The organism is uncultured Arcticibacterium sp., assembly GCF_964021845.1.
Classification (GTDB): Bacteria; Bacteroidota; Bacteroidia; order Cytophagales; family Spirosomataceae; genus Arcticibacterium.
The window spans coordinates 519,045-576,715 of record NZ_CAXHZC010000001.1; the positions used below are offsets into that span (position 1 = coordinate 519,045).

Here is a 57,671-nt window from a genome sequence, read left to right on the forward strand (position 1 = left end):
CTCAAAGGACGGTTATAGCCCACAGGCATCATGGCTGGGTACATAGCATCACCTTCTTTATACTCTTTCATAAGCTGAGGATGATTTACTGCATCGTTTGGCATTCCGGGCCTAATGTGAACAGTGTTTTGAAAGATATCATCGGCAGCAACATCAACATGCCATTTACCAGTCATATAAGTGTCATATCCTGCACTCTCCATTAATTTTGGCCACGTATTGGCTATTGAAAGGGAGTCTTTAACATGCCATTTTTTTCTATTTTTATTGGCATTCCAAACCGACATGCCTGATATCAGCATTGACCTAGAAGCGGTACAAACAGCACCACTCCAAGAACCCATATTATAGGCATGAGTAAATGACGTTCCTTCAGAGTAAAGTTGGTCAATGTTCGGTGTCTTAACTTGATTATAGCCTAAAGCACCAACCGCCTTATAAGTCTGGTCGTCCGTGAATATTAAAACAACATTTGGCCTCTTTTCTTTTTGACAAGAACCAAATAGGAGAGCTAAGCATAATAGTTTTAGTATAGGGTATTTCATGTAATAGGTTTTATGTGTTTAAAAATAGTGATAAGTTTTCCTTGAACAATTGGAAGAGCGTGTAGAACCTATTTTATGGCATAAAGTTGCCAGAATAATACCAGAGCATAAAGGGTGTCAAAGCTTTGCCATAACTATGAGGTGAGTTCGAGTAATAAGGAGGTATGAGAAATATAGTTTTCTTCTAAACCTATTTTTAATAAGGAACCAACCTATTAGTCTTGGAAGTCATTTAAATAATATAAGTTTTAATGAAAAAGAAATTTGAGATAATATGAAAAAGTACCTTTTGCTATTGCCTTTAATGGCGTTTGGCTGTGAAAAACTGACCGTTGAAGATGAAGCCATCACAGACCCACTTATGAGTAACTGCTTATCAGAGAAGATAGAAAGTTTCTCAAAAGGGCAAAACTGTGAGAGCAACGTAAGTATTAAATCTTACGAGTTTCAAGGGGAGTTTGTAATAGTTTTTGACCCAGGAAACTGCGGAGCTGATATGGCAGCTGAGGTTTTTGATTTTGACTGTGAACGTCTTGGGCTTTTGGGCGGAATAAGTGGTAATATGGAAATTAATGGTGAAGATTTTTCCAATGCTGTTTTTAAGGAAACAGTTTGGGAAAAATAGTGTAATGAGGTACCAAGTTTTTTTGGTACCTCATTTTAAGAATCTTTCTCAAAAAAATCTCTAATTCTTCGGGTTTTGTCTTTTCCTACTAAGCTAATCAACTCTTCTTCTGTGGCTTTTCTTAGATTTGAAATGCTTTTGAAGTGATTTAGAACTTTGGTGGCTGTAGGTTTTCCTATGCCATCAATAGATTCTAAGCTACTGTTAATAAAAGCTTTACTTCTTCTGTTTCTGTGATGTGTGATACTAAAACGGTGAGCCTCATCTCTACAGCGTTGAATTAACTTCAGGGACTCAGATTTTTTATCAATATAGAGCGGTAAGCTATCTTCTGGGAAGTAAATTTCCTCCAATCTTTTTGCAATACCAACTATTGGAATTTTTCCATAAATGCCTAAATCTTTAAGTGCTGAAACGGAAGCTGAAAGTTGACCTTTTCCTCCATCTATCACAATGAGGTTTGGTAAATCTTCTTTCTCTTCTAACAGTCTTTTGTACCTTCTGTAAACCACCTCACGCATGGTGCCAAAATCATCAGGCCCTACTATAGTTTTGGGAATATAATGACGGTATTCTTTTGTGCTAGGTTGGCCATTTCTAAAAAGCACCATGGCGGATACGGGGTTGGTTCCCTGAATGTTAGAGTTGTCAAAACACTCAATATGCCTTGGGAGCTCTTTAAGTTGCAAGTCCTGCTTTAGTTTAATTAAAACTCGGTCACGCCTATTAGTAGCACCACTTTTGGCAATAGCCTCTCTTTCTGCTTTTTCATGACGGTAATACATGACGTTTCTTAAGCCCATCTGAATAAGCTTCTTTTTATCGCCAATTTTAGGAACTACTACCTCAGCTTTTAGGTCGGTGTCAACTTCTATATTACTGAAAATCTCTTTGGCCTGACTGTCATATTTTAATCGAATTTCAAACATGACCTTCTCCAAAACCTCATCATCTGGCTCTTCTAGTTTTTTCTTTACCTCAAGTGTTTGGGTTTGAATGATGGTACCATTGCTAATTTTTAAATAGCAGACATATGAAGCATCAGAATCAGACTGGATGACAAAAACATCGGCGTCTTTTATAGACGGGTTTACCACGGTAGCCTTCGCCTGATAGTTGCTAAGGAAATCTTGTTTTTGTTTATATTCATGAGCTTTCTCAAATTCTTGATTAAGAGCGGCTTCTTGCATTTTTCTTAGAAAATACTCTTTAGCTGGGGCAAGGTTACCCTTAAGTATATTATGAATCTGGTCTATCTCATGCATGTAATCAGCCTCTGTTTGTAAGTCTTCGCATGGGCCAAGACAGTTGCCAATATGGTATTCTAAACAGAGCTTATATTTCCTGGCGGCTACATTTTCTTTTGACAGATTATACTTACAGGTTCGTATGGTATAAAGCTGAGTAAACATGTCTAGTAGAGCATGCATAGCTTTTACATTAACGTAAGGCCCATACATTTTTCCGCGTTGCTTATCTTCTATTCGTCTCGTTTTAATGAGCCTTGGAAAGCGTTCGCGAGTGACACATAGATAAGGATACGTTTTATCGTCTTTTAGTAAGATATTGAATTTTGGCTGAAGTTCCTTAATCATGTTATTCTCTAATAAAAGAGCTTCCCATTCTGAAAGAACTACAGTATATTCTAACTTTCTGATGGTTAAAACAAGCCTCTTAGTTTTTCTATCGGCACGGTCAAAATTATAAAAGTAGCTGCTTATTCTATTTTTTAGGTTTTTAGCTTTACCAACATATATTATGGTATCGTTTTCATCAAAGTACTTATAAATCCCTGGCTCACTAGGGAGCAAAGGGATTTTAGACTTATAATCAAATTTGATGTTTGCCATACTTACTTAATACCAAAAGTTTTCTTAATTAAATAAGAGAAAACCTTGCTTAAAAAGTTCAAAAAGTGGTTTTAAGAATATAGAACAGGTGGCAGTTACTTAGCTTCATACTCGCCTGTCATGTTTTTAACAAAAGTATCTAATGCATCAAAGCCATTAGGCCTATTAAATTTAATTATTTTACTCATTAAAGATAGCTTAACGGCAGACTTGAAATGGTTGGCATGAATAAGGCCTCTTAATATTTGATGCGGTAAGGGAAAATGCTTGAGTAGCTCAATCGGAACATTTAGCATATTTAGCGGCTCTGAGTTTTTCTCTAGCGTAAGTATATTTATACTTTTTAGTTCACAAGGAGTGGTAGGAAAACTGTCAAAGTCTTGAGAGACAAGGTATTTTTTGTTTCCCTCAAAAGATGGTCGGAGCAGAGATGGTTCCACATTTAGACCTTCTACCGTGTTGTCCCATATTTTGAATTGTGGAAAGGCAGGAGTAAGCATAGGCTTTTCACCTTCTAAATCGATAGCTACCAAATCATCTGTTAGAATAGTTTGGTTATTTTTCCAAAAAGCAGTTGCTGTTGTAGATTTACCTGCTCCTGGTTCTCCTACAAAAACATGTGCATACTTGCCAATTAAAACGGCACTGCCATGAAGCAAGAATATGTTTCTTTGAAGTAGTAAAATTCCAATGGCCTCACTAAGGATAAACAGCTTTAAAGTTTGTTGGTCATCACCTAGTTGCTGGTATAGAAGCTCTTTTCCTGCACTAATTTGACATCTTATTATACCATCCCAATTAAGTATTACGGTTTTATCTTTGAAAGCTATAGAAGCCTGAACCCCTTTTCTAAAAACATTCGTGAACTCAAAATCTTCTTCGGGAATAACAGCTTTCTTTATTGTAACATTAGGTTTTTCGCTGCTCGGCTGAAGCATGTCAGAAAAATCAATATCGGCGTTTATATGTAGTCCGAAGGCTAAGTAATTCAATTTTGTTGCTGTTTTATTCCCAAATCCAAAGTGGCAGGTAGTCAAAGTTAGGAATTTCTCCAATAAGAAACTCACCTTTTCGCTCTACCCATGCATGAGCATCTAAATTTGTGGTTGTGCTTGGTTGAATACCTATAATTAATTTGCTGTCTTGGAATTGTTTCTTAAAACACAAGGCTTGTGGTAAGCAACTGAATGTTTGAGGTCGTATAGATGCGAAACGTTTTATTGCTAATTTATAGATATCTTCTGGGAATTTAGCTTTTGACCTACTACTTATAGCTTTGTAGTATTTTTTGAAGCTTTGGAATTTTAAAACCCGTAAGGCTACCGTAATACGTAGCATATTCCAAGCTGCGTGATAAAATGCCTTTTTCTCATCTGATGGAAGTGTGCCCAGTTTATTTAACTTCCTCCACAAGTCCTTCATTAATTAGATCATCTAAAAGGGTGTTTAAATCTGAGCTACATTCTTCTTTAGCTACATCAAAGTTCTCTAAAACTTCACTGATTAAAAGTTCTTTACTGGCTTCTTTTTCTTCTAATATTTTCCAAACAAAAGTACCTACTTCATTTAAGGAGTAATAGCTTCCTTTTTCATGATTAAGTATAACAGACTCTCCTGATAAGGAAGTGGAGACTTGTTTTTCTGTTAGCTTATATGTTTTATTCATTTAGTGTTTTACTTAAGATTCGCAGTTTATTACTCCCTTGGTTATCAAATATGGCAAAAGAACGTATAAGGTCAAACCCTTTATTAAAAAAAAGAAAAAACCAGCCCAACCCAGCTTTTTGAGATACTTAAACCATTTCTTATTTTGGATATTTTTAAACATACTGTATTTTCAGAATTTACTGAAAGTTTCTTATGAGTTGAATATAATGAAATATCTAAATCCTGCTATTTGAGAAAAGTCTGCTGAAAGCCTAATGTTAGGTTTTAGTAAAGCTTTTTTTGCGTGATTTATTTGGTTTGTTAATTGATTAAACTCTGTAGCATATTCAGTTATCTCACCAATTAAAAGTAAATTCCCTATAAGTTTACTTTTATCTATTTTTTTCCAATCTAAGGTATAATAGCAATTTAATTGTGGTTTGCTATATGTAATATGGCAGCCTTTCCCATCAAAAAGTAAATAAGTTTCTTGTTCGCTATTTATAGGGAGAAGACTTTCTGCTAGTTTAATGCTAATCTTTTTTTCATTATAAAACTTAAAAAGGAAATCAAGTTGTTCATTATTGGCTTGAAAAATAATTGAGTTTTGGTCAATTTTGGAAAAAAGAATAGTGGAATCTTCATCAGTAGTTCCATAAAGTGTTTCCCAAACTTTACTTGCCAGCTCAGCATCTATTTCACCAGGTACCACAGTCTTTTTGGTAGCATGCAGAATAACTTTTATGGTCTTCCAAAATCTAGCTGATAGATAAGGATGCTCATTAAAAATGGACTTAATAAATTCATTTTGAGTTTGATTTACTGGGTACTGAAAATCTTCTAAACTAATGAATGTGCCCTTATCCTTAACAGCAAACCTAAAATAGGTAGCTCCAATCTCAATACAGAGGTCATACTGCTCTATGTTTTCTATAGAAAACCTTTCTGGTTTGATGAGTAAAACTGGTTCAATATATCCGATATCTTCAATCAATATTCAAGTACTTTAAGAGGAATTTGGGTTTACAATCCTTGTCTAAATTTTCAAAGTCGTTTCGGCTAAACCAACCTAATTGGCTCAAAACCAAAACCTCTTCTGGATCATGACCTAACTTTGCATTTCCTGCGATTTTTTCTACTTCAAAGTAGTATTCAATGGCGTGTAATGGCGACATTATGTATTGATTCAAATATAAAAGTTTCCCAACCTTTATTTCTAAACCAGTTTCTTCCTGAAATTCACGTTTGAGAGCCATTTTAAGGCTTTCCCCTAGCTCTATGCCTCCGCCAGGTACATTCCAAAAATAGTCTTTTTTGCCTATTCCGTCATGCTTTAGCATTAAAATTTTACCATCCTGAATTAAGACACCGCAGGTTCGTACTCTTATCTTGTTTCCGTAGTGTTGATGGACTTGCTCTTTGATATTTGAGGGCATTTAGTCTTAACTTTTGCTCAAAATTAGCGTATTTCGTGCCTACATCAATGAGCAAATGTCAATAAAGAGGCACTAGGCTTTAATTAAGAAACGCTTATGGCTGAAGAAATACCAAAACCGTCAGAATTACTACAAAAGAAATTTAAGTTTGAACCTACCAAAGGACAGTTAAGGCTGTTTGAATTAATGGATACTTTCTTGGTAGATGAAGATAAAGACCGGTCAATTTTTGTATTAAGAGGATATGCTGGTACAGGGAAAACCACCTTTCTAAGTTCTTTAATGAAGGTTTTACCTAAATTTGGATGGAAGTCAATATTAATGGCTCCTACGGGTAGAGCGGCTAAAGTAATGGCGAGCTACTCTAAACGCCAAGCTCAAACTATTCATAAGAAAATATACAAACAAAAGGAGGACTCTTATACCGGAAATTTTGCTTTTGAGTTGCAGAAAAACAATGCAGAGGGAGTTCTTTATATTGTGGATGAGGCATCTATGATAGGGGATAAGCGAGAGTTTGGAAAAGACAGCTTGTTGAGTGATTTAATAAAATATGTTTTTGATGGAACTGGCAATAAATTGCTCCTGATTGGTGATGAGGCTCAGCTGCCACCTATTGGTATGGAATACAGCCCAGCCTTAAATATTGAGCACCTTGAAAATCAATACTTTGCTGATGTCATGGGTGTCTCTTTGACCGAGGTTACAAGGCAGCAAGAAGGTTCAGGGATTTTGGTGAATGCCACTAAAATTAGAGAAAATATTGGAGAGCAAAATCCATCAATGAAGTTTCAAACTAAAACTTTTAAAGATATTTTCAGAATGACTAGTGAGCGTATCGAAGATGGTTTGCGATACGCTTATGAAAAGTATGGGCAGCAGAATACTATTGTGATTACGAGGTCAAACAAAAATGCTGTTCAGTATAATCAGTACATCAGAAATAGAATTCATGGCTACGAAAACGAGTTAGAAAATGGTGATATGCTGATGGTGGTTAGAAATAATTACACCGTTCTTGGAGAAGAATCTGAAGCTGGTTTTATAGCCAACGGAGAGTTTACCGAAGTGAAACGCTTAGGTAGGGAAGAAGAGATGCATGGTTTTAGATTTCAGCATGTCACGCTTCAGTTGGTAGATTATCCAAACGACCCTGAGTTTGACACCATGATACTTTTAGATACATTAAACTCTAATTCGCCAACGCTCACAAGGGAAGAAAATAAAGAGCTTTATGAGTCTGTTCTTAAAGATTATTATTGGGTGAAAACCAAAAAAGAAAGGTCTGAGCTATTAGCTGCAGACCCTTATTTAAATGCTCTTCAAGTGAAATATGCCTATGCTTTAACCTGTCATAAGTCGCAGGGTGGGCAGTGGGATGCAGTCTTTGTAGACCAAGGTTATATTCCCAATAACCAGATTGACTCAGATTATCTGAGGTGGCTTTATACTGGGCTTACCCGTGGTGTGAAGGAGGTTTTTTTAGTGAACTTTAATGGAATGTTTTACTAGGATATTTTTAACTGAAACTGAGATAAAAAGCTCAAAACCTCAGGATAGGAAAATTTGGCACCTTTTACTTTGTTTTGAGTTAATTCAAAATAATAATTGCTTGCAGTTTTAAAGTCGGCTTGACGTAAGTCACAATTGGTGAAAGTAGAACCCGAGAGCTCCGTGTCTTTGAAGACTACTTTTTGCAAATCACAAGTTTCAAAATCACATTCTCTAAGAGAACTTGATTTAAAACTGATGTCTTGTAGCTTTTGGTTTCGGAAGCTACAAACTTGTAAAATACTGTTGTCAAAATGCATTTCAGTTAGGAATATACTCAAAGAAGAAAAGTCGACACCGGTGAATTTACAATCTACAAATAAGACATTTTGAAGCTTGGTCCCGTAAAAGTTTACATTGGTGAATTTGCACGAGTGAAAAACACAGTCCTCAAAATTATAATCCAAAATTTGGGTTCTGTCAAACTCTAAATTTTCAAATTCTTCTTCTTCAAAAGTTCTTTGCGAACTATTCCTGAAACGTTCCATTGCTTAAGTTAAATATAAATTCTTGCTTATTTTCTTCAATTGTTTTCTCGCCATGTTCTTCCATTTCTATAAGTTCTTGTTTCAAAGAAATGAGTAATTGATTTTCTTTCTGATATGACTCCAAAATGGACTCAAAAGCCATTGGAGGGTCTATAACATTATAAATTGAACCAATTTGAATAGAACTTTTTAAGGTTTCTTTTTCATATAAGGAAAGAAAAATGTCTATACCGTGGTAATAGGGACATGCCTCATAAGAACTATATTTGATAAACCATAGTTCGACTTTTTCTTTTGAATTTTGTTGCAATTTCTTAAGCAGGTACGCCTCAGCGTTTTGCAAAAATCCAATGTCCATTTTTGTTAAGTAATCTTCGTAAAGACCATTCTTCTTTAGCGAATCTATTCTTAAAAATTCGGGAATGGCTTTATAGAAATGCCCATCAACTGTAAGAGGATTTAGTTTGGAAGAAAGAAATGCTACAGTTTCTCCCGATAGTTCTGCTTGAATTTCAACCTGCTGAGAGAGTTCATGAAGGAAAGCAGAATCTATCTTCGGGATGGCATTTGATAAAGACTCTTCTTTTTCAACCCCATTCTTTTCTAGAACCTTGTTTTCTGAACAACAAGATGTTAGATACAAGCCAATTAACAGTGTGAGTAGGCCTTTCAATGCTTACTTTTTTACTAGTTTCTTTTGCAATTCCTCTAAAGAAATACCTTTGGTTTCTGGCATCATTTTCCAAACAAATAGGAGCTGTAATATCATCATGAAAGTGAAGATAAAGAACACAGCTGATGCTCCAATACTCCCGAATAAAAATGGAATCATAGAAGGTATGGCCGCCGCTAAAATCCAGTGAACACTACTTCCGAAAGCTTGTCCATCTGCTCTCAAATGATTAGGGAAAATTTCTGCAATAAATACCCATATTACGGTTCCTTGACCAATGCCATGGGCGGCAATGAAAAGGAAAAAGAAAATAGGAATAGAAAGCCCCTGCCAACCTTGCATAAAGGCTATGGCCACTAAAGAAAGGGAAATAATATAACCAAAAGAACCCCAATACATGAGTTGTCTTCTGCCTGCCTTGTCAATTAGAGACAGACCAAGATAGGTGAAAATAATATTGACAACACCTATGCCTACACTACTCAAAAGAGCCGACTCTTCGCCTAAACCAGCCAATTCGAAAATGCGTGGAGCAAAATATAAAAAGGCGTTAATTCCTGAGAATTGATTGAAAAAAGCCATTAGAAAGGCCAAAATTAAAGGGAAACGGTATTTGGAAGCATAAATGCTTTCTGATTTTGAAGAAGAAACCATGTCTTCTTTTATTGCTTTTATTTGAGCAGTAGTTTCTTCTTCTGTTAAAGTAACTCTAAGAATTTCTGCTGCCGCGACCTCATCATTTTTATGGCTTATAAGCCATCTTGGGCTTTTAGGAACACCAAAAACTAGGAGGGAATAAATAAGGGCTGGTACTGCTTCTATACCTATCATCCATCGCCAGGCTTCATGTTCAACACCGCTAAGAAGGAAGTTTGATAAATAGGCTACCATGATGCCAAAAACTATATTGAACTGATAAAGAGCAACCAGTTTTCCTCTTTTTTTGGCAGGTGCTATTTCTGCTATATACGTAGGTGCAGCTACAGTAGAGGCTCCTACGCCTAAACCACCAAGAAGTCTGAAAGCAGCAAATACCCAAGGGTCTGTGGCCAAAGCTGAGCCTAAGGCAGAAACTAAAAAGAATATTCCAATAAGAATCAAGGTTTGTTTTCTACCTAATTTTTCTGTTGGAATTCCTCCAAAAATAGCTCCTATAACTGTTCCCCAAAGTGCCGATGAGATTATAACAAAGCCATGAAAAATGTCTCCTTTGTTCCACAGTTCTTGTAAAGATTGGTCAGCTCCAGAAATCACTACGGTGTCAAAGCCAAATAGGAAGCCTGCCATGGCCACGGTAATGGACCAATAAAAGAGTTTGTTAGCATTCATTAATGATAGATGTAGGGTTAAAAAAATAGACCCTCCGAAATAGGGCAGAGGTTCTTTATAGCACTAATATAGTATTTAATGCTTAATCTGCTTCCTGAAAACTTACCTTATGCAAACGAAGGAAATCTTTAATGACATTGACATGGACACATTCTCCTAGGTGAAGAAAAGAATAATTGTTTACCATTTTGTCTTCACCATCTACTTGGATGGGCTTGTTTTCTAGGTCAAAACCAAGATGCAAATGTTTGGTACGTGACTGCATGCCGTATATTATCCCGTTTTGGTCAAAAAGAGGGCCACCGCTTTGACCTCTAAGGCCAGGTGTACTGAGTTCAATGCCGGCTATTTCGCCCTTATTATCTCCTATAAAGCGTGTTATCATGCCGTCAATTGGGAACTGAGGTGACTTATTAACTCCTTTTTTTGTCCATTCTATTTCATCTTTTGTTTTGTTAAATCTGAAATTTGAAAATTCGGGAAAGGGGTAGCCTAAACGGCAAAGACTTTTACCTTGTTTTATTTCTCCAGACGTTTTTTTGAAAACTGGGAATGTGTTTACGTTGAGCTTTGAAAAACCGTTGAACTTCAAAATGGCTAAGTCGTGCTCTGAATGGGTATGAATGGTCAAGTTTTGAATGCCATCTGCACAATTGATAAACTTAGTTTTGAAATCAATCAGGCTTTTTGTGTGATAGCCAAATTTCTTTTGAAGTTCATTTTGAAGGCCTCTTGAGGTAGGGCTTTGAGATAGTTCGCCCTTGTACTTTTTATAGGTTTGATTTACATTATTAGCATTTATCAAAACATCTGCCACATGTTTGCAGGTAAGTGCATAACCCTCATCATTAACAAAAAACAAAGTAGCTGCACCAGGGATAATTTTATCAGAACTATACTTTCTTACAATAGTATGTAGGGCTCTAGTAAATCCAGAAGCTGTTTCTATGGCATTTATGAACATGGGAAATGTGTTTATATTTTTGGAAATATAAGCAGTTCAAAGTCATTTTTAAGTTAAACTATGATTTTCCTAAAGACCAATGAAGGTGTAAAGAACATCGGTAGAATAGGTTTTGGTAGGAATGAGTACACTTAAGCCACTTATTTTGTATTGAATAGGAATATCTTGATAACGAGCTCTGCCTGTAAAAAATGTGGTAGGTACTACCGTTAGGCTTTGGTAGTTTTCTCCACCATTAATCCTAGGAGAAATAATGGTAAGGCCTAAGCCCAAACCCGTTGATAAAGATGAACCGGTGCCGTCTCCTGATCGTCTAAGGGCCAATTCTAAATTCGGGTGCCAGTTAACTACAGAGGTCATACTAGCTTGTACCGTCCAGTTAAATAAAGGTGGTAAAAGTGCAGAAAGTATAGGGGTAACGTCCATTTCACTTTGATTTACTAGACTTTCAATGCTAAAATCGGAAGCATAGTCTATACCAGCCTCTGTTACTGAACTAGCGTCAATGCTTGGTACCCAATCAGTTCCTGTTACGGTTAACTGAGCTTTTGATGTATTGCAAGCAAAACTTATGAATATGACCACTATACATTTAAGTAATTTCATATGTTTTCTATGATGGTAAAGGTGATGCCAATATTTCCGGAGTCTGTTGATTTTAATTGAGACATATTTGTCACATCTAATTTATAATCAATAGCATGACCCGACTCTGAGCCAGTACCTGTAAAGGATGAACCAATGTTAGAAATGATATCAACCTGGCCGGTTTGTGGAATTTCTACTTCACCTAAACCTACCCCTAATTCGCCACTTCCAGTGCTACTGTTATACACTACCAAATAGAATTTTGTACCTGCTGGTATGGTGCCGTAGGTTTTTTCAGCTGTAATTTTTCTGGTAGCCAGTAAAGGTAAGGCAGATGTATAAATGATTCTTTTTGCGGTTGGTAGCACTGTTGATAAATTCATACTACCGGCTTCTCCGGGAAGGTCTAAACTTAATGAAATATCAGAATTGTCTGGCTCTATCCTTATCAGGGCAATTTCGGGCAAGGTAAACTCACCAGTAAACTGACCCAACTGAGCAAAAATACTCTGTTGAATGGTTAGCAAAAATGATATGATTATTAGTTTTTTCATATTTCTGAAAGCACAATTATGCCTTCTTGGAAGCGTATTCTTTTCTTTTTTTCGGCTAATTGGAACGTATATGAGGTATCTTCTCCTATTCTTACCGCCACGGTAGATTCGTGATTTTTAATACTAAAGTTCCTACTTATCTGTTTTGAGATAATTCTTATGGCATATTCTTCTTCTTTTAGGCGAGCAAAACTAAAATTTCCCTTATCATCTGTAGTAGTAAGTTTTGAGAAATGGTCATTATAGAGCTCAATTAGAACGTTCTCAAGATTTATTTTCTTGGTAGTATTTTCATCTTTAAGAACTATGGAACCTGAAAGTTGGCCAGTTTTTATAGATTGCATTACCAGTCTTTTAGTAGTATCGGGTATTACTTCTACTATCAAAGGCCATTTAGTGTCAATGGTATTGTTTAAACCCATTGATGATTTATCAAGAGCAAGGTTATATTGCCCAGCCATGACATCGTTCAATCTAAACTCCCCATTACGGTCTGTAATTACTTTTTGACCATTAAAGTTAAATACCACACCCTCTTTTTTTTCTCCTTTGATTTGGCCAACCAGAGAGCCAAGGCCTTTCTTTTTTGAAATAGGTGTGTTTAGTCTAATAGTATATTTGGCTGAGAGTAGAAGATTTTTATTGAAATGTAAAGCTGAATTCAGGCTATATATACCAGTTAAAGCTAGAGAGTGGTTTTTAAAATCAAACTTTAGTCTTGCGTTTAATAGGTCTCTACTAGTGTAAAGCTCTTCCAAGTTATAGTTGTTTCTATAATTCAGTCTGAAATTAATATAGTTCCTAAAAGAGTATGCAATGTTGCCACCATAAAAAATATATTGGTTCTCTTTGTTGGTGCTGGTTTGATACTTAGTGGTTTGTAAATATTCACTAAAAGCTCCTAGGCTAAAACTCTTTTTAAATGCGTAGTTAAAACTTATATTTCCTCTGTATAGCTGGTCATATACTTTGCTTTTGTCAGTAGTGAGAAGTAAGTTTTGAGTTTCTCCCAAATCTCCATCTAGTCTTAGATTTAAGTTCTTGATAGTGCTTTTGTATCTTAACCTTAGAATTTTTTCTTTAAAATGAAAAGACTTAGAGTTTTGCCTATCTTCTCGTTCGGTCATTATACCGAAAAAGTTAATTCTATTATTATTATTTATGCTATAGGATATTAAGGCGGTATTATTATCAGAGTATGGCGAAGTGGTAAATATTAAACTATCTAAACTTGGGTTAGTTTGATTAATGGCTTTAGTAAAGGAAATGCCTAATTTTCTAGAGAATTGATAATTTATAGCATTAGAATTTAAGTATCCGTCGTTATAAAAGCCATAGTAATTTTTAGCGGCCTTTATAAAGTTGGAGCTGAGAACTAGTTTATTCAGTCTAAGATATCCAGCGTTTTGAAATGCGTATGAGATATTTCCATTTGTTACTGAAATACTTCCTTCTGTCTCTAGGGTAAAGTTTGATTTAATTAATTGACTTTTTACGTTATAAAAATCAGTATTTAAGTTTTCTCCAAAATAAGTATGCTCTTTTCTCAAAAAAAGCGAGCTAAGGTTGTAATACGGATTAAACTCTTTCTTTAGACCTATCCCATATTCTTTTTTTATGCTGGCATAAAACCGAGGCTCTAAGTAAAATGACTTTATTTCAAGTTTACCAAACTTTTGGGCCACAGTAATTCCTCTTCCAAATCTGGAGTTTTCTGTTAACAAAGATAGGTTAAAAGACTGGTCGCCAAGTTCTATTCTAAATTTGTCATTGTTATAGCCAATAAAGTATTGGTCTGTAAAGCCGTAGCTGGTTAGCTTATAGTTATTTGGACCACGAGCTATAAATTCAAGCCTATGTTTTTGTTTATCATCTAAAAAACCTTTGCCATTTATGTCAAAAGACATTTGTCCAAATTTTCTTGAGGTAGTTGAAAACTGATTGTATAAGACACTCGCATTTATAGGAAACCTTAAATAGGGGTCATTTCTCTTGTTAGAATTTATTAGGTATGGAATACTGAAGGAAGAGGTCTTAGGAACAGGATTTTGACCAAGATAAGCACTTAAATCGAAAGAGATGTTTTTTATGCCATTAGTATAAATAGGTAAAGTATTAGAAACCTTAACTGCTCTACTTTCTCCTACTCCTAACTGAAAATTCCTGTCGCCTTGGATGTCACCACTACGGCTTTTAAGCCATACTGTTTCCTTAGAGTTTCCATTATTTTTGATGACGTATGATATGTCTTTTTTTATTGAGCCATCAATATATTCTGGTTTGTTTACATTGAAGATCTCAATGCTGGAGAATTTTAAAAGTTTGATAGATGCCTTTGTACTTGCGATTATTTTGTTTTTTTCTATTAAATGAATGCCAAATTCATAGATGCTACTTTCGGCAGTATCGTCGTTTTGAAGTGCAAAGAAGAATTGGTTGGCAATACCTTCCGTTAAAAATGTCGGATTCGATTTAGTAATAAGTTTGAAACCAGGAGGAACATCAATCTTGACAGAAACATTTTCATAATCTCTTGGCACATCTGTAATTTTTACAAAAAAGACTTTTTTGCTAAAGTTTTCTACCTCAAAAATCTTGTTTTCGGAATTTAATACATGGAGATTTTGTCCCCATAAAGGGAAATTTATCAGGAAAAGAATTAATATTTTAGCTGCTGTTTTCACCTTTGTTAAAGTTCCAAGTCAAGATTGACTCCAATAGCCTCATTTTCAAATTCAGCAAAAAGAACAGCCTTGTAATTTCCTTTTGCTAAGCTGCTTAGGTCAATGTTAACTGTTTGGCAGTTTTGAGGATAAACATTTCTTGGAAGGATACTTACTTTTTTTGCTTCGTTTCCTTCTTCGTTAAAAATCTGTAATTCCATTTTAGGAAATACCAAGAAATCTCCTTCATTACTAAGCGTAACCTTAATCACCCTGTTTTGATTTTGGTCTTTTCCCAGTTTAATGTCAGTAAACTTTAAGCCGTTAGTTTTCTCTATTCCTACATTACCAATTACTTGAATGGCATATCTAATTTTAGAACCAATCTCTAAACCGGGTGTTTTTCTGTCAATGGCGATAGGTTCTTCTACTTCTACCATAATCAAAGACCAGAGCGAGCCATCTTCTAGTTTGTTTTTAGAAATATCTATTTCATAGATGATTTCATATTCTTGATGAGCGTCTAGTGTAATGTCTTTATTATCTACATTAATGTATGGAAACAAAGAACCAAAGTTTTCTCCTGGTTCAGTATAATTCACAGTACCATTACACTCTATAGATAGGTCGTTAAAGTAGACTTTGACTCTTTGGACCTTGTCTCCAGTATTGGCTATTATTATAGAACCTTTTTGCTTTCCAGTATTATTTATGTAATGTAAGTGTGTAAGACCATTTTTTATTATGACAGCTGCCTTACTGCAAGTAAGTGATAGAAGAAAAAATGCTGATATTAGGAAGAGTAGCTTTTTCATAAGTGTATTAAAAACGAAACCTTCTTTCTTAAATAAATAAGAAAGAAGGTTTTTTTTGAAAATTAAAGGATGGTATCGTCTGATAGGGTGTAGGTAACCACTACGGTTTCCGTACCATATCTTAAAGCAGCGTATGTGCTTCCGGTTTTTTGAGTGGCGGTATAAGTAAGTTGATGTCCTTTATCAACACCATCTTCAGTGTAAGCTGAACCAATTCCCGTAATCAAGTCTTGATCTAACAATGAAAGCGTAACTCCACCTACCACTGGAATACCAACTTGGCCATCACCAGTAGTGCATAGACCTGCTGATACTTTAAGGTCTGCTGGGAAAGTAGCAAGAGCAGCAGAAGCCTTAACGGTCACTTTTCTAGAAGAAGTTAATAGACCTCCTAATCCTAGACCGTCATCTAGCTCGCCCACTATAGAAGAGTAGTTTAACCATACTTCGTCATTAGTTATGCTACTAAAGTCTAATGCATCTCCGGCCTCTGTAGGGGCATCAGGAGATAGGGAAATATCCACGCCCCCGGTTCTCTCTAAATCAAGAAGGGCAACTTCGGGAATAACAAAGCCAACATTGTGACCTGCTTCATCGGTGTCTTGTGCTAGTGCTGTTTGGCTAATAGTGCCAACTAGCATGATTGATAGTACTGATAGTAATGTCTTTTTCATTTTAAGTTTTATTAGATTCTAGTTAATTTACTACTAAATCAGGTACAATTTGTATGCCAAAACAGTGAAATATTGGAGGAATCTTATTATTTGCCAATTGTTCTAACTATCTGTAAATGAATATCTTATAGACGTATATTCTTGATAGTTAGTCTACGGAATGGGGAGACTGATAGCCATAATTCAGGTACGAACGTCCTTATTGACTATATAAATTTTTGTTGTTTCTAGTGTGTGTTTTTGTGTAAATACCTCTATTTAAGTACTTTGTGAGTAAATCTTCTTGATTCTTCCTACTTCACCAGTTTCTAGTAAGACCTTTATTCCGTGTGTATGCTTAGCTGCTTTAGTTAAAATTCTTTTAACAAAGCCCGTTGTAAGCTCTCCAGATCGTTGGTGATGTTTTTGTACTATATCAACTTCAATTCCTACTGCTACGTTACTCCTTAATTGTCCATCCATCTTTTTACAGGAATTTTTTATTAGACCAGATTCATTTGTTCAAAAATAATAATCTTATAAATTCTATTACTGCTTTTTAAAAATTTGCTTACAAAAAATGGTGTTCATCTAGCTGAATGTTTTTTTTCATAAACGCATTAAATGTTATTTAAACACTTGATTTTCAAAGGAATTTTAGTGGGTGTTTTCATTAAGTAAGGGATGTGAGAAGACTTTCTTTCTTCTTTTACATTTAGAGAGCTTTTTGATTTTATAAATCAAAATGACTTTGCAAACCTGTTGCAAAGTTTTTTCATTTACTTTTACGGTATAAATGAGGCTAACCACTTTCATATTATCTATTTCGGTACTCTTGATGGCTATTATGCCATGCGGAGACGATTTCCTATTGTCTGTTAAAGGAAATGTGGAAGGAGCTAGGTTAGTAGACAGGACACATCAACATCAAGATGGTGAAGAAGATGATTGTAGTCCTTTTTGTCTTTGTCAATGCTGCGGCTCTTCATTTGCTTTTGATTTAAGTCTGGTACCCCTTAAACTTTGGGAGTTTACCACGTATTCTTATAGCTTTAATTATTCTTTTAATTACACCGGCGATTTCTCTGTTGGTGTATGGCATCCGCCTACCCAGTCCTAAAGTATCATGGGCTCACTACGCCCAAACATTTCTTTTTAGGACTTCTATAATTAATCACATTTATGTTCGATAAGATAATTGCTTATTCGGTACAGAATAAGTTTGTAATAGGGCTTTTTATGCTTGCCCTGAGCGTTTGGGGTGTTTACTCTATTCGCCAAATCCCCATTGATGCCGTACCAGACATCACTAATAATCAGGTGATGATTATTACCACTTCGCCTACCTTGGCTACACAAGAAGTGGAACAGTTTATCACCACGCCTATAGAGCTATCGCTCCAAAACCTTCAAAACACAGAAGAAATTCGGTCAATTTCAAGATTCGGTTTATCTGTTATTACGGTGGTTTTTGAAGAAGATTATGATATCTATTTGGCCAGACAGCTAGTAGGAGAGAGCATAAAAGAAGCTCAACAAAACATTCCCGAGAGTTTGGGTACACCTGAATTGGCACCTATTTCCACCGGCTTAGGAGAAATTTACCAATATGTGGTATTACCTGAACCTGGTTTTGAAGAGAAGTATTCGCTGTCTGAATTGCGTAGTATTCAAGATTGGATAGTGAAAAGGCAACTTTCAGGCATTCCTGGTGTGGCGGAGATAAATTCGGCAGGAGGTTTCTTGAAGCAGTATGAAGTAGCTGTAAATCCTAGTCTTTTAAAGGCTATGGGGATTAATATAACAGATGTTTTTGACGCTTTAGAAAATAGCAATGAAAATACAGGCGGTGGCTACATAGAAAAAAATGAGAGTACCTATTATATAAGAACAGACGGTATTGCTGGTTCACTTGATGATGTGGGAAATATAGTAGTGACAGAAAAGAACCATATTCCAGTACTGATAAAGGATGTAGCCAAAGTCCAGTTTGGCAAAGCACTTAGATATGGTGCCATGGTAAGAGACTCTGAAGAGGTAGTAGGAGGAAAAGTGATGATGTTTAAAGGGGCAAATGCTGCCGAGGTAACAGAGCTAATCAAAGAGCGTGTGCTTCAAATTCAAAAGTCGCTGCCAGAAGGAGTAAAAATAGAACCTTATTTAGTTAGGGATAAATTAGTCAGCACCGCCATCGGAACTGTAGAGAAAAACCTTATAGAAGGTGGGCTAATTGTTATTTTCATTTTGGTCATTCTATTAGGGAACTGGCGTGCAGGACTTATTGTGGCATCGGTTATCCCGTTTGCCATGCTTTTCGCTATTTCCATGATGAATTTGCTGGGCATCTCTGCCAATTTGATGAGTCTAGGAGCCATTGATTTTGGTTTGATAGTAGACGGGGCAGTTATTATTGTGGAGTCCATTGTCCATCGTTTACACGTTGGTTTTGGGAATAGACGGCTCACCCAAGCTCAAATGGATAGTGAAGTAATATCTTCTTCTCAGAAAATAAGAAGCTCGGCAGCCTTTGGTGAGATAATTATACTGATGGTTTACATACCTATTTTGGCTTTAGTGGGTATAGAGGGTAAAATGTTTAAACCTATGGCACAGGCCGTCATGCTGGCCATTACAGGAGCATTAATACTCTCACTCACCTATGTACCTATGATGTCGGCTCTTTTTCTGAGTAAACAAGTAAGTACTAAAAGAACACTGGCAGATAGAATTATAGATTTCTTTCAAAAGTTATACGCTCCAATTTTAGATTTAGCCCTGCGTTTCAAAACACTCTTCGTTGGCTTCACTGTAGTCTTGTTTTTAGGAAGTTTGTTTATGTTCTCCAGAATGGGTGGAGAGTTTATTCCAACCTTAGAAGAAGGAGATTTAGCTCTTCAACAAATTTTACCCCCAGGTAGCTCATTAACACAGAGCGTGGAAACCGCTAAAATTATTCAATCAAAATTATTAGCAGAGTTTCCCGAAATAGAAGACGTGGTACTCACTATTGGCTCGTCTGAAATACCCACCGACCCAATGCCCGTAGAAGTGGGTGACTACACACTGGTAATGAAACCAAAATCAGAATGGACGTCGGCTAGTAATAGGAAAGAAATGTTTGAGAAAATTGACGCTTCATTATTGGATATTCCGGGCGTAGCCTATGAGTATTCGCAGCCTATTCAGCTTCGTTTTAATGAACTCATGACTGGTACAAAGGCTGATATTGCTATAAAACTCTTTGGAGATGACCTTGATGTGCTTTATGGAAATGCCAAAGAAGCAGAAAAACTGATAAGCAAGATAGAGGGCGTAGGAACTATTAATGTAGAACAAACGGTAGGCATGCCACAGATAATTATTGATTATGATTACGCAAAAATGGCTCAATATGGGTTAACGGTCAAAAATGTAAACCAAGTGATAAGAACTGCTTTTGCTGGTGAAAAAGCAGGTGTAATATATGAGGGTGAAAAAAGGTTTGACTTGGTGCTAAGACTAGACCAAGAAAACAGAACGGGGATAGAAGATGTATTGAACCTCTTTCTCACGCTAGCTAACGGTAATCAAATACCACTAAATGCTGTAGCGGGTATATCGTTGAAAGACTCGCCGATGCAAATTTCTAGAGAGAATACGAACAGGAGAATTGTGATTGGTGTGAATGTGGGAGACACCGATGTAGAAACATTAGTAGGGAGGATTCAAAGCAGTTTAGATGCGAATATGAAATTGCCGTCAGGCTATTATTTTACTTATGGCGGGCAGTTTGAAAACCTAAAAGAAGCTAATGCCAGACTTGCGGTGGCTTTGCCTTTGGCACTTGCCATGATTTTTGTTCTCTTGTATTTTACGTTTGGTTCTATGGCTCAGGCGGGTCTGATTTTTACGGCTATTCCGCTTTCCGCTATTGGTGGCGTATGGGCACTACAGTTAAGAGGTTTGCCTTTTAGTATATCTGCAGGCATTGGCTTTATCGCTCTTTTTGGTGTGGCAGTGCTAAATGGAATAGTGCTCCTTGGTTATTTTAATCAGCTAAAAAAAGAAGGTATGACCAACGTTTTAGATAGAATCATAGAAGGTACTAAAGTAAGGTTAAGACCAGTTTTGATGACAGCTGCGGTGGCGTCTTTTGGTTTTTTGCCTATGGCAATTTCAACTTCTGGGGGTGCGGAAGTGCAGCGTCCTTTAGCTACGGTGGTTATTGGTGGCTTAATTACGGCTACTTTCTTGACCCTAATTATTTTGCCAATTCTTTACTACTGGTTAGAAAAATGGAATGAGAAAAAACTAAAGGTTTCACCTTCAAAATTGACAATGGTTCTTGTACTGTTTTTGAGTACTTCTTTTGCTAGTATGGCTCAAAACAAAGAAGTAGACTTAGAAACGGCTATCAATATGGCCATCCAAAATCACCCAGAAATACGAGCGGCAGATTTGGGAATAGAGCAGAGTAAGTCTTTGCAACATTTGAAATACAATCCTGGTAATACAGATTTTAACTTTCAGGCAGACGCCATCAATGAAAAGGCTTTTGGGCAACAGGTTAATCAACTGGTGGTGAAACAAAATTTTCAAAACCCGAGTGTATTTAAAGCAAATAATAGGCTTTACGATGAATTGGCTGCTCAAGAGATTTTGAGTAAAGAGCTCTCTGTGGCTTCCTTAAAAAGAAATGTACGTGTACTTTTTTATCAAATTCAGTTTAAAAAGAATCTACTTGGCCTTTATGAAAACCAGATAAGAATTTATCAAACCTATCAAAAAGTGGCTAAAAATAGGTTAGATGCTGGTGCGTCAAACTCTATGGAGTTGTTAAATCTAAAGGCGAAAAGTGCTGAATACACCCTGCTACAAAGTCAAACGGTGCTGGAGGTTGAAAACTTGGAAAAGGCCTTACAGCTTCAGCTAAACAGTGAAGAGTCATTAAGCACCGCTCTAGAGAATGAGGTTTTGACATACAGCACTTTTGACTTAGAAAGCATTCCGAGGGTTCAAATTAGAAAACAACAAGCTTTAATAGTAGGAACACAGGCCGACTTGTTAAAATCAAGTTTGAAACCTGATTTTCATGTAGGCTATGCGGCACAAAACTATTTTCAAGGTGGATGGCTGAGTGGGGCACAGGCAGGAATTAGCTTGCCAATTTTTAACTCGGCTATCAGGAAGAAAATTGAAGCTAATAAAATAGCTGTTAAACGTGCCGAACAGCATGTTTCAAGCGAAACTCTCAAGTTACAAATAGAAATAAACGCTGCTCAGCGAGCCATACAGGTTTATGAAAAGGGGCGGGCTTTTTATAAAGAGCAGCTAGAAACGCTCAATCCAGAAATGATTAGGGTGACACAATTAAACTATGAAGCTGGCGAGCTTCCATATTTAGAACTTTTAAATACGCTGCAAGTTTCTGCCAATACCCAAAAGGCTTACTTAGAGCAAGTTTGGGCTTTGAATCAGGCGGTTGCCAATTATCAATACCTTACAAATCAATAAGAAGATGACGAATTATATAAAATATTTATTGCTAGCTAGTGGTTCTATTTTGACTGCTTGCAGCACCGAAAAAAAAGAGAAAGAAACCCTAAACACCGAACTTGAAAATGTTTCGGAGATTGCACCGCATGGCGTTGCGTTAACCGCCAGTCAGATGAAAACCATTGGTTTGGAAACGGGAGGACTTGTTAGCATGAAAGTAAATGGTTTTGTGAAAGCTTCTGGTATGCTTGGTTTGCCGCCAAATGCTTATTCGTCCGTTACGGCCAAAGCCGCAGGAATTATCAAAGGAAATAATAAATACGTGGAAGGAAATTACTTGAAGAAAGGAGTGGTAATAGCTTACATAGAAAATCCAGACTTTATCATAAAACAGCAGGAATACCTAGAAGCCAAGGCACAGCTAAGACTTAAAGAGCAAGAAAAAGAAAGACAGCAATCTCTCTTTGATGCAGCAGCGGGTGTGACTAAAACCTTAGAAAATGCCGAAGCTGAAAGAGCTGTTTTAGAAGCAAAGTTTATGAGTTTAGGAAAACAGCTTTCCTACTTAGGTATTCCTGTAGAAAAACTTACACCAAGTACTATCAGTCAAAGAATACCGCTGATAGCTCCAATGAGTGGTTATATCACTAAGATTAGTATGCATAATGGCATGTATGCCGACCCCACTGCCTCCCTAATGGAAATAGTGGCTGATGACCATCTTCATCTTGAATTAGATGTTTTTGAAAAAGATATAGCTTCTATAAAAGTGGGGCAGGAGATAAGCTATTCTGTACCTGCTATGGGAAATAAGAAGTATGAAGGTGAGGTGAGCGTGATAGGAAAAGAGTTTGACCAAGAAACTAAAACGGTGCGAGTTCACGGTCATTTGCACGGAAGTAAGCCACCATTTTTAAAAGACCTTTTTATCAATGCTAAAATCTGGTTAAATGACATGACCGTAGAAGGGCTGCCAGAACAAGCGGTTTTAAAAGAAGGTAATGAGTCTTTTGTTTATCTGGTAACATCCAGAAATGAAGAAGGCAAAGCCGAATTTAAAAGGTTCTTGGTGGTTCCTGGAGCTGTAAATGAAGGAAGTATGGCGGTCAGTTTTATAGAGCCATTGCCAGAAAACGCCGAGATAGTAACTAAAGGAGCTTACTATGTACTAGCTCAGTCTAAAGCAGGTGAGATAGGGGATGAGCATTAAGAGGAGCGACAAGGACAGAAATTAGGCAAAAGAAAGAGACCGTCGATGTGGCGGTCTTTTTCTTTTAAATGCTATTTCAGAACTAAGTTCTAGTTGACTTTAGGAACCAAGACACCATCAGCAACAAAGGTTAAGGCTATTTCTGGTTCCGTAATAGACATAATTTCGGCTTTGGTTTTGCCAGCATCAGCAGCGTAATGTCTGAGTTCCGAAACACTAGTTTCTGTAACTTCGGGCTTCCCTTTAAATACTACTTTAGTTCCTGCTAGGTTTTTAGGTACAAAGAACCCGTAATCTTTAAAAGTCACACGCATGGTTTCGCCATTATCTAGGTTTACAGTCATCCAGCAGCCCTTGGCTTGGCAAACAGCATTTACCTCACCTTCTACTTCTAAGTTGGCTGTGTTTGATAAGTCAAGCTTTTTTAAGGCCACGGCTTCCGTTGGTGAAGTTTTGATAAATGCTTCTCCGTACGTTTTAAAGTCCTGGGCGAAAACGCTCAATGAACTACAAAAGGCAATAACTAGTACTAATTTTTTCATATCTATTTAATTTTTACGCCCTTTTAGAACGCATTGCTTTTTTCTTTATTACTGAATCATCGTTTACAAAATCTTGGTATTCTTTTGAACCCTTTTCATAAAGGGCAATTTTCCCTTCTTTATTACTATGAAGTCCCCACCCATATCTTTTGGTTAATGGGGAAGCCCTAAAACAGGGCTGACCTTTTGAAAAGAAAGCCTTTTTTTGTTCTTCTCGTTCTCCTTCGGGGATTTCTTTTCTTAGAACATGAATGGCATAAAAGACTTCGTCAGAAGTATATTTATATGGGTTTTCAAACACCATTTCAAACTGCAAATTGGCCAGAGATTTCTTTTTTCCCTTTAGAGGAGGGATTTCAGAATTAGCGGTAGGGCAATCTTCGGCTATTTCTATAAATGTGTTATAATAGTTTGTTGAATGTATCATTTGAAAACCTCTATCCAGCCTTTACATAATCTACCATTTGATAGTTTCAATTCGTAAAAATAGGTTCCGGTTGCTACATCTGTTCCCCAAGAATTATCATAGTTGGTATTTTCATAATCTAATTTACCCCATCTATTATAAACATTCAAACTTGCATCAGGAATTGCAATAACAAAAGTATCATTTTTGCCATCGCCATTTGGTGAGATAGCATTAGGAATCAAGTCTGCTTGTTCTGGAATAAGGAGTTCTTTTTCAATTTCTAATGCACAGCCAATCTGATTGGTAGCTTTTAGCTTTACAGTATAATTGCCTGCTTTAGCAAAAGTATAAGCTACTGGAGTTAATACGTTTAAGCTTTTTTCGCTATCCATATCCCAAGTGAAATTACTGGATTGAGGTGATTTATTATCAAAAATCAAATCAAAGCTTTGGTCGCAATGGTAGTCTAAAAAGTAATCAAAATCAGGAGCAAAACTTTGGTCAACATTTAGTGTGACGGCATTAGTCAGCTCACAGCCATCTGGATAAAAAGCTTTTACCGTGTACGTACTGCTTTCATTTGGTTTAACTAGAATAACACTATCTGTTATTTCTCCGATGTCTGGGTGACTCCAAGTGAAATAGTCCGCAAACCCCGTTGCCCATATTTTTGTTTCTTCACCAGTACAGACCTCTAAATCAGGAGCTACCTTAAAATCGCTTTTGTCTTCTACTATTAAATCGACTGTTTTACGTACGGTACATTGCTCATTTGAAATTGCTACTTCAAAAGTTGTAGTTTCAGAAACTGTGGCAATGGGTGAGGAGGAATTACTGTTTTCTAAAAATTCGCTAGGCGACCATGCATAGCTTTCGCCACCCCTGGCAAATATCTGGTTGCTGGAGAGAGGACACACGGTGGAATCTGCACTAATTTCTGTTTCATAATAAATCACTTTTATTTCGCGAATGATAGAATCAGAAGTAGCACAGCTGACTCTGTTAAAAGCTTCTAGTTTAACCTCATACGTACCACCGTCTTCAAAAATGTGCTTCTCGTTTTCAATTCTAGATAACACCTCACCATTAATAGACCATTGATAAGTCAAAGCTCCTTTGCTATTATTTCGGAGGTCAATTTCTGTTCCTGCACAAACTACCTCAGGATTAATATTTGCACCATCCACTATGTCAAAAACAGCAGCTAAGTCGTCTATATCAAACTTAAAAGCCGCCATGTTGCAGTTAGAGTTATTATGATTTTTTTCAAATCCATTGTCTGTAGGAAAACCGACAAAGCCCTCATTTCTGGTTCTACAAACGCAAGCAGAATGATAGATTACGCCATTTTTGTCAAACCTACAGGTGCCGCCATCTAGGTGATCCCCTCTTTCATCAAAAGGGTTTTGAGGGCCATCAGACCCAAAGTATGTAGCATATAGTAGAGAATTGGCATTCGCTTCAAAAATAGCAAAGTAGTAATTACTTCCTGTGGTTTCTTTTCTATAAGCTCTTGAGCTTATAGGTAAGTCAAAAGTGGTGCTTTCTAGGTTATAGCCGTTATTAGAGTTGACTACGCCTCCCCAACCTGCTAAATACATGTTTCCACAGTCGTTTACCAAAAAGGCGGTTGGTACTAAATCAACTTTCCCTATGCCACGCCCTGAACCAAAAACAGTAGAAAAACGGGTTTTGGATAAAGAAGGATTTAAGCTGTGAATAAATTGACCACTTTCTGGGTTTCTGTAGACCGTACCTTCAATAGGATATGCTCCCTGTGTTAAGCCAAAAACATACACATTACCTTCGTTATCTAAGTCTAGTAGGCTGCCTACCTCTTCTTCTTCTGTCCCTAAATAGGTAAGTTCTGAAAGCTCTTTGTTTCTATAGAGTGCAATAAAAGCATCTGCCTTACCACTTAAAGTTGGGTTAAGAGCAGTGGGAGAGGCTCCCAAATTATCACTTAGTGTGGTACCTAAAATATATACGTCTTTTGCTTTATTTACCCTTATGGCATAGGCTGCATCATAGTCACTTCCACCGATATAGGTACTCCATTTTAAATTAGAAAGCTCTCTGTTTAATTGGAAAATGACTCCATCATGTGATGAAGACAAACTTGTTTGTGAAAAAGCCAAAGGGAAATCTGCTGAGGTAGTTATGGAAGCTACATAGATATCATCAGCCTCATCTACATAAACTTCTCCTCGAAATTCGTCCCCATAATTTCTTATTGATAATGCTCTGTTGTCATGCAAACCATCATTTGAACTCCCTCCCATGAAAGTGCTACCTACTAGTTTTGAGCCATCAGGACTCAGAACTGACACAAAAAGGTCTGTACCATAAATGAAGCCGATACTTGTAGTAATGGGGCCGCTATTGAGACCCGTTCCTCCTTTGAATTCTTTTTGAACGGCATCTGCAGAAATAGGAAAGTCAGGGGAGGAGGTAGTTCCAAAAATCACAAGTTCCCCTTTTGAATTACATATCAAACTGTGCGGTACTTCAGACTGCTCACCACCAAAAAAAGTGGAATAGAGTAATTCGGAGCCGTCAGAGCTGTATTTCATAATGACCATATCTGTAGAGCGTTCCACTCCTGTGACACTGGTGGCACCACCTAAAACTGGCTGAATAGCATTGGCTGTTACAGTAAAGTCAGCACCAAAAACGGTTCCGCCCGCGTATAGGTTTCCTTCATCATCAAAAGTGGCCGTATGGCTCCAGTTGTCAGCAAACGAACCGCTGTACGTGGAAAAGACTAATTCTGGGTCAATAATTAAATCCCTAGTCTTGTCGTAGGCACCAAGGTCAAAAGAAATTTCACTTTGGTTTAGAACAAACTTTGCGTCTACCGCTGCTCTAGTGTTCGCTTTTTCTTGAAATGTAAAAGGTTGAAATTCTTTAAAGGCGTTAACTCTAGTTTTTAACTTTAATTCTCCGTTTTCAATACTTATGTGGTTTTGCCCTAAGTATTCCATGCTAATGTCCTTAGGATTGCCATTGGGATGAACTACGTATTCGTATTTCAAAGCTGCACCTATTCCATAAAGCCTAAAGTCAATGTTTGGATAAATATTTCTTAGCCATACTTCATTAAAACCTTCGGCATTTGAAACCCATTTGGAAGAGTCATTTCCGTAATAGTAATTAAACTTTTGCGAAACTGGATTTGCAACCTCGGCTCGAGCCAATTTATTAGAATTATTTAAAACCAGAGAAACTCTTTGAAGTTCCACACTATCTATTTCTCTTTTTATTTTTTCGGACTTAGCACCACTAAAGTGCATTTCGCCTAAATGCTTAGTGTCGTAGAATATGTATTCTAAACCGCTATTTTTGACAAAGAGAAAACCGCCTGGGATATTAGCTTTGAATAGAATATCGGAGTGCCACTGACCTTTGTTTTCAATGAAAATATATTGACCGGAAGGCTTGGAGGCATACACGGCAAAAGTAATAGTAAAGAGAATAGAGAATAAAAGGATAGTTTTAAAACTAACTAACCTTGTAATCATTGACCGCCAAAACTTCATCACAAAACCCGTACTCTCTGTCATCATTTGAAGAAATAATAACCAATTTAGTTGGTTCTAGTTTAGAAACCATAGCTAAATACCATTGAATTCCTTGCTCGTCAAGATTGGTAGTGGGTTCATCCAAAAAGATGGCATCAGATTCAGAACAAAAAGCTAAGCCAAGCTTTAGTCGCTGTTTCATGCCTGAGGAAAATTGCTTGATAAGCTTGTTAGCTTCTTTCTCCATGTAAATTAAAGCAAGAAAGTCTTCCTTATTCATTCTTTTTTTAAAAGGTTTGAATTTTACATGAAAATCTATGGCTTCCGAAAGTGTGTATTCTTCTATTAATTCAATGTAAGGAGCAGTAATATAAACGTGTTTATAAACGGTGTCTTCCGGAATGTTTTCTCCATTTTTGCGGTACTGAATCTTACCCAAATTTGCAGGGACAAGCCCAGAAGTAACCTGTAGTAGTGTAGATTTTCCGGAACCGTTAAAACCAGTTACGGCATACTTTTTACCACCTTTGAAAGTAAAGCTGAGATTTTTGAAAATCCATTCATTACTAAATTTCTTTCCAATATTTTCAAGCTTGATATCCACTAGTCTTTACTTATCCTCAGATTTAAGGTTACCATTTTTGATAATACCTCTTTCAGAGCTTTTAAGGAAGAATAGTATTTCATCACGCTCTGGTGTGGCATCCATTTCTAATTCTATGGCTCTTCTGGCATCTGCCATATTTAGTCCTTTTAAGAATAAAAAGCGATATACTTCTTGAATTTCAGCAATTTTCTCATTGCTGTAGTTTCTTCTTCTAAGACCTATGGAGTTTACTCCACCAAAACCCAGTGGTTCTCTAGCGGCTTTTATAAAAGGAGGAACATCTTTTCTTACCAAAGAGCCTCCGGCTATCATGGCATGAGCTCCTATTTTAACAAATTGATGAACGGCAGTGGTACCTCCAATAAAAACAAAATCTTCTATAGTGATATGACCAGCAAGCTGAACACTGTTAGCCAAAATTACATTGTCTCCAATGATACAATCATGTGCAATGTGAACATAAGCCATTACCAAGCAGTTTTTACCTACTACGGTTTTGTACTTATCTACAGTGCCTCTATTGATAGTAACACATTCTCTGATGGTAGAGTTGTCTCCAATCTCAACAGTAGTGTATTCTCCTTGGAATTTTAAGTCTTGTGGGACGGCTGATATAACGGCTCCTGGAAAAATTTTGCAATTTTTACCAATTCTAGCACCTTCCATTATGGTTACATTTGGTCCAATCCATGTACCCTCTTCAATTACAACGTCCTTAGAAATTGATGTGAATGGTTCTATAACTACGTTTTGAGCTATTTTTGCTTCAGGATGAACATAAGCCAGTGGCTGATTCATATATATTCTCTAATCGTTTTTTTTCTTTACTAACCTTGCCGTCATCTGAACACTACACACCAGATTACTGCCTACCCAAGCCTCTCCTTGCATCTTTGCCACCCCCATTCTAATAGGCATAAGCAGCGAGCATCGAATTACTAACGCATCTCCCGGTAAAACATTTCTAAAAAACCTACATTTATCAATCCCTACTAAATAAGGCCAATATGCTTCCGGCTCTCCAGTTGATGTTAAAACCAATACGCCACCAGTTTGAGCTATAGCTTCCACTTGTAATACACCGGGCATTACAGGATTGTCAGGAAAATGTCCCATAAACTGCGGCTCGTTCATGGTGATATTTTTAATTCCTACTACTGTGCTACCATCTAGACTCATTATTTTGTCAACTAGTTGGAAAGGGTACCTATGCGGTAGCAATTTCGCTATACCGTTAACATCAAAAACAGGCTCAGCATCAACATCAAAAGTTGGAGGTGCTTTTGACGCTTCTGCTATGACTTTGGTGATTTTCTTCGCCAAAGCAACGTTGGAAGCGTGTCCAGGTCTTGCTGCTAAAATATGAGCTTTTAGTGGTCTTCCTACTAACACTAAATCGCCTATTAAGTCCAGCAGTTTATGTCTTGCGGGTTCATTTTTGAATTTAAGAGGCTCATCGTTTACTATACCAGACTTTCCTATAGTAAGCTTGTTTTTACCAAGCATTTTTGCCAATTCAGCCACTCGCTCTTCACTAACCTCGTCTTCAGCTATTAAAATGGCATTATTAATATCACCACCTTTTATTAAACCTGCATTGTACAAAGCTTCTAACTCATGTACGAACACAAAAGTTCTACATGAGGCAATATGTTCTTTAAAGTTTCCTATTTCATGCAGTTGGGCATGCTGAGAACTTAAGACTTTAGAATTATAGTCTACCATTACTGTTAGCCTATAATCATTTAAAGGAAGAGCTGCTAATTCTACCGAATGGTCTGGGTTGTTTAATTGAACAGCCTCAGTTATGGTGAAATAGTTTCTAAGAGCATTTTGCTCTACTAAACCAGCTTTTTCTAATAATTCTACGAAAGGCATAGCACTGCCATCCATTATTGGAATTTCTGGACCGTCTAGCTTGATAAGAACATTGTCAACTTGTAGTCCGCCAATAGCTGCTAAAACATGCTCGGTGGTTTGAACTTTGGCCCCATCTTTTTCTAGGACGGTACCTCTTGCAGTGTCAACCACAAATTCTACTAGAGCTGGTACTTTGGGCTTGTTTTCAATATCAATTCTTTGAAATACAATGCCTTCATTTATTCCAGCTGGACAAAGGGTTAGCGTAACCACTTCTCCTGAATGAAGACCTACTCCTTTAACAGAAACTTCGCTACCAATGGTAGATTGTTTAGTATTCATTTAATTATTATTTTGCTTTTCTAAGTCGCTAATACGTTTATCAAATTCTGGTAACTTTCTGAAAAACACCAATGAACGTTGATGTTGTCTTAAGTCCATAAATGGTGTTCCGTTTAAAGATAAATTCTCTTTCACCACATTTCTGTTTATTCCAGATTGAGCTCCAATTTTAGTGCCATTAGCTACTTGCACGTGGCCCGCAAATCCTACTTGCCCACCTATCACACAATTGTCTCCTATTTTTGTAGAACCAGCTATGCCAGTTTGTGAAGCTATTACTGTATTTTTTCCTATGGTAACATTATGACCCACTTGTACCAAATTGTCGATTTTGGAACCATTACCTATTAAGGTACTTCCTATGGTAGCTCTGTCAATAGACGTATTTGCCCCAATGGAAACGTTGTCACCCAAAACTACATTACCAGTTTGTGGAACATTTTTATAAGTTCCGTCTTTTTGCGGAGCAAAACCAAAACCATCGCAGCCTATTATAGCACCACCATGTATGGTTGTGTTATCTCCAATAACAGTATCGGCAAAGATTTTTACTCCTGCATATAAAATGCAATTTTTACCAATAGTTACATTATCGTCAATGAATACTTGTGGGTATATAATGGTTCCTTCTCCTATCTTGACGTGCTCAGAAACTTGTGAGAAGTTTCCTAAATAAATATTTTTTGAAAGCTCAGCGGTTGGGTCTACAAAGGCAAGCTCTGAAATTCCCACTTTACTTTTTTTAGTTAGCTTCTCATACTCGCTTAACAAAGTAGCAAATGAACTATATGGGTCTTTAACTTTAATTAAGGATGAATTTATGGAGTCTTTAGCTACGAATGAATTTGCAACAATAACTGCTGAAGAATCTGTTTTGTAAATGAATGGTTCATATTTGGGGTTTCCTAGAAAAGATATCCCACCCTTTTGGCCTTCTTCAATTTTGTAAAATTGGTCAATTTCCAAACTATCGTCTCCTTCTACTTCTCCACCTATTAGTTGGGCTATTTGACGCACCGTGAATTTCATATTAGCTTCTTTTTAATGGCCACCTTTTATGATAAGGGTTAAAAATGCAAATATACATCTTTGGACCAACATAGGTAGTGTTTTTTGACGATCTTGCCTAAAGCCTTGATAGTCGGTAAATCAGAAGCTTCAACGATATCCTGAACTTCCCCTGATTTCTTTAAAATGTTAATTCTGCTATTTTCTAAAACATAACCAGCATTACTAATGCTGCCTACATGAAAGAAATATTTTAGGTCTTTAGGGTTAATACCATTCTCTAAAAGATGTTCTTTTACCTTGTTAATCTCCTTTTCAGAAGGACTTTCGTCCGATAATTTGATTTTATAGAGTTTTCTATTCAAAAAGGATTGTGCTAAAAATGAAAGTACCTTGTCTTTGTGGTTTACCCAGGTTTTTATACAGGATAGAATGTCTATATCATCTATTTTTAAGAAGCTTTCTAGAGTCTCTTTTTCTTCCATGAAGGCAGTTAGTCCTATTTTTCGATCCAAAAACTTTTCTAAATCTTTAGGGCTATCAACTTGCTGCCCCGTACTCTTAAGCTCTCTGGCTCTTTCTAGAGCTTTTATAAGAATGACCTCTCCGCTGATGGCTGTTTTGTGCAAATAAACTTGCCAATACATGGTTCTTCTGGCGTTTAGGAAGGTTTCAACACTTAAAAGACCTTTTTCTTCTACCACCAAATTTTCCTCATGAATGTCTAGCATTTTAATAATTCGGTCTACACCTATGCTTCCTTCTGCCACACCTGTGAAAAAGCTGTCTCGATTGATATAGTCGAGGCGATCCATATCAAGCTGGCTTGAGATTAGCTGATTGAAAAATTTCCTGTGGTAGGTGTTTTTGAACATTTCGATAGCCAAATTTAGCTTTCCATCGAAAGCCAAATTTAACTTCTCCATAATCATTTCAGTGATTTTTTCATGGTTTACGCCTTCTAGTAAAGTGTATTCTAAGACATGAGAAAATGGACCATGACCAATATCATGAAGTAATATGGCTATTTGTGCCGCCTCACGTTCTACTTCCATGATTAAGTTTCCCTTTGCCTCAAGGCTATTTAAAACTTGCCCCATGAGGTGCATGGCACCAATGGCATGCTGAAACCGCGAATGAAGTGCTCCAGGGTAAACAAAATCTGTTAAACCTAATTGTTTTACTCTTCGTAGCCTTTGGAAATAAGGATGCTCTATTAAATCATAAACAAGCTCGCTTGGCAAAGTAACAAAGCCATAAACGGGATCGTTTAGTATTTTTCTTTTATTCTGTATGTACATATATCAAGTGCAAAGATAGGCAAAGGAGGGGTGAGAAAATATGAGGTTCATCCAAAAAAATAGAAAAGCAAGAAAAGTTTTCAATCTGGAAAGGCTAACAATGACCTATTTAGGTATCAATAGAATAATTAATTAAAGAATGTGATGGATAAGTTTTGTGATAAAAAATAAATCCTTTTATCTTTGCACTCGCTTTAGGCAAGCAGAACCTGCTCTTTAGTTTATTTTAAAGAATATGGGAGGTAGTTTAGAGCTTGGCTTATAGCTCATAATGCGGTTGCTGGTAGATTAGAGTAACTGATGTTAGTCATAAGTCCTAAAGGAAGAAAACCTTATCAATAAATTACAAGAGTTTAGGGCCTATAGCTCAGTTGGTTAGAGCACCTGACTCATAATCAGGTGGTCCATGGTTCGAATCCATGTGGGCCCACTTAATAATCAGAGAGTTACGTTAAATCGTGACTCTCTTTTTTATTTACTTGCATACAATTTACATACAACAACAGTTGCAATTGTGGACCTTTTGTGCATTTCTAATACATCATCCATACCTTATCAATTCTCTAATCATACTTTTCCTAGGATTAGGAAATCTAGGATTCTAAGGAAACTTAGGAGTTGGATTAGTGCTAAGTGATGCGAAGAACTGCAAACGTATCTTAGGAGGTCTTAAAAGTACTTTAATATCAGTATAGCTTAATAATTTCGGGTATAAACAAACAAATTATTTAAAGTTATGGCACGACAAAAAGGTCTTATTAAGTTAGATGGTACTATCGGAGGTATTACTTTCTACAAAACACAAGATGGCTATTTAGCCCGTGAAAAAGGCGGTGTAGATGGCGATAGAATCGCGAACGACCCGAACTTTCAAAGAACACGTGAAAACGGTGCAGAATTTGGGAGAGCTGGAAAAGCGGGTAAGTTACTGAGGAATTCTTTAAGAGTTCTCGTACAAAATGCTTCTGACAGGCGTATGGTTAGTAGATTAACTGCTAAAATGGTAAAAGTCATTCAGGCGGATGCTACGAATACTAGAGGTCAAAGGAATGTAATTGATGGAGAAGCTGAATTACTGACCGGATTCGAGTTTAATATTAATGGTAAACTTGGTAATACCATTTATGCTCCATTTACGTCTACTATTGATAGAGTGGCTGGAACTCTTGAAGTGAACATTCCAAGTTTTAATCCTGCACAGATGATAGCGGCTTCGGGTGGTGCAACACATTTCAAATTTGTTACTGGTGGTGCAGAAGTAGATTTCGAAAATGAAACTTTTATAGTTGATGTTCAAGAGAGTGCTGTGTTACCCTTGATAAATTCAGCATCTGCGGCTTTGGATTTAACGAACACTGTGACTGCAAATAGTACTCATCCTCTTTTCCTTGTTTTTGGAATTGAGTTTTATCAGGAAGTAAATGGTGAGATGTACCCTTTGAAAAATGGTTCTCATAACTCATTGTCTCTTGTTACAATAAGTGGAATTTAGAATTATCTTTCTTCATTAAGGAATAAAGGCCCTATCAGTTTGATAGGGTTTTTTATTTGCCATTTCCTAGGAATCCTAAATTTCCTAAATCCTTAATCGAAGTAGTTTGTATCTTTTATGCAAAGCCCTAAAAGGGCAATGCACAAAGAAAACGCTCACCTGAAGAATGAACCCAAAGACTACAGCTGCATGGCAAAAGATACACACGAACACCACGCTTAGGTGACTGGATAAAATGTGCTGGCCTCACAAAACGCTGGAAAGCATATGGAGACACTGGCACAAACTCTGGTGATAAACTGGAACAACAAGGACAACTGCTGACCCTAGAAACTGATGATAAAGATGACTGATGTGACATAAGAATAAAATTTATATGCCTTCCTCAGTGGGGCGGATAAAAAATACAAAAGGAAACGGAATAAGTCCCGCAGGGTGAAAGGCTAAGGCTGGTGTTATTTTCTAGGTAAATAGCCTTTCATTATGCCGTAGTCTTTTTTATTTTTTTGTTATGGCTTGAGCGTTTGCCAGCTCCACTATCTTAGCGTATAAATTTTATTCGGCACATCATTCATCACGATTTCAATTGTTTGGGTCTATTTCCTCTTGTGTCTGATAAAACTCAAGTAAATTGCTTTTTTAGCTTCTTGTATTAAGGTTAAGTTGCTGAGATATACTTTTTCCATTTCTTCTAGTTTTCCTATTTGCATACTTTTTTGAGCCAAATTCTCGGTTATTAATGCTTTTTCAATTGCATTTTGTAAAACGTCTTTAAAATCAGCTATTCTAATAAATGGGATTACTGAACCCACATGATATGGATAAAGGCTTTTGGTTTTCCAAAGTCCCATACAAATTGATTTGATTAATCTGGCTTGCTCATTACTACTGGCATGGATTACAAAAGAATTAGGAGTTGGACCATCTAATGGCTTACCACTATTTAAGCCTTTACTTAGTACACAAATGGCATGTTCTGGAAGTACGTTTTTCGGATTGTAGGTAACTATTTTGAGATTTTGCATAGCATGGGTTTAAAAATTTGCTTGCTACGCTTCGCTCACTATACTTTTTGACAAAGAAAAAAAACAAGAAAAAAAAGAAAGCTATCCATTAGGCGGCTGGTGGAATGGGCTGTCAAGGTTTTTGGGTTAAAAATTTTGATTGGAGAAAGCTTCAATTGACGGTGAGACTAAAATTTTTCACACAAAACCCCATAGGGCTTGACCTTTACAGCCTATTCTGTGTGGAAGGAATGTGTGGAGCCGCCTATTTTTGCTGTTCTTTTTATTCTCTTTTTAAAAAATCAAATTACATTTCTTAAAAAATGGAAAGAACTAAACGGGATAAGAGACCAAAGAAAAAACTAAACTATACCAAAATGGTGCGTGGGAATTGTGTGCAGCAAGGGTGTGGAAGTAATGAAATGCAACGACTATTGAGAAGGATAATGGAATATTCGGAAGTTTTTGCGGGCTTGCAGACTTTGCAAACTGCAAGGTTATTAGAGCAAAAACTTTGAATATGGAATGGACTTTAAGAGACAATAATTTAAGTGGAATGAAATGGAAGCCATACTCTTGCTTGCGAAACTTAGGCTACAAGTGGTAAATGAAGTGAAGGAATGGAGGAACGAAATGACGTAACGAAATGAACCTCTTGGAGGCGATACTTTAATAAATAGTTTAGTTTTTTCTTACCGCTGAAATGGGTGGGTGGGTCAATGTATAATTCTTTAGGGAAATTCTATAATTAGGGGTTTTAGGAGAATGTTATTACGGCATCCGACGATAGGAGGCTATGGTGCTGGATACTTAACATAATGTTTTTATATAAAATCCTGAGCGTTTGGGAGCTTGCTCAAGCATTGGAAAAGGCTGTTATATAATGCCACATTATGTTTAAGTAGCTTCCGACATTTTTATACTGGCATAAGCGAAGTGGTGGAGGTGGCTGGAACGAAGCGACTTTTTGATTGGGCAGTGTGCGGCTGACAGGTCTTTAGGGTAGCAATTGGCGATTCTTTTTAAATATGAGAAATTTAATTGCTACCCTAATGTGCTGCTTGTGTTCTGGAATGCCCACTCAAAAAGTATGACAGTTTAAAAATGACGGCAGCACCATAGAATGTAGTGAGAAGGATTAGATTGTGGGTAGCTCGCTACATTAGCCGTAATTATGCGATGGCTTGGGTAATTGCTTATTTAGTCCAACTCATTCTTTGTAACCTAACCGCATTCAAAATAGCCAAAAGTGCTACTCCCACATCTGCAAAAACAGCTTCCCACATGGTAGCTAAGCCACCTGCACCCATTATTAAAACAATTACTTTAATAGCAAAGGCCATGTATATATTTTGCCAAATGATTCTTTGAGTAGATTTGGCAATTTTTATCCCCGTAACTATTTTAGAAGGTTGGTCTGTTTGAATAATTACATCGGCGGTTTCAATGGCTACGTCACTTCCCATGGCACCCATTGCTATGCCTACATCACTTGCTGCTAAGACAGGAGCGTCATTGATTCCGTCTCCTATGAAAGCTATTACTCTTTTGGGGTTTTCTTTTAAAGTTTCCACTTCGTTTAACTTGTCCTCAGGTAATAGACCCCCTTTTGCATTTGCTATTCCAAGTATGGAGGCGATTTTTTGAGTAATACTATCCTTGTCGCCAGATAGCATCATAATGAAGTTGATGCCTTCTTTTTTGAATGCAGCTATGGTCTCTTTTGCATCTTCTTTGATTTCATCAGCAATGGTAACAAAACCTGCAAATTTTCCATCTATTCCAACTAAAACATTTGATTCTACAATATCTTCTATTTCTGAAGGAGTCGTGATATTGAATTGCTGCATCAATTTCTGATTTCCCACAACAACCTTTTTATTGCCAACCATTCCTACTAAACCCTTGCCGGCTATTTCATTAATTTCTGATGCTTCTACTACTGACTCACTTGTTTGATATTCCATAATAGCCTTAGCAATTGGATGGGTAGATTTGGCTTCTATTGCCAAAAGAAAGGGCATAAAAGTCTTTTCTGACCAATCATTAAAAGTCATAATCTGACTGATTTGGAATACCCCTTTCGTGACTGTTCCTGTCTTATCCATTACCATCGTATTTACTTCTTTTAGCTTATCCATATAGGTAGCTCCTTTGAATAAGATACCATTTTTAGAAGCCGCTCCAAGACCACCGAAGTAACCCAAAGGAATAGAAATAACCAATGCACAGGGGCAAGAAATTACCAAGAAAATCAAGGCTCTGTAAAGCCAATCTTGAAACACATAAGCATCTACAAAAAAGTAAGGAAGGAAGCAGACTGCAATAGCTAAATAGACCACAATAGGTGTATAGACTTTAGCTAATCTTCTAATCAGTAATTCAGTTTTTGCTTTTTTAGACGTTGCATTTTGTACAAGTTCTAATATCCTTGCTACCGAACTATCATTAAATAATTTTGTCGTTTTTACTTCTATTACCCCATCCATATTGATGGAACCCGCCAATACATTTTCTCCTTGTAAAATACTTTGTGGTTTACTTTCACCAGTAAGGGCTGCGGTATTTAAACTCGCTTTATCAGATAATAATGTTCCATCCAAAGGCACTTTCTCACCTACCCTTATTTGTATAGTTTCATCTACTTCTACATCACTTGGATTGACCTTAAGGAAAGAATTGTTTCTCAATACATTCGCGATTTTAGGACGTACATCCAAAAGGGCTTTTATATTGTCCTTTGCTCGTCTTACGGCTGCACTTTGGAATAATTCTCCTACGGCATAGAAAAGCATTACCGCGACCCCTTCGGGATATTCGCCTATTGCAAAAGCACCAATCGTGGCAATGCTCATTAAGAAAAATTCTGTGAATATTTCCCCTTTTTTTAAAGCTTCAAACGCCTCTTTAATTACTGGTAAACCAACAGGAATATAGGCTATTGCGTACCAAAGTACTCTTACCCAACCGTTAAAAAATGCTACATCAAAATAGTCTAGGGCTATCCCCGAAATAAGTAAAAGAAAGCTTAGAATTGATGGAAAATACTCTTTCCAAGGACTCTCGCTACCTTTGGAGTGGTCATGAGAATGATTGTGACCGTCATCATCGGAATGGCCCAATGATGGCGGTGTTTTTCTATCTATTTTTTGTTCAAGAGAACAGCATATTTGTTTGCCGTTCTCATCATATTGGTGTGTATGCGTTTCTTTATTATTTGTCATAATTCATTGGTTATTAAATTGTCCGAAGTGCCACAAGATTCCTGAAGGGTCATGCATAAAAAATTCTCTACCCCATTCAAATTCTTTAATTTCTGTAAACCGAACAAATTTATATTTGTCCTGTAAACCTTTGCCAAACAACTCATTAAGGCATATATCTACATCATCTACTTCTAAAAAGACCATAGAATTATTACACCACTTTTTGACGTAGTAATCCTGTAGATAGAAACTCAGGCTTTTATTCACTTTGAATAGGCTCATATTATCGAAAAGTTCTATTTCTTCGAAACCAAGTTCTTTGTAAAAAGTCCTTGATTCTTCATAGTTTTTTGCTCCAATAAAGGTTCTAATTGATTTTGCTTTATATTTCATTTTGGCAACAATTTTTATCCTGTTGAATGGATGGGCAGGCTACAGTTCCATAGGAACAATAAACACAGCAATCGCCTTTAAGGGGTTTTAAAACAGTTTTACAACTTTCACATTCATAGAAGAATTGACAAACATCTGTAGGCATATCTTCTACTTTTTTTTGTCCGCAGACAGGACAAGTAATTTCTGATTTTAATATAGTTTTCATTTATTTTCCTTTTTGTTGGTAACTGAATAACCCGTCGAGTTGATTGCTTTCTCAATTTCAGCTTCATTCGTTTTGTTTTTGTCAAATTGTATGATAGCATTTCCATTTGCGTAAGAAGTATTTGACTTTACGATTCCGTCAAGTTTATTTACTTCATGATTTACGTGTTCTTCACAACCCGTACAAGTCATACCAGTGATTTTATATTCCATTATTTTAATGTTTGATTCGTCAACTACGATAACCTGCTTTTCTGTATTAGGGTAAAAGATTCCAGAATAGAATGGGAAAGCCAACATCACAATTGCAAATAGAGATACAATTCCTAAAAATTTCTTTGATTGAATAAATTTTGGTTTTCCTGCCTTGCCGCCAGGCAGGTCGTCTTTCTCACATTCGCAGTCAATTTCTTTTCTCGGCTTTAATTTTTGATACCAGGCAAAACCAAGAACTAGAAGTGTCAGACCGATTAAATAAGGTCTAAATGGCTCTATCCAAGAAAATGCTGATGCAACACCACTTGTTCCTGCAATTAATGCCAAAACAGGTGTGATACAGCACAAAGAAGCTCCAATTGCAGTAATCAAACCTGCACCAATTAATTTGTTTTCTTTTTTCATAACCACCTATTTACTTTTGATTTATACTGATTGTAAGGTTCTCCAAATTCCTTAGCTAAGAATTCTTCTTCCAATCTTATCTGTGTATTGATACTAACTGCAGAAAGTGCAATTATTAGTAATGTAAAGGCATTTGGCAGCACCAAAAACAAGCCAATGTTTCCTATCATTATTCCTAAAAAAATTGGATTTCGAGAAATGGCAAAAAAACCACTGGTTACTAATTCGGTTTTGTTTTCTTCATCTATACCGATACGCCATGATTCTCTCATATTAGACTGAGCAAACCATACAAATAGAAGGGATAAGATAAGTAATGCCCATCCTATATAAACCAAGGTTTCATTTTCTAAATACCAAATGGGCAATAGAAACTTATGCCAAGCTGGAATAAAGGCATAAATGGAAACTACAACTAGTTCTATGATAGAAATAATACCAAAGACTTTTCCATTGTAGCCATGTGCATCATCTCCTTTGTTGAAAGTGAGCGGATTTACCTTGGTCTTTTTCCAAAGTAATAATGACCTAAGTACAAATACCAATAGAAAATAAACGATAAAAAATATAAATAGATACATAATAATTTTTGATTAGTTAAGATTTGATTCCTGTTGCTACAAATACGCCACCTCTATTAAAGGAGGTATTTACACTAAAGTCATTGGTTTTGCTTTGTAGATATTGATAAATAGGTCTATCTACTTCTCCTTTTCCTATCCATTTGATAAGTTCTCCTCTTAAAGTAGGTTTGGGTAAATACCAATCCATAATAACCAACCGTCCTTGGGGTGCTAAAAGCTCGTAGAGATTGTCAATTACTTTTTCCCAAGCAGGAAATCCAGATAATCCTAAATCACAAAGTATAACATCTGCTCTTAGTGTATTGTCATATTGTGTTGCAAGCCAGGTGGTATTAACTTTAGTGGCATCTTCTTGTATGATATGGATATTCTTCCAATCATTCTGATTCACCTTTCGTTTTGCTTTTCTCAGCATCCCATCAGAAAGGTCAATTCCGATTATCAAGCCTGTATTATTTATGTACTCTTGAATATATTCGAAGTTCTGACCAGTACCACATGGTAGATTCAGAATAGTATCGCCTTCCTTAAGTTGTAATTGCTTAATTGAATAATCTCTGGCCTCATGGTAATACCATTTCGGAGAGAACAAATCATACACTTGGGCAAATATATCATAGTAGTTGATTGCCTTTTTTAAACTATTTCTCATGATAGTTGATTTTAATCTTCGTGTTCTAATTCACCTGCTTTTGATTGAGCATTTACATAATATGCCCCTTTTGTTACTATTTTCATACCTTCAGGAATGGCGTCCAACAATTTTATTGCTGTGAAGCCATTATCTGTTGAGCCTGTTAATACATTTATCTTTTCAAATTGTATTTCGGCAGCATCTTTTTGATTGTGAGCTACATAAACATAGCTGCTTTCTCCGTCCTTAATAATTGCTTTCTCAGGTAGTGCAGTAGTTTCTACATTCGTGAGAAATATCTTAGCATTTAAAAACAGGTCTTTTAAAAATTGAGGTTTTACGCCATCTAAATGGCCATGAACACGGACTGTTTTAGAGTCGGAATTGAACTCTTTACCTATCACATCTACGCTACCATAATAAATCGTTTGCCCGAGAGCAGGAACCAAATAGCTGATTTTTTGTCCTTTTTTTATGCTGGCAATATCTTTTTCAAATACATCTAATTCTAAATGTAAATGTTCCGATGAAATAATTTCCATCAAGGAAACAGAAGATTGGGCATACATACCATTGTGAAAGTTGATTTTGGAAATATAGCCGCCCGTAGGAGCAACCACAGCAATCTGTTGGCGAATGGTACTTGGCGTAAGACTAGCGGTTGATATTCCTAAAAACGATAATTGCTTAGAAAGACCTTGTGTTTTAGCTTCTAAAATTGCCACTTCTGCCTGAGCATTTTGTAAATTCTTCATAACTCCTGCATTAGATTCTACCAAAGAATTTTGTCGCTCAACTTCTAATTTTTTTAGATGAAGTTGTGCTTTCGCCTCTAAATAATCTTGTTGGGTAATAATAAATTCGGTGTTTTCTAAGTAAGCAATTACATCTCCTTTTTTAATGTAATTTCCCTCAACATATTTTTTTGTACTTTTTAAAATGCCATTAGCCTTTACCGAAACAGAAGAAAGTGCATTGGGTGGTAAGCCTAGGCTGCCTGTAGCGTGCACAAAGTCGTTTATTTTTATGGTTGATAAATCTCCAAATTCTAAACCAATGGTATTGGCTTGTTCTTTTGTAAGATGTATTCCTTCTTCAGAGCTATGATTATCTCCTTCTCCCTCTATTTGAATGACTTTTCCTGTCTCTTCATTAGTTTCACTTTCTTGGTTTTTCCTACTTCCGCAAGAGGCAAGCACCACGCTAAGTGCAAGCGTAAAAATTGCTATTATATATCTTATATTTTTCATTTTTGTATTCTTTATTGATTTGTAAGAAATTGATAATCCACTACAGCCTTATTGTAGGCTATTATTTGGTCCCAATAATTTTTATTGTTGGAAGCCATTAATTGTAGGGTGTTTAAGAGTTCTAAATATGAAATTTCACCTGCTTCGTAATTCAGCTGGCTTATCCTTACAATTTCCGGATTAATCCTCTCTATTTGTTCTTTGTAAAAATCCACTCCTGCTTTGTAAAGGATTAAAGAGTTTTGTATTTCTAATTGGGTTCCTTTGAAAGCAGTTAATTTACTTTGGTACAGATAGTTACCTATTTCCACTTGCGTTTTTTGAGCATTAATTCTTTTCTTAACCTGTTCATTAAATAAAGGAATAGATACACCCACTTGAAAGGCATTTAGAAAGCCACCCTGATTAAACAATTGTGGAGCATAGCCAAAATTAAAGTTTGGTTTTAATTCAGATTTCAATACATCTACTTTGGCAGATTCAATAGCAACCATCTGCTTACTCTGTAACAAAAGCGGATTAGACATTAAATCTGTTTGATTAGAATAACTGGCCACAGAAAGGCTATTGGCTGTGGTAAGGGGTTCACTAGCATTTAGTAATAATTGGAAACGCTTGTTTAAATTCGCAATTTCAATTTTCACTTGGTTTGAAAGCAGCTCATATTCTTTCCATTTTGATTGAAGCGTAAGTACTTCAATTCGATTTACTGCACCAGCTTGTTCTCTTACTAAGGCTTTTCTATGGTATTCCTTGTAAGTAGTAACTAGCGTATCATATAGACTTTCTAGCTCCTTTTTATACTGAATATCATAATAAAGTTGCTTTACTTTCCATTTAAGTTCATTTGCGGTAATCTCTTTTTGAGCACTGCTTTGTACTGTATGGGCATCTTGTAATTTATTTTGCACCCTATTTATTAATGGGTTTGGAATACTCTGTATAAACCCTATTTGGTTTACTTGTTGACCATATTGAGTGTCAACCAAACCATTGCCCTGATAGGAAAAATCAGTCTTCCCGAGGTTATACTTTAGGTTTTGTAAGGACTGATTTTTTTCTACGTCTAAAGTGGCTGCTTTTATATTGGGGTGATTGTCTAATGCTACGGAAATGGCATTATCTAAATCAATTGGTCTGTTTTGTGCCTGACTAGAAAACATTACACCCATAATAAGTGCCACGGTCAATGCTCCGCCCCTTGCCGCTGTTAAGCCATTAAACTTTTGCTCTTTCCATTTTTCTAACCAAAAGTAGAAAACGGGTAAAATAACTAAGGTTAAAAAGGTAGCAGTAAGTAAACCACCAATAACCACTGTTGCCAAGGGTCGCTGTACTTCAGCACCGCCAGAGGAAGAAATTGCCATAGGCAAGAAACCCAATGAAGCTACTGCAGCAGTCATTAAAACTGGCCTAAGTCTTACTGTTGTGCCTGTAATTATCCTTTCTTTAATATCAGTAATTCCTTCTTTTTTGAGTTCATTGAAATAGCCTATGAGTACAATACCGTTTAAAACAGCTACACCAAATAAAGCAATAAAACCAATACCAGCTGATATACTAAAAGGCAAGCCTCTTAGCTGCAATGCCCATATTCCACCAATGGCCGATAATGGTATTGCAGTAAAAATCAAAGCTGCCTGAGACATAGAGCCAAAGGTAAAATAGAGTAGAATAAAAATTAAAGCTAAAGCAATAGGAAGAGCTACAGATAATCTTGCATTTGCTGCTTTTAGGTTTTCAAACTGCCCACCATAAGTAAAATAATAACCCGTTGGTAATTTCACATTGGTATCTAATTCGGTTTGAATTTTCTCCACTAAAGTCTCCACATCCGTATTCCCCACATTTACACCAATGACTATTCTACGATTGGTGTTTTCTCTAGAAACTTGCATGGGTGCATCTACCAAATCAATTTCGGCAACACTACTTAATGGTACTTGAGTGCCATTCTTGAGGGTAATGAAAAGGGTTTTTACATCCTCAATTCCAGTTCTGTTTTGTTCATTCAGTCTAATTACTAAATCAAATCGCTTTTCGCCTTCATATATAACCCCTGCTTTTTCACCTGCAAAAGCTGACCGAATGACCTGATTCACTTCTTTAATATGTAAACCATACTGTGCCATTTTATCATACTTATAATTGATGATAATTTGAGGCATACCCACTGTTTGTTCTACATTCACCGTTCCAACACCGTCAATTTTCTTTATGATTTTCTCTGCTTCTGTAGCTTTTTGAAACATCATATCTAAGTCTTCTCCGTAGAGTTTAATAGCTATGTCGGCTTTAGTACCAGTCATTAGTTCATTAAAACGCATCTGAATTGGCTGCGAAAATTCATAACCAACGCCAGGTATTGACGATAGCGACTTTTCTATTTTCTCAAACATTTCCTGTCTATTATCTGCCGAGGACCATTCAGTTTTAGGTTTCATTACCAAAACATAATCCGCAATTTCTACTGGCATAGGGTCCGTAGGGATTTCTGCTGAACCAATATTGGCTACTACATCCGTTATTTCAGGAAACTCTTTCAAGAGTTTTGTCTGAATCATTTTGGAAGTTTCAACACTCTGAGAAAGCGAACTTCCGGGTGGTAAAATGTGCTGCATGGCTAAATCGCCTTCTTCTAATGTGGGAATAAATTCGCCTCCCATTCGGCTGAAAACAAAAATGCTTATCAAAAAAAGTACGATAGTGCCTCCTACAAAAAAGTGCTTAAATTGTAATGCTTTATTTAGAATAGGCGTATATCCTCTTTGAAAAAAGTCTATGATTTTATCGGCAATTGTTCTTTTGTTCGAAACCTTTTTATTGAGAAAAAGTGCTGCCATCATAGGCACATAGGTTAAAGAAAGAATCAATGCCCCGGTAATGGCCAACATAACAGTTTGAGCCATGGGTTTAAACATTTTACCTTCAATACCAACTAAAGCGAGAATTGGGATATAAACCATTAAAATGATAATCTCTCCAAAGGCTGCTGAGCTTCTTATTTTTTGAGAAGAGGAGATGACTTCTCCATCAATTTCTGATTGGCTTAATAATTTGCCTGAATGCTTTACTTGAAGCCTGTGCACTATGGCTTCCACAATAATAACTGCACCATCCACTATTAAACCAAAATCTATAGCTCCCAAACTCATGAGGTTAGCTGAGATTCCCAATAAATTCATCATAGATACCGCAAAGAGCATGGCAAAAGGAATAACCGAAGCTACTATTAAACCCGCTCGCCAATTCCCTAAAAGTAACACCAATATAAATATGACTATAAGCCCTCCTTCAATCAAGTTTTTCTTTACCGTTCCAATAGCAGTTTTAACTAATTTATCCCTTACTAAATAGGGTTCTATAACTACTCCATTCGGAAGTGATTTTTGAATTTGAATAACTCTTTCTTTCACCAATTCGGTAACCTCAGAAGAATTTGCTCCTTTAAACATCATCACTTTTCCACCTACTACTTCTTCTCCATCGCGAACCAGTGCTCCATAACGTGGTGCTTTGCCATATTGCAAGCTTGCTACATCTTTTATTAAAATGGGAACACTGCCAGTTTCGTTTACTACTATGTTTCCAATATCATCTAATGATTTTGCAAGACCTTCGGAACGGATATAATAGGCATTTGAGTTTTTCTCTATGTAGGCACCTCCTGTATTTTCGTTACTTTTTTCAAGTGCCACAAAAACATCTGAAATGCTAATACCTAAAGATTTTAGTAAGTCGGGGTTAATGGCTACTTCATATTGTTTTAAGTAACCACCCATTGAATTGATTTCTGCAACGCCTTCAATGCCTAAAAGTTGCCTTTTTACTATCCAGTCTTGAATAGTTCTTAAGTCAGTAGCTGAATATTTTTCTTCAAAGCCCTTTTCGGGTCTCACTACGTATTGATATATTTCGCCTAAACCTGTAGATATTGGAGACATTTCGGGTGTACCCAAACCTGCGGGAATAGCGTTTTCGGCTTCTTTTATGCGTTCTGTAACCAACTGTCGAGCTAAATAAATATCATAATTCTCTTCAAAAACTACAGTGATAACCGAAAGCCCAAAACGGGAAATAGACCTTATTTCTTCTACTTTTTGAAGGTTTTGTAAAGCCAATTCTACCGGTGTAGTAATAAACTGCTCCACCTCTTGCGTAGCCAAAGTAGGAGAAATGGTTATGATTTGTACCTGATTGTTTGTGATGTCAGGAACCGCATCAATGGGTATTTGGCGAAGTGAAAACACCCCCCAAATTGTTAAAGCAGCCATAAATAGCCCTATAACAAACTTATTCTGAACCGAATAGGCGATTATCTTATCGAACATAAAATTATATTGATTTCTTGTATTAAATATTCCTTACAAAATGTCTAAAGGACATAGCTGTCCTATTAAAATAGGATTATGCAATACATGGCGGATGCCATACTCCTTTATTGTAATCAAAGGAATAATCAAAAGTGTAGAGGAATGTATAGGAAGAAGATAAATCGACTCTTGCTTGTGAAATATGATAGGTAGTGGGCAATACCACTAAAGAGCCACAACAAGCACAACTGCAGAATGTGCTACAATCATCCTGACTTTGGCCAGGGTGATTGTGGTCTTGATGATTCATAGAAATTTCGGAAGACATATTCTCTGCCTTGTGGGCAAGACCATCACTACAAGGCACTAAGGTAAGTGCTGTAATGTAAATTGATAATATGAAAGTGAATATCTTCATCTAATTATTGACAAAGATAAGGTAATATCAGTGCAAGTCAGTTGCAAAGTTTACTTGTGGCATTCTGCACATAGTCCTTTTATGACCATATTGGCTTGATGCATTTGAAAATTCTTTGGTAAATCTATTTTAGGTATGTTATGATTAGTGAGACAATAGGTGCTTTGACAGCTACTGCAATGAAAATGGTAGTGTAAATCGATGGCTTCACATTGGCAACTTTCTAGACATAGGGCATATTTAAGTTGTTTTGTCCCATCATCTATTGTGTGCACTAATTTATTCTTTTCAAAAGTTTTTAAAGTTCTATAAATGGTCGATTTGTCTGCCATTTCGAATGCATCTTCAATACTATGGAGCGAAACGGTCTTCTCTTGTTCCATCAAAAATTGCAAAACGAGTATTCGCATTGCAGTTGGTTTAATATCTCTACTTGAGAGTTTTTTTTCTATTTTATTATTCATCATAAAACCCATAAATTCTTTTGACCGAAAGGTGGTAAACTATCTGCATCGAAATGCGAAAATATCTTGGCTACCATTTCAGGGTACTTAATTCTAATTTTCAGCATCTTCTCTTAAGTGGAACTATAATATATATGGCTTAAATTATCAAAATAAGCTATTATTATCTCTTTCATTACGTTGGCGGCATCAAAATAGACTTTGTCTAAACTTATGAAGCCTTTCTGCCAATAATAAATTTCACTCAAAACAAAAGAAGTCATGATTAACTAGTGAGTTCTGAACAGTTTTATCAAGTGAATTTTAAGGCATCTCTCCATGGTCATGGCCTGTCATTGCTTTACCACCTTCTGGATTCATCATACTTGGTTTTCCTGCTAATTGTGCGGCGGCATCTATACTAAATGCACCATTCGTTACGATTTCTTCTCCATCTTTTAGTCCATCTAAAATGATGTAGGAGGCACCTAGAGATGCACCGAGCGTAACTTCTCTCATTGCAAAATGTGTTCCTTGCTCCTTTAACGATTTTACATAAACCACCGAACGCTCGCCTGTCCACATTACGGCTGACTTTGGTACGACTAAATTAAATTGACTTCCTTTAACCTGGCTCGATACCGTGCCAGTAACAAACATTTCTGGTTTAAGCTTACCGCCTTGGTTGCTAGTTACAATTCTTGCCTTTGCAACTCTTGTAGCAGGATTTATAAAGGGGTCTATAAAACTTATTTTTCCTTTGAATTTCTGTCCAGGAAATGACTGAACTGAATATTCAATAACATCACCCGTTTTAATCCATGTTAAATCGCTTTCATATACGTCAAACAATACCCAAACTTGTGATAAATTAGCGACATCAAATAAAGCCGAACCTCTGTTTATATAATCTCCAAGCTGAATTTTCTTATTGATTACTATACCGTTAATATCAGAAAGTATCGGAAATGTTTCCTGTGGTTTACCACTTTTTAAAATGCCATCTATTTGAGTATTGCTAAGTTTCCAATTCTTTAAACGTTCCTTAGATGCTTCAAATAATTGTGGCTGCATGGCCTTCATTTTTTGAGCTTCAAACAATTCCTCTTGAGCCGTTACCAATTCTGGCGAATAAATTTCTGCGATTACTTTTCCTTTTGGTACGTATTCACCAGTCGTATTGATATACAACTTTTCTACTCTTCCTGAAAGGTGAGCAGTTTGCGATGATAAATACCTTTCATCTACTTGAATTTTGCCTGACAATCGTAACTCTTTTGTGGCTTTCCCTTTTTCAATGATGGTAGTTTGGACATTAGCCAATTGCATAGCCGTAGGTGACATCTTAACTTCCATAGAGTTTTCATCATCCTTATCACCCATATCTACAGGTATTAAATCCATTCCACAAAGAGGACATGAACCAGGTTCACCTTGTCTAATTTGAGGATGCATAGAACAAGTCCAAACTTCCGAGCCGCTTTTCATAGCAGCATGATTGTGGTCATCTGGTTTAGAATCAGCCCCGCTAAAAAATAGCCAGCCAAACAGAAATCCTATCATCAAGGTAGTTAGGGCGATAGCCAGTGTTTTGCGATTTATTTTTTTCATCTTTGTTATTTTTTAGTGTTGCTATTGGCAACATTTTTTTATGAACAACTTCTTAAAAATCCATTTTAGGGTTTTCATATAATTATAATTTTAAACCTCTCAATCGCAGAGAATTAGCTATTACAGAAACCGAACTAAAACTCATTGCTGCGGCGGCTATCATAGGTGAAAGCAACATTCCGAAAAATGGGTACAAAATACCAGCTGCAATAGGAATCCCTAAAACGTTATAACCAAATGCAAAAAACAGGTTTTGTTTAATATTTTGCATTACTTTATGGCTTAGAGATTTGGCCTTAACAATTCCTTGTAAATCTCCTTTGAGCAAGGTGATTTTAGCACTTTCTATAGCCACATCCGTTCCCGTACCCATGGCTATTCCGATATCTGCCTGAGCCAGTGCTGGTGCATCATTGATACCATCACCTGCCATTGCTACCACTTTGCCTTCGGCTTGAAGTCTTTTTATTTCAGCCAATTTATCTTGTGGTAAACATTCGGCTTTGAAGTTGCTAAGGTTTAGTTCATTTGCAACCGCTGCTGCCGTATTATGATTGTCGCCAGTAAGCATAATGACTTCAACACCATCATCCATCAACTTTTGGATAGCATCCTTGCTACTACTTTTTATGGCATCTGAGATAACTAAAAAACCTTCCAAATGCCCATCAAGAGCAAAATAGGAAACAGTTTTTCCTTTTTTCTGTTCGACTATAATATGCTCTTTTTCGTTTTCAGAAATGGCTATTCCTTTATCTTGCAAAAGTTTTTCATTACCAATTACAATGTTTTTATTTTCAACTATTCCTATAACTCCTTTCCCTGAAATCGCTTCAAACCCTGAAATTGGTTTAGTATCTATTCCTTCATTTTTCGCTTTGTTAACAATAGCCTCAGCCAAAGGGTGTTCGCTTTGAGAATTGATTGAAGCAGCCAAAAGTAAGAGTTCATTTTCAGCATAATTATTGAAAGAATGAATCTTTTCTAAAGATGGTTTACCTTCTGTAATTGTGCCTGTTTTGTCTGTTATTAACACATCAACTTGGTCCATTTTTTCTAAGGCTTCAGCGTTTTTAATCAATACGCCACTTTGAGCTCCTTTACCAACGCCTACCATTACGCTCATTGGCGTAGCCAAGCCTAGAGCACATGGGCAAGCTATTATGAGCACGGCTAGAGCGTTTACAAATGCATAAACATAAGAAGGTTCGGGTCCAAATACTTTCCACACAATAAAGGTCATAACTGAAACAATAATGACTGTAGGAACAAAATACTTAGAAATGGTATCAGCCAATTTTTGAATTGGTGCTTTGCTGCGACTAGCATCATTTACCATCTTAATAATTTGAGCAAGTAAGGTTTCGTCTCCTACTTTTTCAGCCTTTATCACAAAAGACTTATTACCGTTTATGGTACCGGAACTTACTTTATCATCCACATTTTTTTCTACAGGAATAGGTTCACCTGTAATCATACTTTCATCTACATTGCTACCTCCTTCTGTAATGCTACCATCCACAGGGATTTTATCGCCTGGTTTTACTCTCAGTAAATCACCTACTTCAATGTCATGAATTGAAATTGTTCTTTCAACTCCATTTTCTACCAAAACAGCTTCTGTGGGTGCTAATTTTAATAATTCTTTGATAGCACCACTGGTTTGGCTGTGTGCTCTTGCTTCTAATAATTGCCCCAATAAAACCAAGGTTAGAATTACTGTAACCGCTTCAAAATATAGAAAAACACTCCCATCTGCATTTTTGAATTGGTCTGGGAAAATAGAGGGGAATAGTAAAGCAACAATACTAAAAATAAATGCCGCCCCAGCTCCAATTCCTATCAAACTAAACATGTTTAAGTTCCATGTTTTAAATGAAACCCAAGCTCTTTCAAAAAACATCCAACAAGCATAAAAAACCACAGGAAGGGAAAGTATAAGCTGAATCCAGTTTTTAAAATCAATATTTAAATATGCAGTAATGGGGTTATTGGGTATCATTTCACCCATAACTAAAATGAGAATGGGTAATGTAAACACCACCGCAACTTTAAACTTTTTAAGTAGTTTTTGATATGTCTTATTTTCGGCATCATCAGGTTTTAATGGCACTAAATCCATTCCGCATTTAGGGCAACTACCCGGGGCATCTTCAATAACTTCAGGATGCATAGGGCAGGTATATTGAGAGCCGCTGACAACATTTGCTTGTGGTACCAAATCCATTCCACATACTGGACAGTTGCCTTCTTTATCGTACATTTTATCTCCTTCGCAATGCATTGGGCAATAATATTTTGCATTAGAGCTTTCTTTTGAACTAGCTGTTTTTTGGGGTTTTACATCCATTTTTTCATTCGGCATTCCAATACCATACTTTCCGCCGTCCTTATCTAATGCAGCTTTAAAAGTTGCTAATGGAATATGTTTTTCCATTTCTATAGAGGCTGATTTGCCTTCCAGACTTACATCTACATGAGTAACTCCTGACACATCGCTTAAGGTCTTTTGAACGTGACTTTGGCAGCCTTTACAGGTCATTCCTGTTATTTGATAGGTATGTTTCATGATTGTTTAATATTTTTTTGAGTTTGACTGTTTTGTAGAAACCATTTTTCACCTGCAAAAATGAGTAGCATTATAACACCTGTTATTAGCACAACAAAAAGGTCTGAGGACACTTTTATCCAAATAAACGCTCCCAAAACAATCAGGTCAAATGAAATGGCAGCAATAATAATTGGGACATTAGCATTTATTTCTTTTCTGAGATTTTTCAAAACGCCCCATTGTAGGATAATGTCCATTGTTAAGTAAAAAATAGCCCCGAGTGAAGCAATACGAGACAGGTCAAAAAATGCAGTGAGTGTAATGGCAATGACTACGATATAGACCAACATATGCTTTTGTAATGACCCTGGCATACCAAAATGTTTATGTGGAATAAGTTGAGCTTCTGTGAGCATGGCGGTCATTCTGGAAACGGCAAATATGCTAGCAATAACACCTGAAATAGTTGCTACGATGGCAATAGCCACGGTAAACCATAGACCGTATTGGCCAAATGTAGGTTTTGAAGCTTCAGCTAGGGAAAAATCTTTTGCTGCTATAATTTCAGGAATTGTTAAATTGGCTGAAACGGCCAATGCCACTAATAGATAAACCAAAGTGCAAATAAAGAGCGAAATCATAATTGCACGCCCAACATTCTTGTTTGGATTTATAATCTCACCACCGCTGTTTGTAATGGTGGTAAAGCCTTTATAAGCCAAAATGGTAAAAGCTAAAGCGGCAATGTAACTTGTTGCATTATAATTGCCAGATACATTGGTAGGCAAGGCTTCGTCAATTGAAAATCCTGCCGCCCAAAGACCACCAATGGCGAATATGGCTAAGCCTCCTATTTTAATTATTGCCATCACAAGGGAAGAACGGCCAATCACTTTATTGCCAGAAATATTGACTAAAAAGGCAACTATTAACAACAAAACACCCAATATTGGAACCCAAACACTTTTTTCGGATATATCAAAAAGCTGCAAAGTATACGTTCCAAATGTACGAGCTACAAGGCTTTCACCAATGACCATTGAAAAAGCCATTAAAAGTGAACCTGAAGCAGTGATGGTGCCTGGCCCGTAAGCATTTTTTAGGTACATGGCTATACCCCCAGCTGATGGATAGGCATTTGACATTTTAATATAGGCATATGCACTAAAACCAGAAATAATAGCTCCAACAAGAAATGCATAAGGGAAAAATTCTCCTGCCAGTTCCGCCACTTGCCCCAATAATGCAAAAATACCTGCACCTATCATCACTCCTGTTCCTAATGAAATGGCTCCAGATAACGTTAAACTATTTTTCTTATAATTATTCATTTCTATTATGCTTTATTATGATTTTCTATGTGATGTTTAAGTAGCAATTTCAAACTATCAAGCCAATCAGAAAAGGTTTTAATATTCAAGTCTGGGTGTTCACAACACGGAATGGTCACAGGGTTTTCATCTAGGTATTGATACAATTCAGGATATTCCTGCTCTATTTTTAGTGTCAATTCACTAATTTCTTTGCTGAGTTCTTGTATTCGTTTCATTAGCTTTTAAAGTTTCATTTTGATTAAATTAATAATAAGGGCACTTTATTATTATACCCTTATTATTACTAATTAATGACTTTTCATGTCATTATCTGTTGCCTTTAGGTCCATTTTACAAATAGAACATTTGTCTCCTTCAGCACCCGTAATTTCTGGGTGCATAGGGCAAGCATACGTAGCATCAGCCATTTCCTGATTCATCTCACTGTGGTCATCACCTTCCATGTGTTCATGCGTTTCTTCTTTGTTTTCTGTACCTCCGCAAGAAGAAAGGATTACTCCCGAAGAGAATAAGAAAGTAGCTGATAATGTGATTGTTAAAATTGATTTTTTCATTTTTGAAATTATTTATTTGTTTAAAAAAGTTCTTTAGCCGTTATGTATTCAACCTTAGCCATTGCCATATTGTAATTTTTAGTAGCTGTGGCTTTGGCCATATTATATTTGAGTGTTTCTTGTTGAATACGCAGTAGTTCTTCAAAATCTTTTCCCGAATTGGCGTAAGCCGTGTAAAGGAGATTAAGAATTTGGTCGTTTCTTTCTATCTGATTTTGATAATGGAGATAAAGTTTCAAGGCTTTGTCTACTTCAAATGATGCATTGGCGTAGGTGCTCCATAGTTTGTTTTCAATACCTTCTTTTTTTTGAGATAATGCTAACTGCATTAATTGCGATTCCTTTACAAAAGCTTCATTCTTCTTTTTGAAAACAGGAAGGCTAAGTGTTACCATTGGCATTAAAACATCTTTGCCGTTTTGTGCCATTTCAATTCCTTTTCTTTTGGAAATCATGGCGTAATCTAAACCCACTCCGAAATTTGGTTTGGATTTCAAGGCGGCCAAATTCTGATTGGCTTGTTCAGCTATAATTTTAGCATCAATTAAGTGTAGTAAAGGATTATTCTTAAGGAGGTCTTCTTTAACAGCGATAACATCTGTTTCAATAGATACAAAATAGGCGGGGTCAATGTTTACGTGTGCAGTATCACTTCTATTTAATAGCCTATTAAAAGTGATATATAGTGGACTAAGACTTTCAAAGAGTATTTTATTGTCTGTTTTTATGTTTTCGGTCATAATGTCCACCCTCAATATATCTGTTAATGGGGCTTTCCCATTTGCATATTTAATGGTGCTAAGCTGTTTATAGGTATCAAGGATTTTTAGATTTTCTTCATTGATTCTAATGTGTTCTTTGATTTCATAAATTGGGAAATAAGACTGCTTCACATTTAGGAATAATTCATTTTTTGCCACATCTATTTCTTTGAATTTTGCCTGTGCCATTAAACTTGCAGCGTCTTCTCTAGCCTGTAAAGTACCAAACCATGGGAACATCTGACTAAGGGAAAGTCTTGCTCGTTGGGCACCTACTCGGGTTTCAATAGGACTTACAAAAACACCAAGCGAAACTGTGGGGTCTGGTAAGGTATTAACCTGAGGTATTTTTTCAAGAGCGGCGTTAAACTCTGAATGAGCAGCCTTAATATCTGGATTGTTCTCTGCGGCAATAATGAGGTAGTCTTCCAAAGATTGAGCTTTGGTAAGTATTGATACTGAAAAGAATAATAGAATATGAATGATTGATTTCATCATGATGTCATTTTTTTTAATTTTCTTTCCTCCCTTATAGAGAAAAGTACAGGTAGAATGAAATAAGAAGTGATATCGATTATCATTCCACCAAAGGCTGGAATAGCCATAGGTAACATAATATCTGCTCCTTTACCCGTAGAAGTGAAGATGGGAAGCAGTGCTATGATTGTGGTAGTAGTGGTCATGGTACAAGCTTTTATTCTTCTATGCCCACCAATGACGACCGCTTCTCGAAGTTCTTTTAAGTTGCTGAACTTGTTCTCTTTAAAGCTTTCGGTAAGATATGTTCCCATAAGAACGCCATCGTCTGTAGCGATACCGAACAGAGCAATAAACCCTACCCAAACAGCCACGCTTAAGTTAACCGTTTGCATCTGAAAGAGGTCATGGATGTTAGCTCCAAAAAAGTCGAAATTCATAAACCAACTTTGCCCCCAAAGCCAGAGCATGATAAAACCACCACTAAAGGCGACTGAAATGCCTGTAAAAACCATTAAAGAACTGGAAACGGAATTGAACTGAAAATATAAAATCAGAAAAACGATGCCTAAAACTAGTGGTACAATGATGGCTAGTCTTTTCTCAGCTCGAATTTGATTTTCATAACTTCCCGAAAACTTATAGCTAATTCCTGCTGGAACTATCAATTCTCCTTTTTCAATTTTATCTGTTATGTGAGCCTGTGCAGCTTCTACTACATCCACCTCTGCAAAGCCATCTTTTTTATCTAAAAGTACGTAACCAACGAGGAAAGTATTCTCACTCTTAATCATTTGAGCACCTTTGATGTATTCAATATCCACTAAATCTCCTAGAGGAACTTGAAACCCAGTGGGTGTGGGGATGTAGATTTTTTTAAGACTACTTGGGTCGTCTCTTAGTTCTCTAGGATAGCGAATGCGAACGGGAAACCGTTCCCTACCTTCTACAGTAGAAGTAAGCTGCATTCCACCAATGGCTGTTTCTATGGTTTTTTGAACGTCTTCAACAGTTAATCCATAGCGAGATATGGCATCTCTGTTAATATTCAAATGTATGTAGGGTTTACCAACAATTCGGTCTGCAAAAACGGCTTCTTGTTTAACAGAAGGTACTTCTTTCAAAATAGCTTCTAGTTCCATCCCGAATGCCTCAATGGTTTTCAAATCTGGACCATAAACTTTTATACCCATTGGTGCTCTCATGCCTGTTTGAAGCATCACGAGACGTGTTTCAATGGGTTGTAGCCTTGGAGCTGAAGTAACACCAGGAATCTTAGTTACTCGAACTATTTCATTCCAAATGTCGTCGCTTGATTTAATTTCTTTACGCCAGTTTCTAAAGTATTCACCATCTGCGTGTGGTATTAATTCCGATGTATGAATTCCCTGAAGTAATGCTTCTTGATTGGTCAAAGTATCGCCTCCTTTGGTAATGAAATTATCATTTTTATCAACTGAGAACCGCTCTCTATGACCTTTTGTATTTACAGCAAATTCAGGTTTGTAATTGATAATGTTTTCGTACATGGAAATGGGAGCTGGGTCTAATGCTGTTTCCGCTCTTCCCATTTTCCCTACCGCCAAATCTACCTCTGGTATATTAGCTAATAGCATATCTAATTGCTGTACTACCTGCTTATTTTGTTCTACTCCTGCATGTGGCATAGAAGTGGGCATTAAAAGAAAACTACCTTCATTTAGCGAAGGCATAAATTCTTTACCCATGCCAGGAAATGCATTTGACATGCCAGACCATAAAGCCGTATTTCTGACATTGACATCTACTTTATCAAAGCCAGTAGCCACAAATCCAAAAATAGAATTAAAGCCCAACCATACATTTGCTGCAAGAAATACTATTGAAGAAGGAATTAATAAAAAACTAGTTTTATGTTCTAAACACCACTTTAAAATTCGGGTGTAATAATGCTCCAAGAGTAAGAATAGGGTAATTACCACCCCTACAATGATGGCTACAAAAAAGAAATTGGTAAACAAAGAAGTGGATGCACCCAAGGGTAACCAATATTTGGCTAAAAGCCATACCACGGCAATTAGAGAGATAATTAGTTCGCCATGTTTTAAAACGAAGGCAGGTATCTTGGATATTTTTATATTCTTATTAGCAAGGTAAATTTTAATGGCTCCAATGAGTCCAAATAGAAACAAAATGCTTCCTGGTAAAAAATAGCCTAATACGAACGTGACTAACCCTATCAATAGTAAAGCATAGCTTCCGTATTTTTTTACTTTATCGCTCTTGACCTTGAAACCAAAAAACCAATGAGCAAAGCTTGGCAACAGTAATAAGGCCACAATCAATGCCGCTATAAGTGCGAAGGTTTTGGTAAATGCGAGTGGCGTAAAAAGCTTACCCTCTGCGGCTTGTAAAGTAAATACAGGCACAAAGCTTACAATAGTAGTTGCTACAGCCGTAAGTATAGCTGAACTTACCTCTGAGGCACCTTGATAAACTGTTTCGATGAGCTTTTGTGACGGAGGGGCTTCCTCCATCTTTTTAATTACATTTTCTGAAAGAACTATTCCTAAATCTACCATGGTACCTATGGCTATAGCAATACCAGATAGAGCCACAATGTTGGCGTCAACGTGGAAATATCGCATAGCGATGAAAACCATCAAAATTGCTATTGGTAGCAAACTGGATATTAAAATGGAAGCCCTCAGATTTAAGACCATCACCATCACTACTAATAAACTGATTAAGATTTCTAGTGAGAGGGCTTCTTCTAAAGTTCCGAGTGTCTCCTGTATTAGCTGTGTTCTATCGTAAAAAGGCACTAAAGTCAGTTGACTTTCTACACCATTGGTCAATGTTTTCTTTGGTAAACCACTGGAAATATCTTTGATTTTGTCTTTTACTGCATTAATGACCTGTAAGGGATTAGAACCGTATTTAGCCACTACCACTCCGCCTACTACTTCAGCTCCATCTTTGTCTAATAATCCCCTTCGGGTTGCAGGTCCAAGACTAACTACTCCAATATCTTTAACTCGGATAGGAACATTTTGATTGACCCCAACAACTGCTTTTTCCAAATCCTCTACCGAACGGATGTAACCTAAACCTCTAACTAGGTACTCCGCTTTATTTATTTCAATGGTTTTAGCCCCTACATCACGGTTTGACTCTTTAACA

Annotated in this window: 50 protein-coding genes and 1 tRNA gene (2 of these 51 cut by a window edge); 8 read left to right on the forward strand and 43 right to left on the reverse strand. The window is 36.7% G+C overall.

Translation table 11 applies throughout. The features are described 5' to 3' along the window. Positions 1-545 carry the 5' end (the start) of a sulfatase-like hydrolase/transferase gene (locus AADJ06_RS02120; RefSeq protein WP_341224743.1) on the reverse strand. It extends 940 nt beyond the left edge of the window, so only the first 545 of its 1,485 coding nucleotides appear in the window; the start codon lies at positions 543-545; its stop codon lies beyond the left edge, outside the window. A gap of 274 nt (positions 546-819) precedes the next feature. Here AADJ06_RS02120 and AADJ06_RS02125 point away from each other — a divergent pair, with 274 nt between their 5' ends. After that, positions 820-1,170, forward strand: a complete 351-nt coding sequence (locus AADJ06_RS02125) for a hypothetical protein (RefSeq protein WP_341224744.1) — start codon at positions 820-822, stop codon at positions 1,168-1,170. A gap of 35 nt (positions 1,171-1,205) precedes the next feature. Here AADJ06_RS02125 and uvrC read toward each other — a convergent pair whose 3' ends face one another. The 6 genes from uvrC to AADJ06_RS02155 all read right to left on the reverse strand — a co-directional run bounded on the left by uvrC (position 1,206) and on the right by AADJ06_RS02155 (position 6,103). Next, positions 1,206-3,020, reverse strand: a complete 1,815-nt coding sequence (gene uvrC / locus AADJ06_RS02130) for an excinuclease ABC subunit UvrC (RefSeq protein ID WP_341224745.1) — start codon at positions 3,018-3,020, stop codon at positions 1,206-1,208. Between the two features lie 95 nt (positions 3,021-3,115). Then, a complete protein-coding gene (locus tag AADJ06_RS02135; protein ID WP_341224746.1) occupies positions 3,116-4,012 on the reverse strand; it encodes a serine kinase in 897 nt (298 codons plus the stop codon). Positions 4,013-4,025: 13 nt separating this feature from the next. Continuing rightward, the gene (locus AADJ06_RS02140) at positions 4,026-4,442 is read right to left on the reverse strand and encodes a lasso peptide biosynthesis B2 protein (RefSeq protein WP_341224747.1); all 417 of its coding nucleotides are present in this window, start codon (positions 4,440-4,442) and stop codon (positions 4,026-4,028) included. Further along, positions 4,414-4,686 carry a PqqD family protein gene (locus tag AADJ06_RS02145; RefSeq protein WP_341224748.1) on the reverse strand — a complete coding sequence of 91 codons (273 nt, stop codon included), beginning with the start codon at positions 4,684-4,686 and terminating at the stop codon, positions 4,414-4,416. Before AADJ06_RS02145 ends, AADJ06_RS02140 begins: the two co-directional genes overlap by 29 nt. Before the next feature lie 192 nt (positions 4,687-4,878). Next, positions 4,879-5,661, reverse strand: coding sequence for a DUF3822 family protein (locus tag AADJ06_RS02150; RefSeq protein WP_341224749.1), 783 nt, complete (start codon positions 5,659-5,661; stop codon positions 4,879-4,881). Next, positions 5,654-6,103, reverse strand: a complete 450-nt coding sequence (locus AADJ06_RS02155; RefSeq protein ID WP_341224750.1) for an NUDIX hydrolase — start codon at positions 6,101-6,103, stop codon at positions 5,654-5,656. The genes AADJ06_RS02150 and AADJ06_RS02155 overlap by 8 nt, the downstream gene beginning before the upstream one ends. A 96-nt stretch (positions 6,104-6,199) precedes the next feature. On the opposite strand from AADJ06_RS02155, the gene AADJ06_RS02160 reads away from it, so the two are divergent. Further along, positions 6,200-7,615 (forward strand): AAA family ATPase, encoded by a 1,416-nt coding sequence (locus tag AADJ06_RS02160; protein ID WP_341224751.1) that lies wholly within the window; start codon positions 6,200-6,202, stop codon positions 7,613-7,615. On the opposite strand, the gene AADJ06_RS02165 is transcribed toward AADJ06_RS02160, so the two are convergent. From AADJ06_RS02165 to AADJ06_RS02210, 10 genes are all read right to left on the reverse strand, one after another. Continuing rightward, the gene (locus AADJ06_RS02165; RefSeq protein ID WP_341224752.1) at positions 7,612-8,142 is read right to left on the reverse strand and encodes a pentapeptide repeat-containing protein; all 531 of its coding nucleotides are present in this window, start codon (positions 8,140-8,142) and stop codon (positions 7,612-7,614) included. The genes AADJ06_RS02160 and AADJ06_RS02165 overlap by 4 nt on opposite strands. Next, positions 8,123-8,815 (reverse strand): hypothetical protein, encoded by a 693-nt coding sequence (locus AADJ06_RS02170; RefSeq protein WP_341224753.1) that lies wholly within the window; start codon positions 8,813-8,815, stop codon positions 8,123-8,125. Before AADJ06_RS02170 ends, AADJ06_RS02165 begins: the two co-directional genes overlap by 20 nt. 3 nt (positions 8,816-8,818) lie before the next feature. After that, on the reverse strand, positions 8,819-10,192 hold the full coding sequence (locus AADJ06_RS02175; protein ID WP_341225649.1) for a sugar porter family MFS transporter: 1,374 nt from the start codon (positions 10,190-10,192) through the stop codon (positions 8,819-8,821). A 34-nt stretch (positions 10,193-10,226) separates the two neighbouring features. Then, positions 10,227-11,108, reverse strand: coding sequence for a serine protease (locus AADJ06_RS02180; RefSeq protein ID WP_341224754.1), 882 nt, complete (start codon positions 11,106-11,108; stop codon positions 10,227-10,229). A gap of 69 nt (positions 11,109-11,177) precedes the next feature. After that, entirely contained in the window at positions 11,178-11,714 is a 537-nt protein-coding gene (locus AADJ06_RS02185) for a hypothetical protein (RefSeq protein WP_341224755.1), read from the reverse strand. After that, the gene (locus AADJ06_RS02190) at positions 11,711-12,250 is read right to left on the reverse strand and encodes a hypothetical protein (protein ID WP_341224756.1); all 540 of its coding nucleotides are present in this window, start codon (positions 12,248-12,250) and stop codon (positions 11,711-11,713) included. The genes AADJ06_RS02185 and AADJ06_RS02190 overlap by 4 nt, the downstream gene beginning before the upstream one ends. Continuing rightward, on the reverse strand, positions 12,247-14,934 hold the full coding sequence (locus AADJ06_RS02195) for a hypothetical protein (RefSeq protein ID WP_341224757.1): 2,688 nt from the start codon (positions 14,932-14,934) through the stop codon (positions 12,247-12,249). Before AADJ06_RS02195 ends, AADJ06_RS02190 begins: the two co-directional genes overlap by 4 nt. Before the next feature lie 5 nt (positions 14,935-14,939). Next, a complete protein-coding gene (locus tag AADJ06_RS02200; RefSeq protein WP_341224758.1) occupies positions 14,940-15,728 on the reverse strand; it encodes a hypothetical protein in 789 nt (262 codons plus the stop codon). 62 nt (positions 15,729-15,790) lie between these two features. Continuing rightward, on the reverse strand, positions 15,791-16,402 hold the full coding sequence (locus tag AADJ06_RS02205; RefSeq protein ID WP_341224759.1) for a hypothetical protein: 612 nt from the start codon (positions 16,400-16,402) through the stop codon (positions 15,791-15,793). 258 nt (positions 16,403-16,660) lie between these two features. Continuing rightward, complete coding sequence (locus AADJ06_RS02210) at positions 16,661-16,864, reverse strand: YwbE family protein (RefSeq protein ID WP_341224760.1); 204 nt, start codon at positions 16,862-16,864, stop codon at positions 16,661-16,663. 313 nt (positions 16,865-17,177) lie between these two features. On the opposite strand from AADJ06_RS02210, the gene AADJ06_RS02215 reads away from it, so the two are divergent. The 3 genes from AADJ06_RS02215 to AADJ06_RS02225 all read left to right on the forward strand — a co-directional run bounded on the left by AADJ06_RS02215 (position 17,178) and on the right by AADJ06_RS02225 (position 23,066). After that, positions 17,178-17,501 carry a DUF6660 family protein gene (locus AADJ06_RS02215; protein WP_341224761.1) on the forward strand — a complete coding sequence of 108 codons (324 nt, stop codon included), beginning with the start codon at positions 17,178-17,180 and terminating at the stop codon, positions 17,499-17,501. A gap of 62 nt (positions 17,502-17,563) precedes the next feature. Beyond that, complete coding sequence (locus tag AADJ06_RS02220; protein WP_341224762.1) at positions 17,564-21,874, forward strand: CusA/CzcA family heavy metal efflux RND transporter; 4,311 nt, start codon at positions 17,564-17,566, stop codon at positions 21,872-21,874. Positions 21,875-21,878: 4 nt separating this feature from the next. Next, positions 21,879-23,066, forward strand: a complete 1,188-nt coding sequence (locus AADJ06_RS02225; RefSeq protein ID WP_341224763.1) for an efflux RND transporter periplasmic adaptor subunit — start codon at positions 21,879-21,881, stop codon at positions 23,064-23,066. A gap of 89 nt (positions 23,067-23,155) precedes the next feature. Here the strand turns inward: AADJ06_RS02225 and AADJ06_RS02230 are convergent, their stop codons facing one another. The 8 genes from AADJ06_RS02230 to AADJ06_RS02265 are packed head-to-tail and all read right to left on the reverse strand — an operon-like array spanning position 23,156 to position 32,656. Further along, positions 23,156-23,608 carry a DUF4920 domain-containing protein gene (locus AADJ06_RS02230; protein WP_341224764.1) on the reverse strand — a complete coding sequence of 151 codons (453 nt, stop codon included), beginning with the start codon at positions 23,606-23,608 and terminating at the stop codon, positions 23,156-23,158. A 13-nt stretch (positions 23,609-23,621) separates the two neighbouring features. Beyond that, positions 23,622-24,035, reverse strand: a complete 414-nt coding sequence (locus AADJ06_RS02235; RefSeq protein WP_341224765.1) for a DUF6157 family protein — start codon at positions 24,033-24,035, stop codon at positions 23,622-23,624. Further along, the gene (locus AADJ06_RS02240) at positions 24,032-27,583 is read right to left on the reverse strand and encodes a gliding motility-associated C-terminal domain-containing protein (RefSeq protein WP_341224766.1); all 3,552 of its coding nucleotides are present in this window, start codon (positions 27,581-27,583) and stop codon (positions 24,032-24,034) included. The genes AADJ06_RS02235 and AADJ06_RS02240 overlap by 4 nt, the downstream gene beginning before the upstream one ends. Beyond that, positions 27,519-28,142, reverse strand: a complete 624-nt coding sequence (locus AADJ06_RS02245; RefSeq protein ID WP_341224767.1) for an ABC transporter ATP-binding protein — start codon at positions 28,140-28,142, stop codon at positions 27,519-27,521. The genes AADJ06_RS02240 and AADJ06_RS02245 overlap by 65 nt, the downstream gene beginning before the upstream one ends. A 6-nt stretch (positions 28,143-28,148) precedes the next feature. Further along, entirely contained in the window at positions 28,149-28,943 is a 795-nt protein-coding gene (gene lpxA / locus AADJ06_RS02250; RefSeq protein WP_341224768.1) for an acyl-ACP--UDP-N-acetylglucosamine O-acyltransferase, read from the reverse strand. A 9-nt stretch (positions 28,944-28,952) separates the two neighbouring features. Next, on the reverse strand, positions 28,953-30,347 hold the full coding sequence (locus AADJ06_RS02255; protein ID WP_341224769.1) for a bifunctional UDP-3-O-[3-hydroxymyristoyl] N-acetylglucosamine deacetylase/3-hydroxyacyl-ACP dehydratase: 1,395 nt from the start codon (positions 30,345-30,347) through the stop codon (positions 28,953-28,955). Continuing rightward, positions 30,348-31,376, reverse strand: a complete 1,029-nt coding sequence (gene lpxD / locus AADJ06_RS02260) for a UDP-3-O-(3-hydroxymyristoyl)glucosamine N-acyltransferase (protein ID WP_341224770.1) — start codon at positions 31,374-31,376, stop codon at positions 30,348-30,350. A gap of 38 nt (positions 31,377-31,414) precedes the next feature. Beyond that, positions 31,415-32,656 (reverse strand): HD domain-containing protein, encoded by a 1,242-nt coding sequence (locus tag AADJ06_RS02265; protein ID WP_341224771.1) that lies wholly within the window; start codon positions 32,654-32,656, stop codon positions 31,415-31,417. A 356-nt stretch (positions 32,657-33,012) separates the two neighbouring features. Here AADJ06_RS02265 and AADJ06_RS02270 point away from each other — a divergent pair. After that, a tRNA-Ile gene (locus AADJ06_RS02270) sits at positions 33,013-33,086 on the forward strand. A gap of 306 nt (positions 33,087-33,392) precedes the next feature. Beyond that, positions 33,393-34,148 carry a hypothetical protein gene (locus AADJ06_RS02275; RefSeq protein ID WP_341224772.1) on the forward strand — a complete coding sequence of 252 codons (756 nt, stop codon included), beginning with the start codon at positions 33,393-33,395 and terminating at the stop codon, positions 34,146-34,148. A 596-nt stretch (positions 34,149-34,744) separates the two neighbouring features. Here the strand turns inward: AADJ06_RS02275 and AADJ06_RS02280 are convergent. After that, positions 34,745-35,173 carry a hypothetical protein gene (locus tag AADJ06_RS02280; RefSeq protein ID WP_341224773.1) on the reverse strand — a complete coding sequence of 143 codons (429 nt, stop codon included), beginning with the start codon at positions 35,171-35,173 and terminating at the stop codon, positions 34,745-34,747. Positions 35,174-35,475: 302 nt separating this feature from the next. Between AADJ06_RS02280 and AADJ06_RS02285 the strand changes: the two genes are divergently transcribed. Beyond that, positions 35,476-35,670, forward strand: coding sequence for a hypothetical protein (locus tag AADJ06_RS02285; protein WP_341224774.1), 195 nt, complete (start codon positions 35,476-35,478; stop codon positions 35,668-35,670). Positions 35,671-36,348: 678 nt separating this feature from the next. Here the strand turns inward: AADJ06_RS02285 and AADJ06_RS02290 are convergent. From AADJ06_RS02290 to AADJ06_RS02370, 17 genes are all read right to left on the reverse strand, one after another. Continuing rightward, the gene (locus AADJ06_RS02290) at positions 36,349-38,376 is read right to left on the reverse strand and encodes a heavy metal translocating P-type ATPase (RefSeq protein WP_341224775.1); all 2,028 of its coding nucleotides are present in this window, start codon (positions 38,374-38,376) and stop codon (positions 36,349-36,351) included. A gap of 3 nt (positions 38,377-38,379) precedes the next feature. Continuing rightward, positions 38,380-38,751 (reverse strand): VOC family protein, encoded by a 372-nt coding sequence (locus tag AADJ06_RS02295; RefSeq protein ID WP_341224776.1) that lies wholly within the window; start codon positions 38,749-38,751, stop codon positions 38,380-38,382. After that, on the reverse strand, positions 38,741-38,959 hold the full coding sequence (locus AADJ06_RS02300) for a GDCCVxC domain-containing (seleno)protein (protein ID WP_341224777.1): 219 nt from the start codon (positions 38,957-38,959) through the stop codon (positions 38,741-38,743). The genes AADJ06_RS02295 and AADJ06_RS02300 overlap by 11 nt, the downstream gene beginning before the upstream one ends. Beyond that, complete coding sequence (gene merTP, locus AADJ06_RS02305) at positions 38,956-39,579, reverse strand: mercuric transport protein MerTP (RefSeq protein WP_341224778.1); 624 nt, start codon at positions 39,577-39,579, stop codon at positions 38,956-38,958. Before merTP ends, AADJ06_RS02300 begins: the two co-directional genes overlap by 4 nt. Next, complete coding sequence (locus AADJ06_RS02310; RefSeq protein ID WP_341224779.1) at positions 39,576-40,160, reverse strand: isoprenylcysteine carboxylmethyltransferase family protein; 585 nt, start codon at positions 40,158-40,160, stop codon at positions 39,576-39,578. Before AADJ06_RS02310 ends, merTP begins: the two co-directional genes overlap by 4 nt. Before the next feature lie 16 nt (positions 40,161-40,176). Beyond that, positions 40,177-40,815, reverse strand: a complete 639-nt coding sequence (locus AADJ06_RS02315) for a methyltransferase domain-containing protein (protein WP_341224780.1) — start codon at positions 40,813-40,815, stop codon at positions 40,177-40,179. A gap of 11 nt (positions 40,816-40,826) precedes the next feature. After that, positions 40,827-42,047, reverse strand: a complete 1,221-nt coding sequence (locus AADJ06_RS02320) for an efflux RND transporter periplasmic adaptor subunit (RefSeq protein WP_341224781.1) — start codon at positions 42,045-42,047, stop codon at positions 40,827-40,829. Between the two features lie 11 nt (positions 42,048-42,058). Beyond that, entirely contained in the window at positions 42,059-46,378 is a 4,320-nt protein-coding gene (locus AADJ06_RS02325; protein ID WP_341224782.1) for a CusA/CzcA family heavy metal efflux RND transporter, read from the reverse strand. Between the two features lie 76 nt (positions 46,379-46,454). Then, positions 46,455-46,778, reverse strand: a complete 324-nt coding sequence (locus tag AADJ06_RS02330; protein WP_341224783.1) for a DUF6660 family protein — start codon at positions 46,776-46,778, stop codon at positions 46,455-46,457. Between the two features lie 50 nt (positions 46,779-46,828). Next, entirely contained in the window at positions 46,829-47,245 is a 417-nt protein-coding gene (locus tag AADJ06_RS02335; protein ID WP_341224784.1) for a transcriptional repressor, read from the reverse strand. A gap of 300 nt (positions 47,246-47,545) precedes the next feature. Then, positions 47,546-48,832 (reverse strand): efflux RND transporter periplasmic adaptor subunit, encoded by a 1,287-nt coding sequence (locus AADJ06_RS02340; protein ID WP_341224785.1) that lies wholly within the window; start codon positions 48,830-48,832, stop codon positions 47,546-47,548. Positions 48,833-48,914: 82 nt separating this feature from the next. Next, a complete protein-coding gene (locus tag AADJ06_RS02345; protein ID WP_341224786.1) occupies positions 48,915-51,401 on the reverse strand; it encodes a heavy metal translocating P-type ATPase in 2,487 nt (828 codons plus the stop codon). Then, positions 51,398-52,714, reverse strand: a complete 1,317-nt coding sequence (locus AADJ06_RS02350; protein ID WP_341224787.1) for an APC family permease — start codon at positions 52,712-52,714, stop codon at positions 51,398-51,400. Before AADJ06_RS02350 ends, AADJ06_RS02345 begins: the two co-directional genes overlap by 4 nt. Positions 52,715-52,719: 5 nt before the next feature. Further along, positions 52,720-52,932, reverse strand: coding sequence for a hypothetical protein (locus tag AADJ06_RS02355; RefSeq protein WP_341224788.1), 213 nt, complete (start codon positions 52,930-52,932; stop codon positions 52,720-52,722). Positions 52,933-53,004: 72 nt separating this feature from the next. Beyond that, entirely contained in the window at positions 53,005-53,271 is a 267-nt protein-coding gene (locus AADJ06_RS02360) for a heavy metal-binding domain-containing protein (RefSeq protein WP_341224789.1), read from the reverse strand. A gap of 20 nt (positions 53,272-53,291) precedes the next feature. Next, a complete protein-coding gene (locus AADJ06_RS02365) occupies positions 53,292-54,530 on the reverse strand; it encodes a TolC family protein (protein WP_341224790.1) in 1,239 nt (412 codons plus the stop codon). Then, positions 54,527-57,671 carry the 3' portion of an efflux RND transporter permease subunit gene (locus tag AADJ06_RS02370; RefSeq protein ID WP_341224791.1) on the reverse strand. It continues 680 nt past the right edge of the window, so 3,145 of the gene's 3,825 nt are visible here — the last part of the coding sequence; its start codon lies off the right edge, out of view; the stop codon is at positions 54,527-54,529. Before AADJ06_RS02370 ends, AADJ06_RS02365 begins: the two co-directional genes overlap by 4 nt.

Bases quoted from the DNA above. Each gene is read 5' to 3' on its own strand.
- AADJ06_RS02125 (WP_341224744.1), top strand. From the start codon at position 820: ATGAAAAAGTACCTTTTGCTATTGCCTTTAATGGCGTTTGGCTGTGAA.
- uvrC (WP_341224745.1), bottom strand. From the start codon at position 3,020: ATGGCAAACATCAAATTTGATTATAAGTCTAAAATCCCTTTGCTCCCT.
- AADJ06_RS02140 (WP_341224747.1), bottom strand. From the start codon at position 4,442: ATGAAGGACTTGTGGAGGAAGTTAAATAAACTGGGCACACTTCCATCA.
- AADJ06_RS02145 (WP_341224748.1), bottom strand. From the start codon at position 4,686: ATGAATAAAACATATAAGCTAACAGAAAAACAAGTCTCCACTTCCTTA.
- AADJ06_RS02155 (WP_341224750.1), bottom strand. From the start codon at position 6,103: ATGCCCTCAAATATCAAAGAGCAAGTCCATCAACACTACGGAAACAAG.
- AADJ06_RS02160 (WP_341224751.1), top strand. From the start codon at position 6,200: ATGGCTGAAGAAATACCAAAACCGTCAGAATTACTACAAAAGAAATTT.
- AADJ06_RS02165 (WP_341224752.1), bottom strand. From the start codon at position 8,142: ATGGAACGTTTCAGGAATAGTTCGCAAAGAACTTTTGAAGAAGAAGAA.
- AADJ06_RS02180 (WP_341224754.1), bottom strand. From the start codon at position 11,108: ATGTTCATAAATGCCATAGAAACAGCTTCTGGATTTACTAGAGCCCTA.
- AADJ06_RS02185 (WP_341224755.1), bottom strand. From the start codon at position 11,714: ATGAAATTACTTAAATGTATAGTGGTCATATTCATAAGTTTTGCTTGC.
- AADJ06_RS02190 (WP_341224756.1), bottom strand. From the start codon at position 12,250: ATGAAAAAACTAATAATCATATCATTTTTGCTAACCATTCAACAGAGT.
- AADJ06_RS02200 (WP_341224758.1), bottom strand. From the start codon at position 15,728: ATGAAAAAGCTACTCTTCCTAATATCAGCATTTTTTCTTCTATCACTT.
- AADJ06_RS02205 (WP_341224759.1), bottom strand. From the start codon at position 16,402: ATGAAAAAGACATTACTATCAGTACTATCAATCATGCTAGTTGGCACT.
- AADJ06_RS02210 (WP_341224760.1), bottom strand. From the start codon at position 16,864: ATGGATGGACAATTAAGGAGTAACGTAGCAGTAGGAATTGAAGTTGAT.
- AADJ06_RS02215 (WP_341224761.1), top strand. From the start codon at position 17,178: ATGAGGCTAACCACTTTCATATTATCTATTTCGGTACTCTTGATGGCT.
- AADJ06_RS02220 (WP_341224762.1), top strand. From the start codon at position 17,564: ATGTTCGATAAGATAATTGCTTATTCGGTACAGAATAAGTTTGTAATA.
- AADJ06_RS02225 (WP_341224763.1), top strand. From the start codon at position 21,879: ATGACGAATTATATAAAATATTTATTGCTAGCTAGTGGTTCTATTTTG.
- AADJ06_RS02230 (WP_341224764.1), bottom strand. From the start codon at position 23,608: ATGAAAAAATTAGTACTAGTTATTGCCTTTTGTAGTTCATTGAGCGTT.
- AADJ06_RS02235 (WP_341224765.1), bottom strand. From the start codon at position 24,035: ATGATACATTCAACAAACTATTATAACACATTTATAGAAATAGCCGAA.
- AADJ06_RS02240 (WP_341224766.1), bottom strand. From the start codon at position 27,583: ATGATGACAGAGAGTACGGGTTTTGTGATGAAGTTTTGGCGGTCAATG.
- lpxA (WP_341224768.1), bottom strand. From the start codon at position 28,943: ATGAATCAGCCACTGGCTTATGTTCATCCTGAAGCAAAAATAGCTCAA.
- AADJ06_RS02255 (WP_341224769.1), bottom strand. From the start codon at position 30,347: ATGAATACTAAACAATCTACCATTGGTAGCGAAGTTTCTGTTAAAGGA.
- lpxD (WP_341224770.1), bottom strand. From the start codon at position 31,376: ATGAAATTCACGGTGCGTCAAATAGCCCAACTAATAGGTGGAGAAGTA.
- AADJ06_RS02265 (WP_341224771.1), bottom strand. From the start codon at position 32,656: ATGTACATACAGAATAAAAGAAAAATACTAAACGATCCCGTTTATGGC.
- AADJ06_RS02275 (WP_341224772.1), top strand. From the start codon at position 33,393: ATGGCACGACAAAAAGGTCTTATTAAGTTAGATGGTACTATCGGAGGT.
- AADJ06_RS02280 (WP_341224773.1), bottom strand. From the start codon at position 35,173: ATGCAAAATCTCAAAATAGTTACCTACAATCCGAAAAACGTACTTCCA.
- AADJ06_RS02285 (WP_341224774.1), top strand. From the start codon at position 35,476: ATGGAAAGAACTAAACGGGATAAGAGACCAAAGAAAAAACTAAACTAT.
- AADJ06_RS02290 (WP_341224775.1), bottom strand. From the start codon at position 38,376: ATGACAAATAATAAAGAAACGCATACACACCAATATGATGAGAACGGC.
- AADJ06_RS02295 (WP_341224776.1), bottom strand. From the start codon at position 38,751: ATGAAATATAAAGCAAAATCAATTAGAACCTTTATTGGAGCAAAAAAC.
- AADJ06_RS02300 (WP_341224777.1), bottom strand. From the start codon at position 38,959: ATGAAAACTATATTAAAATCAGAAATTACTTGTCCTGTCTGCGGACAA.
- merTP (WP_341224778.1), bottom strand. From the start codon at position 39,579: ATGAAAAAAGAAAACAAATTAATTGGTGCAGGTTTGATTACTGCAATT.
- AADJ06_RS02310 (WP_341224779.1), bottom strand. From the start codon at position 40,160: ATGTATCTATTTATATTTTTTATCGTTTATTTTCTATTGGTATTTGTA.
- AADJ06_RS02315 (WP_341224780.1), bottom strand. From the start codon at position 40,815: ATGAGAAATAGTTTAAAAAAGGCAATCAACTACTATGATATATTTGCC.
- AADJ06_RS02320 (WP_341224781.1), bottom strand. From the start codon at position 42,047: ATGAAAAATATAAGATATATAATAGCAATTTTTACGCTTGCACTTAGC.
- AADJ06_RS02325 (WP_341224782.1), bottom strand. From the start codon at position 46,378: ATGTTCGATAAGATAATCGCCTATTCGGTTCAGAATAAGTTTGTTATA.
- AADJ06_RS02330 (WP_341224783.1), bottom strand. From the start codon at position 46,778: ATGAAGATATTCACTTTCATATTATCAATTTACATTACAGCACTTACC.
- AADJ06_RS02335 (WP_341224784.1), bottom strand. From the start codon at position 47,245: ATGATGAATAATAAAATAGAAAAAAAACTCTCAAGTAGAGATATTAAA.
- AADJ06_RS02340 (WP_341224785.1), bottom strand. From the start codon at position 48,832: ATGAAAAAAATAAATCGCAAAACACTGGCTATCGCCCTAACTACCTTG.
- AADJ06_RS02345 (WP_341224786.1), bottom strand. From the start codon at position 51,401: ATGAAACATACCTATCAAATAACAGGAATGACCTGTAAAGGCTGCCAA.
- AADJ06_RS02350 (WP_341224787.1), bottom strand. From the start codon at position 52,714: ATGAATAATTATAAGAAAAATAGTTTAACGTTATCTGGAGCCATTTCA.
- AADJ06_RS02355 (WP_341224788.1), bottom strand. From the start codon at position 52,932: ATGAAACGAATACAAGAACTCAGCAAAGAAATTAGTGAATTGACACTA.
- AADJ06_RS02360 (WP_341224789.1), bottom strand. From the start codon at position 53,271: ATGAAAAAATCAATTTTAACAATCACATTATCAGCTACTTTCTTATTC.
- AADJ06_RS02365 (WP_341224790.1), bottom strand. From the start codon at position 54,530: ATGATGAAATCAATCATTCATATTCTATTATTCTTTTCAGTATCAATA.